The sequence below is a fragment of the Streptomyces sp. TRM68367 genome (genome assembly GCF_014495685.1).
Classification (GTDB): Bacteria; Actinomycetota; Actinomycetes; order Streptomycetales; family Streptomycetaceae; genus Streptomyces.
This window is the reverse complement of the sequence record NZ_JACTVI010000009.1, coordinates 97,218-152,793: the sequence shown is the minus strand read 5'-3', so window position 1 is coordinate 152,793 and position 55,576 is coordinate 97,218. Positions and strand designations below refer to the sequence as shown.

The 55,576-nt window shown below is 70.8% G+C and carries 52 protein-coding genes, 2 tRNA genes and 7 pseudogenes (2 of these 61 only partly in view); 28 read left to right on the top strand and 33 right to left on the bottom strand.

Annotation, left to right across the window (positions count from 1 at the left end; genetic code table 11):
- On the top strand, positions 1-210 hold the 3' end of the coding sequence (locus H8R17_RS09855; protein ID WP_187822777.1) for an LLM class flavin-dependent oxidoreductase. Its footprint begins 864 nt before the window's first position; 210 of the gene's 1,074 nt are visible here — the last part of the coding sequence; its start codon lies off the left edge, out of view; the stop codon is at positions 208-210.
- Here H8R17_RS09855 and H8R17_RS09850 read toward each other — a convergent pair.
- Positions 189-2,039, bottom strand: coding sequence for a bifunctional diguanylate cyclase/phosphodiesterase (locus tag H8R17_RS09850; protein WP_187822754.1), 1,851 nt, complete (start codon positions 2,037-2,039; stop codon positions 189-191). The genes H8R17_RS09855 and H8R17_RS09850 overlap by 22 nt on opposite strands.
- A 332-nt stretch (positions 2,040-2,371) precedes the next feature.
- Here H8R17_RS09850 and H8R17_RS09845 point away from each other — a divergent pair, with 332 nt between their 5' ends.
- The gene (locus tag H8R17_RS09845) at positions 2,372-3,634 is read left to right on the top strand and encodes a M6 family metalloprotease domain-containing protein (protein ID WP_187822776.1); all 1,263 of its coding nucleotides are present in this window, start codon (positions 2,372-2,374) and stop codon (positions 3,632-3,634) included.
- Positions 3,635-3,714: 80 nt separating this feature from the next.
- Here H8R17_RS09845 and H8R17_RS09840 read toward each other — a convergent pair.
- The 7 genes from H8R17_RS09840 to H8R17_RS09810 all read right to left on the bottom strand — a co-directional run bounded on the left by H8R17_RS09840 (position 3,715) and on the right by H8R17_RS09810 (position 10,039).
- Positions 3,715-3,788, bottom strand: a tRNA-Lys gene (locus H8R17_RS09840).
- Positions 3,779-4,450 carry a bifunctional DNA primase/polymerase gene (locus tag H8R17_RS09835; RefSeq protein WP_399476508.1) on the bottom strand — a complete coding sequence of 224 codons (672 nt, stop codon included), beginning with the start codon at positions 4,448-4,450 and terminating at the stop codon, positions 3,779-3,781. The genes H8R17_RS09840 and H8R17_RS09835 overlap by 10 nt, the downstream gene beginning before the upstream one ends.
- A 49-nt stretch (positions 4,451-4,499) precedes the next feature.
- Positions 4,500-4,865 carry a hypothetical protein gene (locus H8R17_RS09830; protein WP_187822752.1) on the bottom strand — a complete coding sequence of 122 codons (366 nt, stop codon included), beginning with the start codon at positions 4,863-4,865 and terminating at the stop codon, positions 4,500-4,502.
- 108 nt (positions 4,866-4,973) lie between these two features.
- Positions 4,974-6,332, bottom strand: a complete 1,359-nt coding sequence (locus tag H8R17_RS09825) for an AAA domain-containing protein (protein ID WP_187822751.1) — start codon at positions 6,330-6,332, stop codon at positions 4,974-4,976.
- Positions 6,329-7,930, bottom strand: a complete 1,602-nt coding sequence (locus H8R17_RS09820) for a hypothetical protein (RefSeq protein ID WP_187822750.1) — start codon at positions 7,928-7,930, stop codon at positions 6,329-6,331. The genes H8R17_RS09825 and H8R17_RS09820 overlap by 4 nt, the downstream gene beginning before the upstream one ends.
- Entirely contained in the window at positions 7,921-9,111 is a 1,191-nt protein-coding gene (locus H8R17_RS09815) for a hypothetical protein (protein ID WP_316959360.1), read from the bottom strand. The genes H8R17_RS09820 and H8R17_RS09815 overlap by 10 nt, the downstream gene beginning before the upstream one ends.
- Positions 9,062-10,039 (bottom strand): phosphatase PAP2 family protein, encoded by a 978-nt coding sequence (locus tag H8R17_RS09810; protein WP_187822749.1) that lies wholly within the window; start codon positions 10,037-10,039, stop codon positions 9,062-9,064. Before H8R17_RS09810 ends, H8R17_RS09815 begins: the two co-directional genes overlap by 50 nt.
- Positions 10,040-10,213: 174 nt before the next feature.
- Here H8R17_RS09810 and H8R17_RS09805 point away from each other — a divergent pair, with 174 nt between their 5' ends.
- Positions 10,214-10,807 (top strand): histidine phosphatase family protein, encoded by a 594-nt coding sequence (locus tag H8R17_RS09805; protein ID WP_187822748.1) that lies wholly within the window; start codon positions 10,214-10,216, stop codon positions 10,805-10,807.
- 128 nt (positions 10,808-10,935) lie between these two features.
- On the opposite strand, the gene H8R17_RS09800 is transcribed toward H8R17_RS09805, so the two are convergent.
- Positions 10,936-12,378 (bottom strand): hypothetical protein, encoded by a 1,443-nt coding sequence (locus tag H8R17_RS09800; RefSeq protein WP_187822747.1) that lies wholly within the window; start codon positions 12,376-12,378, stop codon positions 10,936-10,938.
- A gap of 261 nt (positions 12,379-12,639) precedes the next feature.
- Between H8R17_RS09800 and H8R17_RS09795 the strand changes: the two genes are divergently transcribed.
- The 3 genes and pseudogenes from H8R17_RS09795 to H8R17_RS09785 all read left to right on the top strand — a co-directional run.
- Positions 12,640-13,074, top strand: a complete 435-nt coding sequence (locus H8R17_RS09795) for a hypothetical protein (RefSeq protein ID WP_187822746.1) — start codon at positions 12,640-12,642, stop codon at positions 13,072-13,074.
- A gap of 142 nt (positions 13,075-13,216) precedes the next feature.
- On the top strand, positions 13,217-14,089 hold the full coding sequence (locus H8R17_RS09790; RefSeq protein WP_187822745.1) for a spermidine synthase: 873 nt from the start codon (positions 13,217-13,219) through the stop codon (positions 14,087-14,089).
- Between the two features lie 146 nt (positions 14,090-14,235).
- Positions 14,236-14,517: pseudogene (locus H8R17_RS09785) on the top strand (carbohydrate ABC transporter substrate-binding protein); the annotation flags it as partial.
- A 195-nt stretch (positions 14,518-14,712) separates the two neighbouring features.
- Here the strand turns inward: H8R17_RS09785 and H8R17_RS09780 are convergent.
- Complete coding sequence (locus tag H8R17_RS09780) at positions 14,713-15,543, bottom strand: hypothetical protein (protein WP_187822744.1); 831 nt, start codon at positions 15,541-15,543, stop codon at positions 14,713-14,715.
- 425 nt (positions 15,544-15,968) lie between these two features.
- Here H8R17_RS09780 and H8R17_RS09775 point away from each other — a divergent pair, with 425 nt between their 5' ends.
- The 5 genes and pseudogenes from H8R17_RS09775 to cas2 all read left to right on the top strand — a co-directional run bounded on the left by H8R17_RS09775 (position 15,969) and on the right by cas2 (position 17,795).
- Positions 15,969-16,406 (top strand): reverse transcriptase domain-containing protein, encoded by a 438-nt coding sequence (locus tag H8R17_RS09775; protein ID WP_187822743.1) that lies wholly within the window; start codon positions 15,969-15,971, stop codon positions 16,404-16,406.
- The gene (locus tag H8R17_RS09770; RefSeq protein WP_187822742.1) at positions 16,303-16,788 is read left to right on the top strand and encodes a hypothetical protein; all 486 of its coding nucleotides are present in this window, start codon (positions 16,303-16,305) and stop codon (positions 16,786-16,788) included. Before H8R17_RS09775 ends, H8R17_RS09770 begins: the two co-directional genes overlap by 104 nt.
- Positions 16,785-17,009, top strand: a pseudogene (locus H8R17_RS49170) (CRISPR-associated endonuclease Cas1); the annotation flags it as partial. The gene H8R17_RS09770 and the pseudogene H8R17_RS49170, both read left to right, overlap by 4 nt.
- On the top strand, positions 17,005-17,640 hold the full coding sequence (gene cas1 / locus H8R17_RS09760) for a CRISPR-associated endonuclease Cas1 (protein ID WP_399476499.1): 636 nt from the start codon (positions 17,005-17,007) through the stop codon (positions 17,638-17,640). The pseudogene H8R17_RS49170 and the gene cas1, both read left to right, overlap by 5 nt.
- On the top strand, positions 17,637-17,795 hold the full coding sequence (cas2, locus tag H8R17_RS49165; RefSeq protein WP_223124830.1) for a CRISPR-associated endonuclease Cas2: 159 nt from the start codon (positions 17,637-17,639) through the stop codon (positions 17,793-17,795). The genes cas1 and cas2 overlap by 4 nt, the downstream gene beginning before the upstream one ends.
- Positions 17,796-17,815: 20 nt before the next feature.
- On the opposite strand, the pseudogene H8R17_RS49160 reads toward cas2, so the two are convergent.
- Positions 17,816-17,914 (bottom strand): annotated as a pseudogene (locus H8R17_RS49160) (hypothetical protein); the annotation flags it as partial.
- A gap of 594 nt (positions 17,915-18,508) precedes the next feature.
- On the opposite strand from H8R17_RS49160, the gene H8R17_RS09745 reads away from it, so the two are divergent.
- The 5 genes from H8R17_RS09745 to H8R17_RS09725 all read left to right on the top strand — a co-directional run bounded on the left by H8R17_RS09745 (position 18,509) and on the right by H8R17_RS09725 (position 23,310).
- Entirely contained in the window at positions 18,509-19,441 is a 933-nt protein-coding gene (locus H8R17_RS09745) for a hypothetical protein (protein WP_187822740.1), read from the top strand.
- 345 nt (positions 19,442-19,786) lie between these two features.
- On the top strand, positions 19,787-19,954 hold the full coding sequence (locus H8R17_RS46545) for a hypothetical protein (protein ID WP_262505145.1): 168 nt from the start codon (positions 19,787-19,789) through the stop codon (positions 19,952-19,954).
- A gap of 100 nt (positions 19,955-20,054) precedes the next feature.
- Complete coding sequence (locus H8R17_RS09735) at positions 20,055-21,089, top strand: RNA polymerase sigma factor (protein ID WP_187822739.1); 1,035 nt, start codon at positions 20,055-20,057, stop codon at positions 21,087-21,089.
- A gap of 71 nt (positions 21,090-21,160) precedes the next feature.
- Entirely contained in the window at positions 21,161-22,531 is a 1,371-nt protein-coding gene (locus tag H8R17_RS09730) for a NucA/NucB deoxyribonuclease domain-containing protein (RefSeq protein ID WP_187822738.1), read from the top strand.
- Positions 22,532-22,647: 116 nt separating this feature from the next.
- A complete protein-coding gene (locus H8R17_RS09725) occupies positions 22,648-23,310 on the top strand; it encodes an SMI1/KNR4 family protein (RefSeq protein ID WP_187822737.1) in 663 nt (220 codons plus the stop codon).
- A 467-nt stretch (positions 23,311-23,777) separates the two neighbouring features.
- On the opposite strand, the gene H8R17_RS09720 is transcribed toward H8R17_RS09725, so the two are convergent.
- Entirely contained in the window at positions 23,778-23,972 is a 195-nt protein-coding gene (locus H8R17_RS09720; RefSeq protein ID WP_187822736.1) for a DUF397 domain-containing protein, read from the bottom strand.
- Between the two features lie 412 nt (positions 23,973-24,384).
- Here H8R17_RS09720 and H8R17_RS49155 point away from each other — a divergent pair.
- From H8R17_RS49155 to H8R17_RS09705, 4 genes and pseudogenes are all read left to right on the top strand, one after another.
- Positions 24,385-24,456, top strand: a pseudogene (locus H8R17_RS49155) (hypothetical protein); the annotation flags it as partial.
- A gap of 51 nt (positions 24,457-24,507) precedes the next feature.
- Positions 24,508-24,813: pseudogene (locus H8R17_RS09715) on the top strand (transposase); the annotation flags it as partial.
- On the top strand, positions 24,738-25,229 hold the full coding sequence (locus H8R17_RS09710; protein WP_316959362.1) for an ATP-binding protein: 492 nt from the start codon (positions 24,738-24,740) through the stop codon (positions 25,227-25,229). The pseudogene H8R17_RS09715 and the gene H8R17_RS09710, both read left to right, overlap by 76 nt.
- 97 nt (positions 25,230-25,326) lie before the next feature.
- Positions 25,327-26,205 carry a hypothetical protein gene (locus H8R17_RS09705; protein WP_187822735.1) on the top strand — a complete coding sequence of 293 codons (879 nt, stop codon included), beginning with the start codon at positions 25,327-25,329 and terminating at the stop codon, positions 26,203-26,205.
- A gap of 140 nt (positions 26,206-26,345) precedes the next feature.
- Here H8R17_RS09705 and H8R17_RS09700 read toward each other — a convergent pair whose 3' ends face one another.
- From H8R17_RS09700 to H8R17_RS09685, 4 genes are all read right to left on the bottom strand, one after another.
- On the bottom strand, positions 26,346-27,791 hold the full coding sequence (locus tag H8R17_RS09700; protein WP_187822734.1) for a GH1 family beta-glucosidase: 1,446 nt from the start codon (positions 27,789-27,791) through the stop codon (positions 26,346-26,348).
- A 122-nt stretch (positions 27,792-27,913) separates the two neighbouring features.
- Positions 27,914-28,819, bottom strand: a complete 906-nt coding sequence (locus tag H8R17_RS09695) for a carbohydrate ABC transporter permease (protein WP_187822733.1) — start codon at positions 28,817-28,819, stop codon at positions 27,914-27,916.
- Positions 28,820-28,843: 24 nt separating this feature from the next.
- Complete coding sequence (locus H8R17_RS09690) at positions 28,844-29,857, bottom strand: carbohydrate ABC transporter permease (RefSeq protein WP_187822732.1); 1,014 nt, start codon at positions 29,855-29,857, stop codon at positions 28,844-28,846.
- A 5-nt stretch (positions 29,858-29,862) separates the two neighbouring features.
- Positions 29,863-31,182, bottom strand: a complete 1,320-nt coding sequence (locus H8R17_RS09685; RefSeq protein ID WP_187822731.1) for an ABC transporter substrate-binding protein — start codon at positions 31,180-31,182, stop codon at positions 29,863-29,865.
- Positions 31,183-31,618: 436 nt separating this feature from the next.
- Here H8R17_RS09685 and H8R17_RS09680 point away from each other — a divergent pair, with 436 nt between their 5' ends.
- The gene (locus H8R17_RS09680) at positions 31,619-32,674 is read left to right on the top strand and encodes a LacI family DNA-binding transcriptional regulator (protein WP_187822730.1); all 1,056 of its coding nucleotides are present in this window, start codon (positions 31,619-31,621) and stop codon (positions 32,672-32,674) included.
- Positions 32,675-32,679: 5 nt separating this feature from the next.
- Here H8R17_RS09680 and H8R17_RS09675 read toward each other — a convergent pair whose 3' ends face one another.
- From H8R17_RS09675 to H8R17_RS09650, 6 genes are all read right to left on the bottom strand, one after another.
- Positions 32,680-33,198, bottom strand: coding sequence for a GNAT family N-acetyltransferase (locus H8R17_RS09675; protein ID WP_187822729.1), 519 nt, complete (start codon positions 33,196-33,198; stop codon positions 32,680-32,682).
- Between the two features lie 91 nt (positions 33,199-33,289).
- A tRNA-His gene (locus tag H8R17_RS09670) sits at positions 33,290-33,362 on the bottom strand.
- Positions 33,363-33,645: 283 nt separating this feature from the next.
- On the bottom strand, positions 33,646-34,248 hold the full coding sequence (gene orn, locus H8R17_RS09665) for an oligoribonuclease (RefSeq protein WP_187822728.1): 603 nt from the start codon (positions 34,246-34,248) through the stop codon (positions 33,646-33,648).
- A gap of 193 nt (positions 34,249-34,441) precedes the next feature.
- On the bottom strand, positions 34,442-36,247 hold the full coding sequence (locus H8R17_RS09660) for a class I SAM-dependent methyltransferase (protein ID WP_187822727.1): 1,806 nt from the start codon (positions 36,245-36,247) through the stop codon (positions 34,442-34,444).
- Between the two features lie 114 nt (positions 36,248-36,361).
- Entirely contained in the window at positions 36,362-37,687 is a 1,326-nt protein-coding gene (locus H8R17_RS09655; RefSeq protein ID WP_187822726.1) for a helix-turn-helix domain-containing protein, read from the bottom strand.
- Positions 37,688-38,065: 378 nt separating this feature from the next.
- Complete coding sequence (locus tag H8R17_RS09650; RefSeq protein WP_187822725.1) at positions 38,066-38,365, bottom strand: hypothetical protein; 300 nt, start codon at positions 38,363-38,365, stop codon at positions 38,066-38,068.
- Positions 38,366-38,674: 309 nt separating this feature from the next.
- Between H8R17_RS09650 and H8R17_RS09645 the strand changes: the two genes are divergently transcribed.
- Together H8R17_RS09645 and H8R17_RS09640 are read left to right on the top strand one after the other, a co-directional pair.
- Positions 38,675-39,202: a universal stress protein gene (locus H8R17_RS09645; RefSeq protein ID WP_187822724.1), complete on the top strand. Its 528-nt coding sequence runs from the start codon at positions 38,675-38,677 to the stop codon at positions 39,200-39,202.
- A gap of 116 nt (positions 39,203-39,318) precedes the next feature.
- Complete coding sequence (locus tag H8R17_RS09640; RefSeq protein ID WP_187822723.1) at positions 39,319-39,879, top strand: GPR1/FUN34/YaaH family transporter; 561 nt, start codon at positions 39,319-39,321, stop codon at positions 39,877-39,879.
- A 153-nt stretch (positions 39,880-40,032) separates the two neighbouring features.
- Here H8R17_RS09640 and glmS read toward each other — a convergent pair whose 3' ends face one another.
- The 5 genes from glmS to H8R17_RS09605 form a co-directional block, all read right to left on the bottom strand.
- Complete coding sequence (gene glmS / locus H8R17_RS09635) at positions 40,033-41,850, bottom strand: glutamine--fructose-6-phosphate transaminase (isomerizing) (RefSeq protein WP_187822722.1); 1,818 nt, start codon at positions 41,848-41,850, stop codon at positions 40,033-40,035.
- Between the two features lie 19 nt (positions 41,851-41,869).
- Entirely contained in the window at positions 41,870-42,127 is a 258-nt protein-coding gene (locus H8R17_RS09630) for a hypothetical protein (RefSeq protein ID WP_187822721.1), read from the bottom strand.
- Between the two features lie 61 nt (positions 42,128-42,188).
- A complete protein-coding gene (locus tag H8R17_RS49150; protein WP_399476492.1) occupies positions 42,189-42,770 on the bottom strand; it encodes an IucA/IucC family protein in 582 nt (193 codons plus the stop codon).
- A gap of 86 nt (positions 42,771-42,856) precedes the next feature.
- Positions 42,857-43,726: a siderophore-interacting protein gene (locus H8R17_RS09610; RefSeq protein ID WP_187822720.1), complete on the bottom strand. Its 870-nt coding sequence runs from the start codon at positions 43,724-43,726 to the stop codon at positions 42,857-42,859.
- A 33-nt stretch (positions 43,727-43,759) separates the two neighbouring features.
- A complete protein-coding gene (locus tag H8R17_RS09605; RefSeq protein ID WP_187822719.1) occupies positions 43,760-44,806 on the bottom strand; it encodes an ABC transporter substrate-binding protein in 1,047 nt (348 codons plus the stop codon).
- A 158-nt stretch (positions 44,807-44,964) separates the two neighbouring features.
- Here H8R17_RS09605 and H8R17_RS09600 point away from each other — a divergent pair, with 158 nt between their 5' ends.
- Positions 44,965-45,585 carry a Uma2 family endonuclease gene (locus H8R17_RS09600; RefSeq protein WP_187822773.1) on the top strand — a complete coding sequence of 207 codons (621 nt, stop codon included), beginning with the start codon at positions 44,965-44,967 and terminating at the stop codon, positions 45,583-45,585.
- A gap of 49 nt (positions 45,586-45,634) precedes the next feature.
- Here the strand turns inward: H8R17_RS09600 and H8R17_RS09595 are convergent, their stop codons facing one another.
- From H8R17_RS09595 to H8R17_RS09580, 4 genes are read right to left on the bottom strand one after another with little or no spacing between them, the layout of a single operon-like run.
- On the bottom strand, positions 45,635-46,795 hold the full coding sequence (locus H8R17_RS09595; protein WP_187822718.1) for an acyl-CoA dehydrogenase family protein: 1,161 nt from the start codon (positions 46,793-46,795) through the stop codon (positions 45,635-45,637).
- A gap of 6 nt (positions 46,796-46,801) precedes the next feature.
- A complete protein-coding gene (locus tag H8R17_RS09590; protein WP_187822717.1) occupies positions 46,802-47,749 on the bottom strand; it encodes a hydroxymethylglutaryl-CoA lyase in 948 nt (315 codons plus the stop codon).
- On the bottom strand, positions 47,746-49,833 hold the full coding sequence (locus tag H8R17_RS09585; protein WP_187822716.1) for a biotin carboxylase N-terminal domain-containing protein: 2,088 nt from the start codon (positions 49,831-49,833) through the stop codon (positions 47,746-47,748). Before H8R17_RS09585 ends, H8R17_RS09590 begins: the two co-directional genes overlap by 4 nt.
- A gap of 16 nt (positions 49,834-49,849) precedes the next feature.
- Positions 49,850-51,466 (bottom strand): carboxyl transferase domain-containing protein, encoded by a 1,617-nt coding sequence (locus tag H8R17_RS09580; RefSeq protein WP_187822715.1) that lies wholly within the window; start codon positions 51,464-51,466, stop codon positions 49,850-49,852.
- 86 nt (positions 51,467-51,552) lie between these two features.
- Between H8R17_RS09580 and H8R17_RS09575 the strand changes: the two genes are divergently transcribed.
- From H8R17_RS09575 to H8R17_RS09565, 3 genes are all read left to right on the top strand, one after another.
- Positions 51,553-52,149, top strand: a complete 597-nt coding sequence (locus H8R17_RS09575) for a TetR/AcrR family transcriptional regulator (RefSeq protein WP_187822714.1) — start codon at positions 51,553-51,555, stop codon at positions 52,147-52,149.
- Between the two features lie 106 nt (positions 52,150-52,255).
- The gene (locus H8R17_RS09570) at positions 52,256-53,413 is read left to right on the top strand and encodes an acyl-CoA dehydrogenase family protein (protein ID WP_187822772.1); all 1,158 of its coding nucleotides are present in this window, start codon (positions 52,256-52,258) and stop codon (positions 53,411-53,413) included.
- A gap of 34 nt (positions 53,414-53,447) precedes the next feature.
- Complete coding sequence (locus H8R17_RS09565) at positions 53,448-54,314, top strand: acyl-CoA thioesterase II (RefSeq protein WP_187822713.1); 867 nt, start codon at positions 53,448-53,450, stop codon at positions 54,312-54,314.
- A gap of 7 nt (positions 54,315-54,321) precedes the next feature.
- Here the strand turns inward: H8R17_RS09565 and H8R17_RS09560 are convergent, their stop codons facing one another.
- Entirely contained in the window at positions 54,322-55,110 is a 789-nt protein-coding gene (locus tag H8R17_RS09560; RefSeq protein WP_187822712.1) for a phosphatase, read from the bottom strand.
- Positions 55,111-55,238: 128 nt separating this feature from the next.
- A pseudogene (locus tag H8R17_RS09555) lies at positions 55,239-55,334 on the bottom strand (helix-turn-helix domain-containing protein); the annotation flags it as partial.
- 93 nt (positions 55,335-55,427) lie between these two features.
- On the opposite strand from H8R17_RS09555, the pseudogene H8R17_RS09550 reads away from it, so the two are divergent.
- Positions 55,428-55,576, top strand: a pseudogene (locus tag H8R17_RS09550) (thiamine pyrophosphate-dependent enzyme); its annotated part runs 315 nt beyond the window's last position; the annotation flags it as partial.

The window sequence follows — 55,576 nt, the reverse complement described above, 5'->3', positions numbered from 1 at the left end:
GAATTCAGCCCGATGGAGCGGGAGTTCATCGACTCCTGGACCGCGAACATCGTGCACGGCGCGGTCGACGCGGTGCGCGAGGGCCTGGACGACCTTTACAAGCGCACCGGCGCCGACGAGTTGATGCTCACCAGCCACGCCCACCGCGGCGAACTACGCCTGCGCTCCTACGAACTGCTCGCGGACGCCTACGGTTTGCCGACGGCCTGAATCCCCGGCGCCCCCAGCAGCTCGGAAATGCGATCCGGCGGCACCGGCCGTGAGTACAGCCAGCCCTGGCCGGTGTCGCAGCCGATCCGGCGCAGGCGGGTGGCCTGGGAGGAAGTCTCCACGCACTCCGCGGTGACGGTCAGGCCCAGCCGGTGGGCGAGCTGGATCATCGCCTCGACAACGACCTCGTCGGCCGGGTTCGGGCGGGCGCCGGCGGCGTTGTTCTCGTCGTAGTCGTACTGGAAGCCCCGTACGAACGAGCCGTCCAGCTTCAGCACCGACACCGGCAGGCGGCTCAGATACGCCAGGTTGGAGTAGCCGGTGCCGAAGTCGTCGATGGCGATGCGCACACCCGTCTCGCTCAGCGCCTGGAGGGCCTGCAACGGGCGCCCGGCCGAGCCCATCACCGCCGACTCCGTGAGTTCCAGCTGGAGCAGGTGCGGGTCAAGGCCCGTCTCCGCCAGGGTCTCGGCCACGTCCGCGACCAGGTCGGAGTCCCAGACCTGGCGGACCGCCACGTTCACGCTGACGAAGATCGGCGGCTCGTCCGGGTGGTCCAGCTGCCAGCGGCGGGCCTGCCGGCAGGCCGTGCGCAGCACCCAGCGGCCTAGCGGCACGATCGAGCCGTCCTCTTCCGCAAGTCCGATGAACCGATTCGGCGTCAGTACGCCGAACTGAGGATGATTCCAGCGCACCAGCGCCTCGACGCCGTGCACCCGGTCGTCCTCCATGCCCACCAGCGGCTGGTACTCCAGCGTGAACTCGCCGCGTTCGATGGCCGGGCGGAGCGTGGAGGCCAGCGCCTGGCGGGTCATACGGTGGGCGTTGCGCTCCGGGTCGAACAGCGTCCAGCGGGCCTTGCCGTCGGCCTTCGCCCAGTACAGCGTCGTGTCGGCGGCCTGCATCAGGGCGGTCGGCGTGGTGCCGGCGGCGTGCCGTTCGACGACGCCGATGGAGGCCGACACCGACAGGCGCTGGCCGGAGATGTCGAACGGGGCCTGAATCGCCGTCAGGGCCGACTCGGCGAGTTCCGCGAGCTGTTCGGTGCCCGTGGAGTCCTCGACGAGCAGCGCGAACTCGTCGCCGCCGAGCCTGGCCACCAGCGGCGTGTTCGTCCTGGCGTACCCGGCCTCGTCGGCGCACCGCTTCAGCCGCTCGGCCACGGCCGCCAGCAGCCGGTCGCCGACGCGGTGCCCGAGGGTGTCGTTGACGGCCTTGAAGCCGTCCAGGTCGAGATAGCACAGCCCGATCCGGCCGGTGCCGCCCTCCTCGTACGCCTCCGCCTCCATCGCGGCCGTCAGGCGCTCGAAGAACAGCGTGCGGTTGGGCAGCCGGGTCACCGGGTCGTGCATCTGCAAGTGCCGCAGCCGGGCCTGGAGTTCGCGGCGGGCGCTGATGTCCGCGACCGACAGCAGCACGCCCCGCTCCTCGCCGGGCAGCGGCGCCACCGTCGCCTGCACCCACAGCGAGCGCCCGTCGGGATTCTTCAGGCGGCGGGTGCAGCGCAGCCTGGCCTGCCGGCCGCGCAGCACCTCGCGGTAGGCGTGCCAGGTGCGGGCGTCGGACGACAGGTCGACCAGGTCCGCGGCCACGGCACCGGCCAACTCCGCGGCGGGCATGCCCAGCAGCGCGCCGAGCATGTCGTTGGCGCTGACCACCACGCCCTCGCGGTCCACGACGGCCATGGCGAGCGGGGCGGCCGCGAAGACGGAACGGTAGGGCAGCATCGGCGGCAACTCAGCACGAGGAGGCGTCTCGATCTCACTCTCTGTGATGGCCGGCCCGAGGAGGTCTCCTGCGGGCGCCGGCCCTTCGGACGTTCCGCTCACCGCTCGCTCCCGCAGTGCACTCGATCTTGTCCGTGCAGGAAAGGTCAGGAAGTGTGCCGATCATAGATGGTGGCCTCAGGTCCTTCCAGCCACCATCCAGTGTCCCGGACTCCGGGGCGTTTGTGACAGATCGTTTCTGCCCGCACCTGGACAGCTTCTTCAGGCCGCCGACCAGTTGTGACGTTCCGTGAGTGTTTCGGGGTGTCGGCGCGGGCCGGTTCTTCGGGACTTCTTCGGGTCCCTCACCCATCCGGTGCAGGCAAACAGGACGTAGTACGACAAACTCCCACAGGCTGGATGCGGTGTCCCGTGAACCGCACCCGGAGGTCCCTGTGCCGCGCCCGTTCCCGCGCCGCCGACTGCGCAGCACTGCGGCCGTGTTCACCATCATGTCGGCGCTCGCCGCCACCTCCCTCGTGGGCGCCCCGTCCGTCGCCGAGCCCTTCTCGACGGCGCCCTGCGCCCTCGAACGCACCGACGCCCACCACTCCGAGGGTGTGGACACCTGGAACGCCGCCTATCCGCAGCCGACCCGCCGACTGGACGCCGTCATGGTGTTCCTGTCCTTCCCGGACTCCCACCCGCTGACCACACCCGCCGAACTGACCGCCGACCACTTCCCGGCCACCAGCCGCTTCTTCCGGCGCGCCTCCTATGGCCGGTTCACGCTGCACCCGCACCCGCTGCGGCACTGGACCCCGATGCCCCGCCCGTCCACCGCGTACTCCATACAGCGCGACTGGAGCGCCGCGCACCGGGCCCTGTACCTGCGCGACGCGCTCGCCGCGGCCGACGCGCAGGTCGACTTCTCGCGCTACGACGTCGTGTACTTCGTCGCCGACCCGGACGCGCCCGGCGTGGACTCGGACGCCACGAAGGTCGTCAACCTGGAGGCCCCGCTACGGGCCGACGGCACCGACCTGCGGCGGATCGTCACGGTGTTCGAGAAGCATCCGCCCGACCGGCTCGTCCTGGCCCACGAGACCGGCCACGTCTTCGACCTGCCCGACCTGTACCACCGGCCCGTCGACGGCAAGGGCGACTGGGACACCTACGTCGGCGACTGGGACCTGATGGGAAGTCAGTTCGGCCTGGCGCCCGACCTGTTCGGCTGGCACAAGTGGAAGCTCGGCTGGCTGGAATCCCGCCAGGTGGCGTGCGTGGGCGGCACCGGTCGGACCCGGCTCACCCTGGAGCCGCTCGGGGCCGGGCCCGGCGTGCCGGTCACGGGCGCCGCCGGGGCGCCGGCCTTCGGGCTGGGGCGCGGCACCAAGCTGGCGGTCGTGCGCACCGGCCCCGACAGCGCGCTCGCCTTCGAGGCGCGCGGCCCCCTCGGCAACGACGCCGGCGTCTGCCGCACGGGCGTCCTCGTCTACCGGGTGCGCAGCGGCGCCGAGTCCGGCGGCGGCCCCATCGAGGTGATCGACGCCCATCCGGACACCGAGGCCTGCTGGGAGGACTCCGTCTACCCGCCCCTCGCCGACGCCCCGGTCGCCCTGGGCGAGAGCTTCACGGTGCCGGGGGAGGGCACGCGGGTGGAGGTGGAGGACCGCACGGCTTCAGGGGCGTGGACGGTGAAGATCACGCCTGGGTGAGGGAGGCCTTCGGACCGCGCGGGCATACAACGCGGCATACAAAGAGCCCCTCGCCTGCGCGAGGGGCTTCTTCGGTGTCGTGCGCCGCCAGGGACTCGAACCCCGGACCCGCTGATTAAGAGTCAGCTGCTCTAACCAACTGAGCTAGCGGCGCCTGCTGACGTCGTAGACCTTAGCACCCTGATCCTCAGGAGGAAAAATCGATATCCGCAAGGCCGCGCGGGCCGCCCGCACGGCCGCCCACAGCAGCACCTCCGGGCCCGGTAACCAGGGCTGACGCGTGTCCGGCGCGACCAGCCAGCGGCAGCCGGACCGGTCGGCGCAGGCGGCACCGGCCGGCGCCGGGACGGTCACCGCGTCACCGGTGCCGTGGCACAGCAGCGGCGGGATCGCCGTCGTACGACAGTCCTCGCGGCCGTCCGCCCCCCACTCCTCCCACTCCAGCAGCGTCGGCAGCCGCTGGGCCGTGCCCGGCGCGGCGAACAGCAGCATACGGCCCCGGAACTCCGCGACCGGCCCCGAGCCCGGGCCCTCCTCCCACAGCCGGTCGAGCATCCGGCGCCCGAAGATCGCGGGCGCGGTGACCACGTCGAAGGCGGTGCCGCAGGGCAGCACGACCGGGGCGTCCGGCCGCTCCTCCCAGAGCGCGAGGGTGCTGCGCGGATACCGTCCCGCCGAGGCGAGCCAGGCAGCGCCGTATGTGGTGACGTCCGACGCGTTCGGTGTACTGCTCATGCCACCTACGTCTACCGGCCGTGAGTGCCCGGCTGCCGCGGGTTGCGGGAATTCGGGACAGGAGGGCGGAGGGAGCGGTATCTTGCCCGCCTGGCATATGCCGCACCGGTCGTGACCTGGCCGGTTTTGATCACACCGGGTCGACGTGCCCCGGGCCCTCGCCGCCGCGCATCAGATCGCGGCCGAACTCGACCATCTTCTTGGCGTAGTCCTCGGTCCACTCGGCCCGCTCGGCGATGTCCGCGGGCGTGAGCCGGTCGAACCGCCGCGGGTCGGCCAGCTGCGCCGCCGCGATCGCCTGGAACTCCACCGCCCGGTCGGCCGCCGCACGGAACGCCTGCGTCAGCTCCGTCGCCCGGTCCAGCAGCGCGCGCGGATCGTCGATCGACTCCAGGTCGAAGAAGTGCTCCGGGTCGGAGGCCGCCTCCGCGGGCTCGAAGAGCAGGGGCGCGGGGCGTAGCCGCGGTTCGTTCCGACGCGGCGTGGGCTCCGCCATGTCTTCGCCTCCTCGTAGGTCGCGGGTGACCCCCCTGTGGAGTGGGCCACCACCCATTGTCTCGCGCAACGCAAGAGTGCGTGCGCCGACGGGGCGCCGAGGCACCGGTCACGGCTGCCAGGCCACCTGGTGCTGCGCCAGCTTGGCCAGCACCGCGTGGTTCGCCTCCCAGCCGTCCGGGAACTTCACGACCGTGCCCAGCTGGACCGGTTCCGTCGACGGGTAGGCGTCCAGCAGGTCGCTCACGCCCGCGCGGCAGATCACGATGCACGCGTGCCGGTGGCGGGAGGCCAGGACGCACAGGCGGCCCGTCTCCAGGTGGAACGCGGTGGCGTCGGGGCGGCCGGAGAGCGGGTGGAGGACGACCGTCACGTCGTACTCGCGGCCCTGGAGCCGGTTCGCCGTGTCCACGGTGACGTCGGTGACGCCGAGCTCGGCCAGGGCCGCCCGGACGGCCGCCGCCTGGTCGCGGTGCGCGGTGCCGACGGCGATCCGGTCGGCGGACAGGGGCGCGGGATCCGGCGCGCGCTCCGAGACAGCCGCGCCGTCCCGGTCCAGCACGCGCCGTACGACCGTGGCGACCGCCCGTACCGCCTCGGGATCCGTGCGCGGGGTGTGCCGGGCGGGCAGTTCCAGCAGGCCCCAGCCGGACTCGGCTGCCTCGTCGATCACCCGGTCGGGGCCCGAGCCGTCCGAGGGGACGGCGAAGGCGAGGCGGCGGTCGCCGTGGCCGGTGCCGCTGCGGAACGGGGTGTACGGGTAGAAGGCGTCCGACACCAGGGGCGCCGCCGACGCGGGCAGGCGCCAGGACACCGGCAGGCGGTGCTGCGGCAGGGCGGGGTTATGGGCGAGGAGCGTGGTGACGGCGGAGGCGGAGGGATCGTACGACAGGCCCGCCCACTGTTCGCTGCCGACGATCGCGAACGGGTCCAGCTGGCCGGGATCCCCCACGAACAGCGCCCGCTCGAACAGCCCGGCCACGGCCAGCAGGGAGTCCGAGCGCATCTGGTAGGCCTCGTCCACGATCGCGTGCCGCCACGGCTCGTCAGTCCTGACGTGCGCCCACTTGGCGGCGGTGGACAGCACGATCGGGAGTCCGGTGAGGTCGGCGGCCTTCGCGGACGTGCGGACCTGCGGCAGCTCGTCCAGCGCCTTGTCGTACGCGTCGGTGTCGCTGCTGTGCAGCCGGCCCACCGGCAGCTCGGGGTTCTTCTCGGCCAGGCGCAGGACCAGGTCGTCGACCTGGGCGTTGGTCTGTGCGACGACCATCAGGGGGCGCCCGGCGTCGGCCAGTTCGAGTGCCGCGCGTACGACGAGCGTGGACTTGCCGGCGCCGGGCGGGGAGTCGACGACGACACCGCGTTCCGAGCCGTGCAGGGTGTCGTGCAGGATCGCGTCGGTGGCGCGAGTAGCCGCGACGCCGGGGTCGGTGGCGGTCTCGGCCTCCGGCGGGCGGGTGGCGGTCACAGCGCGTCCTCCTCGGTCACCGGGTCGGCAGCCTCCGGCACCGCCTCACCTGGCGGTCCGCCGTGCGTCCACGGCGTCTGCTCCGGGTCGGGGAGCTTCGCGCCGCCCCGCTGCTCGTGCTCGAAGAGGGTGAAGCACACCTGGTCGCCCTTCTCCGGCACGGACCCGGCGTCGGGTTCCTTGCCGCGGCCCATCTTGTCGAGGGTCCGCAGGACGATCAGGGCGCCGCCGGCTCCGTCGTTCTCGTAGCCGACGAACTCGGCCGCCTGCGGTTTCCCGCCCAGCGAGCGGTACACCTTCGCCCGCTCCCCGAGATGCGGCCGGTCCTCCGTGCGGACCGTGACCAGCGGGCGGGGGCTGGGCCGCTTGCTCTGGCTGTACGCCATGACCACGTCCGTGACCTCGCCCGCGAACGCCTCCCCGGCCAGCCGCCGCCCGGCCATCACCAGCGGGTCGTCGAGCGCCTCCTGTGCCTCCAGGCGGGCCTGCTCCCGCTCGCGCGTGGCGAGCTTGTTCGCGGCTGTGACCGCGTCGTCGCGGCGCGGCTGCGGAGGCTCGCCCGCCAGGACGCGGTCGCGGTGGCCGGTGAACGACCAGCGGTCGCGCGTCCACCGGTCCTCGACGCGCCCGCCCTCGGGCAGCTCCCGCAGCAGGTCAAGACCCCGCCACACCGCGTCCCAGGTGGGCCGCGTCCGGCTCTCGACCAGCGCGCGGATCTCCCGCTCGGCGGCGGTGAGGGCGGCGAGCCGGTCGTCGGCCGCCAGGCCGTCCTCGGCGGTGGCCAGCGCGGTGCGGGCGCGGGCGTGGCGCTCGATGGCCGGGGCGAGCAGCTTGTTGTCGAACGCCGGGTCGGTGGCCGGTCCGGCGGGCGGGCACACCAGCTGGCCGGCCTCGTCGCGCGCGAGCTCGGCCCGCAGCGCGGCCCCGGCGCCGGTCAGGCCGTCCGGCGGGTCGATCCAGGCGAGCAGTGCCCCGAGGTGCTGGTCCTCCAGGCTGGACTGCCCGGTCGCCCAGTGCCGGGCCAGCAGGTCCGTCATCGCCAGCAGCAACGAGGAGCCGGGCACCCGGGCCCGTTCCCCGAAGTGGGTCAGCCATCGCCCGAGCAGCGGCACGCGCGGCGGTGCGGGGTGCGGCGCCTCCGGGTCCTGCTCCGCCGTGCGCCTGAAGCGCATGGAGCGGCCCAGCAGCCGTACGAACGCGATGCCCGGGCGGCTCGGCACGATCAGCTGGGGCGCGTCCGCGCACAGGTCGACCTCGACCTTGACCCGCTTGCCGGTCTCCGGGTCGGTCTCGGTGCGCTCGGCGGCCGCCACGGAGTCCGCGTACGCGTCGACGTACGGCAGCACGATGTCGGCCAGGTCGGCGAGGAACGCGAAGCGCAGGTCGCGGTCGTACGGCTGCGGTACGACCAGCAACCGCGGCGCGTCCCGGTCCGTACCGACCAGCGCGCCGAGCGGGGCGGCGGCCTCACCGGCGGTGGTGAGCGGCACGAGCACCAGGGGCCGCTCGGCCAGGTGCCGGTGCCGGACGGTGGCGGCGGGCTGCGCGCGGCCGGAGCTGACGGCTTCGAGGCGGGCGAGGGTGGCGATCAGCGACACGGGGTGGCCTCCCGGCCGGACGCGGTGTGCTGGGTGGAAGCGGTGTGCTGGGCAAAAGCGTGGTGCTGGGCGGCGGTCAGTGCCTCCGCGCGCAGTTGTGCCGCCCGCCGGAGTGCCGCCACCGCCGGGTCGGACGGGTCGCCGCTGTCGCCGCGGGCCGCGGCGAGGACGTCCCCGACCGTGGTCAGGCCGCCCAGTTCGGCGCGCACCGGACGGCCGAGGGAGGTCACCGCTCCCATCTCGCGGGAGCGGGCGCGGCAGTGGAAGGCCAGCTCGCACGCGGACAGGCACTCCGGCGCGTACGTCGCCGGGACCGACTCGACGGCGGCCGTCAGCCGGTCGGCGGGCAGGTCGGGCGAGAAGCACGTGCCCTCGGGGAGAGTGCCGGCGATGTCCTCCATGCGGGTGAGGCGGGCCAACTGGCGGGCGGTGACCGCACGCTGCTTGCGGATGTCGACGGCGGCCGCGGTGGCCAGGTTGGAGAAATCCCGGGGGCACACGAGCAGGATCCGGTGCCGTACGCCGGGCGGGGGATCGAGGCGGGCGGCGACCTGCTCCAGCGCCAGCACGTACACCGCGGCCTGGCGGGCGGCCGCGCCGACCTTCGCCGGGTCCGAAGAGCCGTCCAGCATCGGGAAGGACTTGATCTCGACGATCGTCCAGCTCCCGTCGGGGTGCACCACCACCGCGTCCGGCTCCAGGAACGCGGGCGAGCCGGCGACGTCGAGTGCGAGCATCGGGTGGTCCAGCAGCGTCCACGCGCCCGGCGCGGCGGTGGCCTCGCGCAGAGCCAGCGCCGTACGCGCTGCGCGGCCCTCGGGGCCGGTCGCGGACAGCTCCGGCACGCGCGCGGCCGTGGGCGGCTCGGTGGCCGGGTCGAGCCGGTCGCGCACCAGCCGCAGCAGCTCCGCGCCGCCGTCCGCCTTGACTCGCGCCTCGAACGCGTTGCCCCGCATGAACGCGAACTGGGACTGCCCGAACACCGACGGCGAGCCCAGCGCGCTCGCCAGCGCCGCCTTGTTCACCCCCGCGCCGTCCAGGATCGCGCGCCGCTCGCAGCCGGGGTTGGCGGCGAGGGCGGCCAGCGCGCGCGCGTCCAGCGCCTTGGCCGGTACGTCCGGACCGCGCAGCTCAGCGAGCCGCTGCCGCAGCGCCGTCCCCCGCGCCCGGGGGAGAGGCACCGGGCTCGGCTCCTGGTTCGAACCGTGACTCGCGTTGCCGTGGAATTCGCTCACCCGCGGAAGTCTGGCATCCGCCACTGACAATTGAGGCCTGTGGTGCGGTCTGTGCGCCACGGGAGCCGGCGGCGACCGGTACGACGCGCACGACGATCCGCTCCTTGACCCGGTTCAGGCAGCGCGTCACCAGCGGCGTCAGCAGCAGCCCGGCGCCCATGACGGCCGCGCCCGCGACCGCGTCGAGGAGGTAGTGGTTCGCGGTGCCCACCACCACGATCGTGGTCACCAGTGGGTAGACGACACCGGCTGCCTTCGCCGGACGCGTGCCGCCGTACCGCCACAGCATCACTCCGCACCACAGGGCCCAGCCCACGTGCAGGCTGGGCATCGCCGCGTACTGGTTCGTCATGCCGCCCAGACCCCGCGGGGCGCTGGCGTCAGCGCCCCACCAGCCGTACGAGCTGTAGTGGGCCATCGTGTCGACGAAGCCGTGGGCCGGGGAGAGCAGGCGGGGCGGGCAGGTCGGCAGCAGGGTGAAGCCGATCAGGCCGATGAAGGTGGACGTCATCAGCCACGTGCGGGCGGCGCGGTAGTGCGCGGAGCGGGATCTGAAGAGCCAGATCAGGATCGCGGGCGTGACCAGGTAGTGCAGCGAGGCGTACCAGAAGTCGGCCGGGATGCCGAGCCAGGGTTCGCGCGTGAAGAGCCGGTTGAGGGGGTGCTCGGCGTTGAGGCGCAGCACCTTCTCGATGTGCAGGATGGCCAGGCCGTGGTCGACGGCGGCGGCGACGTCGTCGCGGACGAGCAGGCGGCCCGCAGAATAGCAGCCGTACAACAGCAGGATCAGCGGCAGTTCGGTCCACCAGCGCAGCCGGGTCCGGGTCCGGGTCCGCGGGGTTATGTCGGAGCCCGGTGACTCGGTGTGCGGCATCCGGTGGCCTCCCCCTTCGTTGTCGTGCCACTGTACGGCGTAGGTGAGCGCCCCCCGGGGGGCGCCCCTGGCACTTCAAGACGCTGAGATCGCCCGGTGGGTTGCCCCTGACAAGCGTGCGCGATGATGGGGGAGTTCCGCCTGCGTTTTTCTCCCGGAAAGGTCTCGTCTCCCATGGCACCGCGCATCCTGCTGGCCCGGCACGGACAGACGCAGTGGTCGCTGGCCGGCAAGCACACCGGCAGGACCGACGTGCCGCTGCTGGAGGAGGGCCGACGGGGCGCGAAGCTGCTCGGCGAGCGCCTGCACCGTGCGCCGTTCGACGGCCTCCGCGGCATCGAGGTGCGCACCAGCCCCTTGTCACGCGCGCGCGAGACCTGCGACCTCGCCGGCTTCGCCGACCGCGCCGAGCCCTGGGACGCCCTCATGGAATGGGACTACGGCGGGTACGAGGGCCTGACCCCCGCGGAGATCCAGGCACTGCGCCCCGGCTGGCTGATCTGGCGTGACGGCGTCCCCGACGGCGAGACCCTCTCCGAGGTGACGTCCCGCGCCGACGAGGTGGTCTCCTGGGCGCGATCGGCCGGCCGCGACGTCCTGATCTTCGCCCACGGCCACATCCTCCGCTCCATAGGCGCCCGCTGGCTGAACATGCCACTGGATTTCGCCGCCCGCATACGCCTCAACCCGACGTCCCTGTCAGTCCTGGGCTGGGCCTACGGCGAACCGGCGATCGAGAACTGGAACGACGTGGGGCATTTGGCATAGCTGCGCAGCAGCGGGCACGCGCAGCGGCACCCGCAGGTGCGGGTGAGCGAACCCACCCCCGGACGGCACCAGCCAACAGCCACCCACCAGGCAACCGCACCGAGCCGACGGTCACCTCGCAGACGGCGTCACACCGACCGCGGCAGCGCCCCGTACCTCTCCAGGAACTCCGACACGCCCGACGCCCGCCGATGCGGCAGCAACACGCGCGTGGTGCCCGCCAACATCGCCTGCACCCGCGACGACTGCACCTCGTCCAGAAAATCCAGCACCCGCATCCCCGCCACCGCCGCCTCGTCCGGCCGCCCACCCCGGGCCAGATCATCGGCCAGCTCCGCCGTGTACAGCGCGATGTTCCGCGTGAAGTGCGGATCCTGCAGACCGGCGGCCCGCCCCGCGTGCACGGCCGCCCGCGACCAGTCACCCAGCGTCGACCAGCACTGCGCCTCCAGCCCCTCCAGTTCGGCCCGGCCGTAGAAGCTCATCCACTCGGGGTCGGCCTCCGAGCGGCCCCGCTCGTAGAAGGCCTGCGCCCGGGCCAGCGCCTGCTCGCAGCCCACCCGGTCCGCGAGCCCCGCCCAGCCGCCCGCCTCCCGCAGCGCAAGCAGCGACATCAGACGGGCGGACCCCAGCGAACGCGCGACCCGCTGTGCGGCCTGCGCCGCCCGCACCGCCTCCCGCGGCCGCCCCGCGTCCCGCGCGAGGAACGCCGTATTGCAGAAGGCGTGCGCCTCCAGCCCGGCGTCACCGGTCATCCGCGCGGTCGCCAGCGCCTCCGCGTAATGGGAGCGCGCGTCGTCGAAGCGCCCCGAGTCGTGCGCCAGCCAGCCCACGGAGATGGCGAGTTCACCGGCGCCCGAGTAGAGCCGGTCCGCCGTCGCCTGCCGGGTTGCCCCGGCGTCGAGCAGCGCGTACGCGGCGCGCAGCGGAGCCGCCGCGCGCCGGTACAGGCCGTCCGCCCCGTGCCGGTCGTCGAGCAGCCGGATCCTGCGGACCGCTTCTTCGAGGGCGCCCGCCTGACTCGTCCCGACGCGACGCACCGGGCGCTCGGCCGCCGAGGCGTCCAGGGCGAGCCCCAGGGGGCCCAGCGAGGCGGCGGCCACCGTGGCGCCCCCGCCGGTCATGAATGCGCGACGCAGCACGTCGCTCTCCTCGTAGTTGTCGTGCGTGTGGTACGGGTCCTGCGTGTCATACGGCTCGTCCGCCCCGCCGGTCTCACCCGGCGCGTGCGCCGGGCTCCGGCCGTGCGGAGGCGGCGCGTCCGCGGCGGTGTGCGCCCGGCGTCCGCGTACCGACGAGCGGGGCGCGAACCCCAGGTCGGTGAGCGTGCGACCGGGGAACATGTGCAGGAACACCCGCTCGTACGCGTAGTTGGGGCAGCGGATCTCGCCCGCCTCGACCCGGTGTACGTAGCGCGCGTCACAGCTGACCCGCTCGCCGATCTCGCGCGCGGCCCGTCGTACCGCCGCGGCGAACTCGGCCGGCGAGCGCTGTCCGCGCAGTTGCCGGAAGACGAGGTTCGGCCGTGGGGGCCGGTCGGGGTGGGACGAGGGCACCGTTGACGACGCCATGGCCGGGTCCTCTCTGCGAACCGTCGAACCATGCCGGATTCAGGCGGAGTTGTCCCCATTGGCCGTGTCGCATCCTGTTTCCGGCGAGCAAGAACGTACCTGCTGTGCCGGATCCGTCACGCGGAGTTTTGGTAACAAATCGGATATCTCATGCGTGATCTGCCATGAAATGCCATCCTTTGCGGCTGACTTGTGCCGTAGCCGTTGACGCCGTGACGCGTTGGTCCCTGTGGACCGGAGGTTGACGTGGTGGAGGCCGGGATGGTGACCAGCCAGAGCAACGATCCTCGTACGCCGGCAACGCCGTCGGGACGCGCGCCGTTCCCCGGGGGTGGTGCGGTGCCGATCGGGGACAGTGGGTGCGATGTCGTCACGGTTCCGGCGCGGCAGGGGCTGGAGGCGGTCGACATCCTGCGGCGGGGGACCGGGGAGGGGGTCGGGCCGGTGCTGCACGACGGTGGCGAGACGCTGGCGTTTCTCGTGCCGCCGGGGACGGCTGCGGCGTGGGACGTGCCGGGCAGTACGTGTACGGAGACCGACGGGCGTGGGGTCACGTTGGCGCCGGAACCTCCGGTGGACGGGGCGGACTGGCTGCTGCCGCCGGGGGAAGTGGACCCGGCGACGGACCCCGCGGTGTTGCGGGCGGCGCTGGGGGAGGCGGCGAGGATGATCGAGGCAGCGGACAGTTGCCGGTGAGGTCGGCTTGCGGGTGACCGTGGCTGGTGGGTGACCGCTGGCCGGTGCTGGCCGGGGGCGGGTTTCGCTTGCCCGCGGCTGCGGCGGCATGGCGGTGTCGCGTCGGGGATCCTGAGTGTCTGGGGCTTGCGACAATGCCCCCATGGGAAAGTCCAGGAGCGGCGGGCGGCGGCGGCAGGGTGGGGTTGAGGCTGTTGTCGAGCGGGTCGATGGTGGGCTTGCCGAGCTGATTCCTGATCGGGAGCGGGCTCGGGGGTGGACGCTGCTGATCGACGGGGCACCGCAGTCGCATGTGGATCTCGATGATCCGGCGTTTCTGTCGTTCGAGTACCAGCGCCGCCTCGGACACGTCATCGACGTCGTCGCCCCGCCCGGCAAGCCCCTGCACGCCGTGCACCTCGGCGGCGGTGCCCTCACGCTCGCCCGCTATGTCGCCGCCACCCGCCCCCGCTCCACCCAGCAGGTCGTCGAACGGGACGCGACCCTTGTCCAACTGGTCCGCCGCGAACTGCCGTTGGCGCCGAACACCAGGATCCGTGTGCGGTCGGCCGACGCGCGCGAGGGCCTGGCCAAGGTGCCCGACGGCTGGGCCGACCTCGTCATCGCGGACGTGTTCAGCGGCGCCCGCACCCCCGCGCACCTCACCTCGACCGAGTTCCTCGACGAGGTCCGCCGCGCCCTCGCACCCGGTGGCTGCTACGCCGCCAACCTCGCCGACGGACCGCCGCTGGCCCACCTGCGCGGCCAGATCGCCACCGCCGCCGCCCGGTTCACCGAACTCGCGCTGGTCGCCGACCCGGCCGTCCTGCGCGGCAAGCGCTTCGGCAACGCCGTACTCGTGGCCGCCGACCACTCCCTCCCGGTCGCCGAACTGACCCGCCGCGCCGCCTCCGACCCGCACCCCGCCCGGGTCGAGCACGGCAAGGCGCTCACCGACTTCACCGGAGGCGCCGTACCCGTGACGGACCTCGCGGCCGTGGCCTCCCCTGCGCCGCCCGCGTCCCTGTTCACGTAGCCCGGTCGCGCCCGCGACTCAGTAGTTCCCGATCTGCACCCGTGGCGGCCCGTCGTGCCAGTGGCTGGTCGGTTGGGTCTTCGGTGGCGCGGGGCTCGGTGGCTTGCGGGGCGGCGTCTCGCGGGGCTCCGGAGGCGGGCTCGCAGTTCGGGCAGGACACCGTCGAGGCACCGACCGACGGCTTCATGCTCAGCAAGGCCCCGAAGAACCAGGCGGGCGCCGTCAAGCTCCTGGAGTTCCTGGGCACGCCGGAGGCCGAGGAGATCTACCTCAGGTCGGACCCGAACGTCGTCGCCGCCTCCACCAAGGCCGACACCTCCTCGTACACCCCGCTGCAGAAGAAGGCGTACGAGATGATCAGCGGTGCCAAGCACCTCACCCAGTTCATGGACCGTGACAGCCGCCCGGACTTCACCTCCACGGTGATCCCGCGCAGCAGCAGCGGACTGCGGGCCGTCAGCTAGACCTCGACACTGCCGCTGTACCGGTCGAGGGAGAGCAGGTCGTGTCCCGCGGGAGCGTCACGGATGGCGGCGCGGTTGGCGGGGTCGGGGAAGGAGGGGAAGGGGACGAAGGTGTAAGGGTTGACGAAGACATCGGCGCGGTCGTCATCGGCGCGGTTGTCACCAGGGCGCGCGCCGCCGCCCGTACGGCTGCCGCCGCTGGTGCGGCCGGCGGTGCCCCTCGGAGGTCTGCCGCCGGTCGTACGGTTGTCGGCACGCTGCTTGCCTTGGCTGTTCCGGTGACTCATCGGGCTCCCCTCGTTCTCTCGCCCTCCCGGGCGGGCCGCTGGTGGGGCACGAGGTCGGTCTGCCGCCCCAGCCGTTGCCCAGGGCGAGCACGACCTCCTCGGGGCCGTCGGTGAACAGCCAGCCGCGCAGCGGGTCGCCCTGGCTCGCGAGTACCTCCGTCATCTTCCCCTGCCAGTGCTGGTTGACGTACCGGATCAGCGCCTCGTAGACCTCCCGCCTGTCCGGGACGTTGCCCGGCTTGGTGGCGAAGACGAGGGCTCCGGCGCAGCGGTTGCGGTCGATGTCGTCGGGGCTGCCCTGGCAGGGGAAGCGGTATTCCGGGTGGTGGCCGTCGCGCGCGGCGGCGAGGGCCTTATCCCGGGTGCCCACGATGTGCCCGGCCAGCGGCAGGACAAGGGCGATCCGGCGGGCTGTGACCCCGTCGGGCTGCTCGAACGGCACCCACTCCGGCCCCTCGGTCACCGGGTCCCGTACGAGCACCTCGCGCAGCAGCTCCTTCTGCGCGGGTGATGCCGGGTCGGCGAGGTCGCTGTGCAGCCGCATGGCCTCGACGATCCCGGTGCCGGCCCGGCGGGACTGCATCATCAGACTCAGATTGCCGTGCCGCTGATCGCGGAGGAGACCGCCGAGCTGGTAGGCGTCGCGGTGGCGGGCGGTGACGTAGAGGGAGACGTCCTCGTGCGGCCGACCGTCCTCCGTCATCCGGGCCTGCATGACCCGGTGGGCGAACCGCACGCGGTCGCGGACCTACGCCGAGGGCCTCTCTCGTCAGTGCTTGGTGTTTCCTAACGACGCCCGGTCGAAGGGCATAGAGACGCTCCGACGGTGAACCTGGCGATCTCGTCACCGTTTCCGAACGACACCCGGTCGAAGGGCATAGGAACCTGCAGCCGGTGCCGCGCAGTTGGCGGAGCAGCCTGCAACCGGAAATCCTTGCCCACCCCACGTCCGCGGGCGCCGCAAGCCGTTCCGCACCCACGGTCCACAGCTCGATGAACGTCAAGGTTCTTGAAAGGCGGGCCCTATGGGCGATCTCCTGCACCGCGCCATCTCCGAGGCATCCCTCCTCGCCGCCTGGCAAGAGGGAGCTGAAGGCAGGCAAGTGGCGACCGGGGCCGGTCTACGCGATGGAGATCGGTAAACGCTCCGGCGGCACCCGCCTGCTCGCGGTGCCCGCCGTGGAAGACCGCATAGTCGAGTGGGCCGTGATGGAGGTGATCGACGAGTACGTCGACGCCGTCCTGCTGCCCTGGAGTTACGCCTACCGCAAGGGACTCGGTGTCAAGGACGCGCTGCACGACCTCGCCGCCGCCCGGGACGAGGGCGCCCGTTGGGTGCTGCGGGCGGACATCAAGGACTGCTTCGAGCAGATACCGCGCTGGCCCACTCTGAACCGGTTACGGGAGGTCGTCCCCGACCCGGAGATCTGCCAGCTGATCCAGCATCTGGTCAACCGGCGCGGTGTGGGCCCTGCGGCCCGCCGTATCCGTTCCGGGCGGGGCCTGCACCAAGGGAGTTCGCTCTCGCCCGCTCACGAACCTCTACCTCGACGCCTTCGACCGTGACCTGCTGCGCGACAGTCACCGCGTCCTGCGCTACTCCGACGACTTCGCCATCCCCGTCACCACCCACCACCAGGGCGAACAGGCTCTCGACCTCGCCACCGACGCCCTGCGGCGCCTCGACCTGGAGTTGAACGAGGCCAAGTCCCGCATCGAGAGCTTCGACGAGGGTGTGGACGTCCTCGGCAAGACCACCACCGCCCGCTCCGGCCCGCGCACCGAGGAACGCCCGTCCCCGCTGGAGTCGACCCTCTACATCACCGAGCCCGGCACCAGCCTCCGCACCAGGGGGCAGCGCCTGCGCGTCGTCCACCGCGACAAGCAGCTGCTGTCGGTGCCGTACAACCGGATCCGGCAGATTGCTGCGCTGCTCCCGTCACTCTGACCAGCCCGTTCCTGCGCCGCGCCCTGGATCACTGCATCGACCTGGTCCTCACCGAGGAGGACGGCGAGTACCTCGGCCGCCTCACCGGCCCGGCCGGCACCGATGTCGCCCTGCGCCACGCCCAGCACCGCCTGGCCGCCAGGGACTCCGCCGCCCTCGAACTGGCCTGCGCCTTCGGCACCGCGAAGATCAGCAACATGCGCACCTGCCTGCTCCGTGCCGCCCGCGCGGGCAAGCTCTCCGACATCGAACCGGCCGCTGCCCGCCTGCTGGCCGTACGCCGCGACCGCGTCCTCGCCCGCCGCCCTCATGGGATACGAGGGTGCCGCCACCCGCGACTACTTCACCGCCTGCGGCACGATCCTCGGCCCGGCCTGGTCCTTCACCCACCGCCGCCGCAGACCCCCGCCCGACCCGGTCAACGCCCTGCTCTCCTTCGGCTACACCCTGCTGACCCGCGACGCGGTCGCCGCCACCGAACTCGCCGGACTCGACCCGGCCGTCGGCTTCCTGCACGAGATCCACCGGGGCCGCCCGTCCCTCGCCCTGGACCTGATCGAGGAGTTCCGCCCAGTCGTCGTCGACCACACCGTCATCCGGCTGTGCACGAGCGGGAAGATCAGTCCGGTCGGCTTCTCTACCGACGAGGAGGGCGGACGCGGCTGCCGCATGGACCGCGACACCCTGCGCGCCTTCCTCGCCGCGCACGAGAAACGCATGCTCACCCTGGCCCACCATCCCAACGCCGGCCGCCGCACCTCCTACCGCACGGCCCTCGCCGTCCAGGCCCGCCACCTCGCCGCCGTCATCACCGGCCGCGAGCCCGCCTACCTCCCCATCGGCTGGAGGTGACAACCCTTCCCGTGCCCCACACGTACCTGATCACCTACGACATCCCCGACGACGACCGCCGCAGCGACATCTCCGACCTCCTCGCCGCCCACGGCGCCCGCGTCCAGTACAGCGTCTTCGAAGTCAGCTCGACGGACAGATCCGCCAGGACGTAGGCGAGGCGGGTGACGTCGTAACCGGAGTCCATCACAACGAGGATGTCCGCGTCGCCCGGCTGCCACTGCCCGGCCCGCACGAGCCGGGTGACCACGTCACGGAGCTGGGCGGCGGTCACCGCGGTGGCGTCGTCGGCCGGCCCCAGGCGGATCGCGTCCAGCACGGCGGTCCACGAGGTGCGCCCGGTCTCCAGGCCGCGACGAAGGAGTAGGGCCGGCAACTGAGTGATAGAAGCCTCAATGACGTATGCCTCCTATGGATGCCGACACGGCCATCCAAGCAAGATCAACAAGGCCGAATCCAAGGAGTAAGACGCGTGGAAAGCACCAACACCTTCTTCGCCCTCGAGGACGGCCTTCCGGCCGTCAACAAAGCTGGGGAGCCACCACGGCGGCGCCTCCCAGCAGCGTGGCGACGGCGAGGAAAAGCGCCAAAGGTCTCGTCTGAGGGTCTTGAAACGGGTGAGGGCCCTTCTGGCCCGGTGTGGATTGCGACATTCTCCACCTGGTGACAGAAAGGCCCTCATACCGTAATGCACCCCTGACCGAGACCGGACGCCTGCGCCTGGCCGGGCACCGTCCCGGTACGTCCTGGTACCCCCTCGACGTCCGGGACCCTGCGCGCGTCGCGCAGCCCTGGCGACCCGCCCCGCCGCACGTCAACCGCAGGCGGCATGGGCGACCGCCGGGTGAGTAACCAACACGATTTTTCGTTGGAGGAACTTGTCATGCCTGAATCGCTTCGCCGCTCCAACACGCACGCCCGCGGCACAAAGCGCAAGCGCACGATCATCATTGGCCTGGGGGCGGCCATGGCCGTGACCGGAGGAGTCCTGGCTGTGCCGGCCGCGATGGCGGCCCTGCAGCAATCCCCGGACGGCTCCCCGGCGTTCCAGCTCAAGGACGCCGAGAGCTTCGACACCGACGCCCTGATGGCCAAGCTGTGCCCCGGACCCACTTCCACGACGCCTTCTCGGGACGTCAGCTTCTGGTTCATGGACGACGAGACCGGCGAGTTGGTCGAGGACACACTCGACGGGGTCGGGCGACCCGAGTTTCGGGACAGCGATCCCAAAACTCACAGGTTCCAAGGTTACTGCGAGTACCCCGTAAGCGACACCGAGGACTTCAACGGCGAACCGGTCCAGGTCGGCGAGGACGTCGCCAACTGCGGCGACAAGGTACAGACAACGGAAGGGCACACCCTCAGGATCGCCAACTCCAGCGAGATCACCCACAGCGTCAGCGTGGGGGCGAGCTTCGACTTCTCGATCATCAAGGACGTGTTGGGGATCGGAGGTTCAGCCGAGGTGACCAACTCCTGGTCCTTCGGCCAGTCGGTGAGCCGGAGCAGGACACGCGACATCCAGGTACCTCCGCAGACCGTGGGCTTCCTCGAGCGGGTCCCAAAGATGCGCACCGTGACCACGCAGCCGAACTTCTTCATCGAGAGATGGCAGGTAATAGACTCGGGGAACTTCGAGGACCAGACCTTTGGCTGGAAGGGGCAGGGCTTCGAGAAAAGCCGGATCACCTCCAGCGGGTACAAGATCTCCGCGACCGCGGACGTGCTGGACGACGAGGGGTTCCCCGCCGGACCGATCCGTGCAGACGACCGGCCGGTGACAGCGGCTGACTGCGACTGACACGGCACCGTGCGATGGCCCTCCGGAGTGCCACGGAGGGTCATTGGGGCCCTCGGCCGCCCCGCAGGAGTTGGTCCACTCGGTGCGGCTGCTCTCCTCCGGCGGGACCGTGTTCTCGTCCCGCGCGGCGGGCACCGCGGTCGACGGCTGGCTGGGCGCTGGACGGTCCGGTCGAAGCACCCTGGTTGTCACCAGTGAGGCACGCTGCTTGTCACAAGTGCTCGTTCGGCAGCCTTTCTCTCACCAGTAACGAAGATCGGGAGCCCCTGGCCATCTCCGACTCCATGAGGTCAGAGCTCGAGTTCCTGATCGCCACATGGAATATCGCCGTGGCAGAAGCACCAGTTGGGCGAGTACATGCCGAGTTGGGATCCGGACGGCTCACACAGCCCGAACTCGCTGTTCGCGGCGTCGTTCGCACAGACCGGCTTCGCGATGGACCTCCCCTCAGCGGAGCTGTTCTATGAGCTGCTTCCCGCACACTACGTCCGCGTCGTCCGGCGCCGCGGGTGAAGATCCGCGGACTTTGGTATGAGGATCCCGAGGACCTGCGCAACTATCGGGGCGAGCGGTCGACACGGGGCGGTAAACACAAGTGGACGGGGGCGAGCGGGTGAGCGGAACATCGGCGGTCGAAGTGGAGCGCTGGCTGGCCGTCTGGCAGTACCGGGACGTGCTGCTGCGGGCAGCTCGCCGACGAACCGCCAGCACCGAGGACGCGGAAGACGCCGTGCAGGAGGCCATGGTCCGGGCCATGGAGGGCCGCCGCATCGATGACGCACGGCTGGGCGCCTGGCTGATGAGCGTGACGCTGCGCTTGTGCGTGGACAGCCACCGGGACCGGGTTCGTGAGCAGCGCCGTTGGGCACGCACGTCGGTTTCCGTGCCCGCGGTCGGGGTCGACGAGCACGTGTGCGATCGGGCTGAGGCTGTGTGGGCGGCCGATGTGGTCGCGCGTCTGCCGACACGTCAAGTCAGGGCGCTGCGGCTGCGGGCCATGGGGCTCACCGTGGCCGAGGTGGCTCATCGGCTTGGCGTGAACTACCGGACAGCGGAGTCACTGCTGGCTCGCGCCAGAAAGACGGTGAAGGCCGCCCTCGCTTCCACCCTGGGATCCCTGGTCGCTTGGTGGAGGGACACGGCGGGCGTGTGGCCCACTGTCGTGTATTCAGGAGTGGCGGCCGCGGCTGTGACCGTGGTGACCGTCGTCCCGTCTCAGCAGCAGGCCACCGACGAGTACGTGCCGCAGCCGGAGGATCGGTACACGATGCAGCAGGACGTTGCCCTGCCAACTCCGGAGGCCATCGGCGGCCGGGCGGCGCAACCCGCCCGGCTCTTGCCGTCCCCCGCCGCGTCCCCCACCACGCGGCGTGCGTACCCGACTCGGGTCCCGCGTGACGCAGCACCGGTGCCGACGTCGACGACGAAGGCGTACGGACCGACGCCCGGCTCGGCGCCGAGCGGTGCGGCGCCACTGCCCTCCGCGTCGGTGGACGGCGTCCCTCTCGCCGTCCCGCAGGCGGCGGTGCCGAGCACCCCCGCTCCTCCAAAGACTCGTGCCGTGGCAGGAGTGCACGAACCAACCGCAGTGGCGACGCCAGTTGCTGATGCGGTGCTGGAAATTCTTGAGGTTCGTAGCGGCGGATGACTTCACCAGGTGCGTAAACCAAGCGACACGGCACAACGCCGTCGTCCTTGTGACGCCACCGGTAGGAGACCATGCGTAGAAGAGCGACACTCCTGATCGCCACGTCGGTGATGCTGCTGATGACAGCGGCTTCACCCGCGGCGGCACAGGAATCGGCGACTACCGCCGACGAGCAGACGACCACCACGATCGTCCGCTATGACGGGCCGCCGCAGGACGGTGGGGAGCCGGTTGAAGCCACCATGCTCACCGAGCCCACACGGATCGGCCCCGAAGCCCTGGTTGTGGACTCCAAGACCGCTCCGGTCGCCAAGCTTCCGGAAGGTCAGGAGGTCTACGACGACAGCGGCCAGAACGGCCCGTCGTCGGCGAGCGTTGCGGCGCTGACTTCTGGGCCGCGGCCCGTCGCCTCGGCGAGCTATGGCGCGAGCATCAACGCCACGGACTGCCAGGAGGACAGCGAGGCGTACAACGCGTCCGGCCACGTCATCGACCACTTCGACTACTGCGCGGCCAGCTACTTCATAGCCACCTTCCAGGTGTGCACGGTCTACTGGTGGGGCACCTCCTGCCGGACCACGGGCACCGCCCAGTGGCGGCAGGTGTCCCTCGGCCGGGGCTACAACAACTCCGACAAGGTCACCCGGTACGTCGACTTCGTCAACCTGCTCGACGAGTGGAAGCTCAGCGGCGACGCAGGAACCCACTCGATGACCATCGGCATGTCGTGCCTGACGCAGGTCGGTGCGGCGTGTGAAGCCAGGTACGCCCCGCACACGCAGACCATCGCGCAGTGGGCTGGCCCGTTTCCGACGACCTACTTCCGGTTCGACTCCCCCTCCGCCGGGGGCTTCGGTGACGAGCTGATCGGTCAGTACGACTTCCAGACGACGGTCAGCCTCGTCGGCGGCACGTCGGCCTCCTTCGGAGCCAACACCTTCCGCTGCGACTCGGCCCCGTACATCATCAACACCCAGGCGGGCTCCGGCTGCGTCTTCCCGGACGTCACCTCGGTGTTCTCGCTCAGCGTCAACTCCAACGCCACCCAGGAGGCACTGCACATCTACCAGGCCCAGTACTACCCTTGGACCACCACGCCGGCGGACCCCAACAAGCAGATCCCCGGCTCGGTCGACTCCGGCCTGCCCCTGACCCGTAACGCGGACAAGGTGGAGGCGAAGCGGAACAGGGACACCGCGGTGGCCCACTGCTACGCCCAGTACGGCCCGGACTACAGCGCCGGCAACAGGTTCCAGTGCGACGAGTATCCCTTCGCCGCGACCCACCAGGGAGCGTTCACAGCGGGCACGAACTACTCCGCCAGGCCCATCCCGGCCCGGGACAACGAGTCCGGCGGTGCGCAGCTCGGAGCGTTCTACTCCTTCAACCGCATGCTGGACGGCGTCGCCCCCGACCCCTACTTCGTGCAGATAACCGCCTGACGCCCAGGCAGCGCTGCGGGGCGCGGACGGACTGGCGCGCCCCGCAGCGTCTCCCGCCCGCGAGCCGGGCACGGCGACCGTGGCGGCCGAAGCTCACGACCATTGGAGGCTGAGTGATGACGACGATGCCGTCCGTCGACGAATCATGGAACCGGATCCTGTCCTGGCTCGAGGTGAACGCACCCGCCACCGGACTGTGCGTCAATCCTCCTGCCGCGGATGAGGAGATCGCCACGGTGGCACGTGCGCTGGGCGCTGAACTGCCCGCGGACCTGGTGACCTGGTGGCACCGCGCCAACGGCATGCGCCGCCGTCGGGACAGCGGAGACCTTCTGCCGCCGGACTTTCTCCCGCACACCACACAAGAGTCGCTGGCCAGCCGACAGCGGTTGCTCGACATCTGGGCCGAGATCGGCGACCCCCGGCACACCGAGGAGGACCTGGGCAAGCCCGCCGGCTCGGTGGTCCTCCAATACTTGCCCGTATTCGTGCCCATCGCGGGGAACGAATCCGGTGACCACCTGTTCGTCGACCTGCGGCACGGACCGCGGCACGGTTGCGTCACGGAGTACGACCACGAACAGGGTGCCCTCGCCGGGCCGTGCTGGTCGAACGTCACCGCCATGCTCGCCGACGTGGCGAACGGGATCGAGCACGGCGTGATCACCATGCAGGAGCACATCGCAGAAGCCCGCGAACACGGCTTCCGGACAGCGGGATACCTGCCCAGAGTGACGGAGGATCTCGCACTTGACTGGGAGCCGAGCGAAGGCGCCTGAGGGGCAGATGGGTGTGATCCCTGCTCTCAAGGCGCCGAAAGAACGAGGGGGGACCGCTGTCGGAGGGATTTCCCCATCGGTGAGGGGCAGCGGCGTCGATCTATGGCGCAGCGTCGACTACGTCCCGTGCACGGGCCGTGCACGTGGTGTACGGATCGGTGCGGGTCCGAGTATTACCAGGAGTCAGTGAAACCCCAGGTCACGGGGCTGGACGGCGAGACTCGGGGCACACTTCTCCGGCAGTTGGAGCCGACCCCCGATCCTCCATAAACCACGTGCGTGGACGCGGCCGAGACGTCCTCGTGCGGACCGGCGGGGTACGGTGCGGCCCTGGTGCAGCGGACGCGCGGTGACTCCTTGCCCGCGTGGTGGCGGACAGGCTTTGGCCGTGCGGTCCGTGGTGCGGTTCTGCCGGGCACGGCCGGCGAGGGTTGCGACGCCGAGCACCGGCCTGAAGCGCCTGGTCATCAAGGCCGGTTGACGCCGCCGCCCTTGATCGTGCTCAGAAGTGCAGAGAGCGTGCTGGCGGTGGTTGTCGCGATCTCGTGAGGGTGGTCGCTCTCGCGGAGGTGTATGCGGTCGGGGCCTGCTGTCGCCAGCTCCACGCACTCGCTTTCGCCGCCGCCGCTGAACGAGGACTTCTGCCAAGTGAGTTGGGGCATTCCGGTTCCTAATCCTTGAGTAAGCGGTTCCGGTTGACCCTGTGAGGGGCTGTCCGGACTGTCGATGTGGTGTGGTTCGCAGCGGCCTCGTGGGCACCGGGCTGACCCCTCTGGGTTCCTGGTCCCGTGAGACCTTCTGAAAGAGCGGTGGCGCCCGGTGTCTTCGGGCCGCTGCGAAACCCACCGGCCTGTGCCGGACGTTGAGCGTCGTGGTGCAAGCCCGCCGCACGGTGACTCCCTCGAACTCCGCGAGTCGTTGGAGCTCTGATCGAGACTGGGGCCCGCGCGGTGCGCTGGTGCCGCGAACGGCTGGTGAGATGGCGGACCGTCGAGTCCTGGGATTAGGTCGCCGCGTGGCCCGCACAGGCTTGTCACCTGTGCAAACGCACGAGGAGAGGGGAAGGGTTTGACCGTGTTCTGCGGGATCGACTGGGCCGAGTCGCACCACGATGTGGCCCTGGTCGGCCAGGACGGCCAACTGCTGGCCAAGCGCCGCATCAGCGACGACCTCGCCGGCTACCGGCTGCTGCTGGACCTGCTCGCCGAGATCGGTGACGACCGCGCACGGTTCGCCGACGCCCGGGCTCTGAAGGCATACGCGGGATCGGCCCCCATCACCCGGGCCTCGGGCAAGAAACGCTTCGTCGGACGCCGCTTCATCAAGAACAACCGCCTGACCAACGCTGGTCACCAGTGGGCCTTCGCCGCCCTCACGGCCTCGCCCGGAGCAGCCGCCCACTACCGGCGACGGCGCGACCGCGGAGACTGGCATGCCCAGGCCCAGCGGCACCTGTTCAACCGCATGATCGGCCAGCTCTACCACTGCCTGCAGACCCGGCAGACGATCCTCCCACCTCCACAGACACCGGCGTCTCCCTCGTCTTCCCGCCCCACCCCGCCTGGGTCCGCACCGCCCGTGAAACCGTCCGTACCCTCCTCACCGCGTCCAACCGCCCCGAACTCGCTGACACCGCAGTCCTGCTGACCTCCGAGGCGGTCACCAACGCCATCAACGCCTGCGCGGCGAAGGGCTGCGCCACCCCCGTCTCCCTCTACGCCGGTTGGGCCGACCCCACCCGCCTCCGTGTCCTCGTCCACGACGAGGCGCCGGGGCTGCCTGTCTGCCGTACGCCCGGCCCTGCCCGCGACGACGAGGACGGCCGCGGCGTACAGCTCATCGCGTACGGCGCCGACGCCTGGGGCGTGTGCACGCACGGCCCGGGCCGGGGCAAGGCCACGTGGTTCGAGGTGGGATGACCAGGCTGGGGCATAGGCCAGCAGCATATTCACTCGTACGGCTGAACGCGCTCCGTAGTGCCCATTGCGACACCAACTCCTCACTACGTTCCGTCACATGGCCAGTTCAGCGCACGAGGCGATGCACCAAATCTTCCGGGAGGACCCGGGGCTCTTCGCCCGGGCCCTCCCCCGGGCGGGCATCCCCTTCCCCGAGCACACGTCGGTCCAGCCCCTGGACACGGATCTCACCGAGATCCGGCCGCTGGCCCGCCGTGTGGACACCCTGTTCCGGGTCGACACGGCCGAGGGCGGCGGCTTCCCGCTCGCCGTCGAGGCGCAGGGCAAGCCGGACCCGGACAAGCCGAGCAGCTGGACGTACTACTTGGCGCACCTGTACGCGAAGTACCAGCTGCCCCCACTCCTGCTGGTGGTCTGCCGGGACAAGGCCACGGCAACCTGGGCGGCGGAACCCATCCGTGTCGGCACGCCCGACCACATCAGCATGGCGGTCTTCCCTCTCGTGCTGGGCCCGGGCAACGTCCCCCCGGTCACCGACCCGGACGAGGCGACCGAGGATCTCGCCCTCGCCGTCTTCTCCGCACTCGCCCATGCCAAGGACCCGGGTCTGCCTGCGATACTGGAGGCGCTGGTGGGGGCAGTGCAGAACATCGGCGGCGAGACCGCGAAGGCCTGGTGGGAATTCCTCGAAATCGGCCTGGGCGACAACCCGGCCCTTGAACTGTGGAGGCACCTGATGGAAACGCACAAGCCCCGATTCCCCGGCCGTGGCACCCTGCTCGAGGAAACCCTCAACGAGGGGCGTGCCGAGGGCCGCGCCGAGGACATCCTCCGTATCCTCGCCCTCCGCGGCGTCGAGATTCCCGAGGACGCCCGAGAGCGCATCACCTCCTGCACCGACCTCGACGTGCTGAGCACGTGGTTCGACCGGTCTCTGACCGTCACGAACACCGAGGACCTGTTTGCGCAGACGTGACCGGCAGTGATAGGCACAAGGGCCTCGCAGAGGCGGGCTCCGTGAAGCCCTTGCCGGTGAGGGCACGCTGCCGGGCCATGCGGAACTCCACGTACGCACGGCCCGGTTGGTGATCGTCCTCAGTCATGCTGAGTACGGCATCAGCTGTCCTCCGGCTCCGGCAGCGTGCCCGTCCGGGCCGCCCGGCTGTACCAGTGAGCGCTCGACTTCGGCGTCCGCGCAAGCGTCGCGTAGTCCACGTACACCGCGCCGAAACGCTTGCCGTAGCCGTACGCCCACTCGAAGTTGTCCAGCAGGGACCACAGGTAGTAGCCGCGCACGTCCGCGCCGTCGGAGAGGGCGCGGCGGACCGCCGACAGGTGGCCGTGCAGGTAGGCGATGCGCTCGGGGTCGTGGACGCGGCCGTCGGGGTCGGGCTTGTCGTCGTAGGCGGCGCCGTTCTCCGTGACGTACAGCGGCAGGCCCGGGGCCTCGCGCGTGTAGCGCATGATCAGCTCGTGCAGGCCCGTCGGGTCGATCGTCCAGCCCATCTCCGTGCGGTCGCCGGGGGTCTGGTGGAAGGCGACGTCGTCCGCGGCCGGCCAGGGCGAGTGGTCGCTCGTCCCGTGGCCGTCCGCGCGCGGGCCGGCGGCGTCCGGGTCCGCGGCCGACACCAGGGCCGGCGTGTAGTAGTTCAGGCCCAGCGCGTCCAGCGGCTGGTTGATGAGCGCCAGGTCGCCGTCGAGGACGTAACCCCAGTCCGTCAGCGGCTCGGTCGCCGCGAACAGCGACTCCGGGTAGGCGCCGTGCAGGAGCGGGCCGTGGAAGACGCCGTTGGCCAGGTCGTCGATCTTCCGGGCAGCGGCCAGGTCCGCGGCGTCCTGCGACAGCGGCCGTACCGCCGAGGAGTTGAGGCTGATCGCGACCGAGTTGCGGGCCGGCATCACCGACCGCAGGGCGGCGGCGCCCAGGCCGTGCGCCAGATTGAGGTGGTGGGCGGCGCGCAGCGAGGCCGCCGGGTCCGTACGGCCGGGGGCGTGCACCCCCGAGGCGTAGCCCAGGAAGGCGGCGCACCACGGCTCGTTGAGCGTCATCCAGTGCTCCACGCGGTCGCCGAGCGCCTCGCCGACGATCTGCGCGTACTCGGCGAACCGGTGCGCCGTCTCCCGCTCCGGCCAGCCGCCCGCGTCCTCCAGCTCCTGGGGCAGGTCCCAGTGGTAGAGGGTGACCGCCGGCTTGATCCCGGCGGACAGCAGCTCGTCCACCAGACGGCGGTAGAAGTCCAGGCCGCGCTGGACGGCGGGGCCGCGGCCCGTCGGCTGCACCCGCGGCCAGGAGACGGAGAAGCGGTAGGAGTTCAGGCCCAGCTCCGCCATCAGCGCCACGTCGTCGCGGTAGCGGTGGTAATGGTCGACCGCGACGTCACCGTGCTCGCCACCGGCCGTCTTCCCCGGCGTATGGCTGAAGGTGTCCCAGATGGAGGGGGTACGGCCGTCCTCCCGCACCGCCCCCTCGATCTGGTACGCGGACGTGGCGGCGCCCCAGAGGAAGGCGGGAGGAAAGGTCACCGGGCTCGCCGGGGTGGCCGACTGTGCGGACTCAGGCATGGAAGCGCTCCCATAGGAGGTCGTGGAAGACCGTCGGGTAGAGGTGGGGAAGTACGGGAGGGGCCGGGGCGGCGGTGACCCGGCCCCCAGGTGCATGCGCGGCGGATGTGCGCGGCGGCGCGTCAGCCCTTGACCGCGCCCTGCATGATGCCGCCCACGATCTGCTTGCCGAAGATCGCGAATACCAGCAGCAGCGGCAGCGTACCGAGCAGCGCGCCGGCCATGATCAGGGACTGGTCGGGGGTGTAGCCGCGGCCCAGGCCCGCGACCGCGACCTGCACGGTCGGGTTGCCGGTCTGCGTCAGCACCAGGAACGGCCACAGGAAGTCGTTCCAGGCCTGCACGAACATCAGCATGCCGAGGACGGCCATCGCGGGCCGCGCGGCCGGGAACACCACGTGCCACACCACGCGCCAGCTGCTCGCGCCGTCGACCCGTGCGGCCTCGATGATCTCGTCCGGCAGCGCCTGGATCAGGTACTGCCGCATGAAGAACACGCCGAACGCGTTCACCAGCGACGGGAAGATCACCGCCTGGAGCTGGTCCGTCCAGCCCAGCTCGGCGACCATCATGTACAGCGGGATGACGCTGAGCTGCGGCGGCACCATCATCGTGCCGATCACGATCAGCATCATGGCGCCACGGCCCCGGAAACGCAGCTTGGCGAAGGCGAACCCGGCGATCGTGGACAGCACCACGATGGTCGTCGCCGAGATGCTCGCCACGACGGTGGTGTTGAGGAACGCCTCGCCGAGGTTGGCGTCCTTCCAGGCGAGTTCGAGCTTGTCGAAGAGGCCCGAGCCGAACCAGAACGGCGGCGGGTTCTGCGCCAGGCGCTGGTTGTCACGCGAGGCGGCGATCGCCGTCCACACCAGCGGGAACAGCGAGCCGAGCGTGAACAGGATCAGGATCGCGTACGCGATGGGGCCGCCGTGCAGTTGCCCGCCGGCCCGGGCGGACCTCGGGCGGCGCGGCCGCTTCGGCTCCGCGGGAGCCGCGTCGGTCGGGGGCGTCACAGTCGTCGTCACGGCCGGAACTCCTTAAAGACTGGGCTAACTGCTGGCACGCAGCCGGCGCGAGATGACGTAGTTGACGATGCCGATGACGATCAGGATCAGGAACATGGTCCAGGCGATCGCCGAGGCCCTGCCGAGGTGCTGGTTCACCCAGCCCTGCTCGTACAGGTAGAGGCCGAGCGTCTGGAACTGGTGCTCCGCGCCGCCGGACGCGCCCTTGTTGGCGTCGAACAGCAGCGGCTCGCCGAACACCTGGCTCGCTCCGATCGTCGAGACGACGACGGTGAACAGGATCGTCGGGCGCAGCGACGGCAGCGTGACGTGGATGAACTGCTGCCAGCGGTTGGCCCCGTCGAGGGCCGCCGACTCGTACAGGTCCTGCGGGATCGCCTGCATCGCGGCCAGGTAGATCAGCGCGTTGTAGCCGGTCCAGCGCCAGATGATGATCGACGAGACGGCGATCTGGGACGGCCACTTGTCGTTCTGCCAGTCGATGTTGTCGATGCCGACAGCGCCCAGCGCCCAGTTGATCATGCCGTAGTCGCGGCCGAAGAGCAGCACGAAGACCAGGGAGGCGGCGGCGATCGACGTCGCGTACGGCGCGAGCATCGCGACCCGGTAGAACGTCGAGGCGCGCAGCTTGTAGTTGAGGATGTGCGCGATGCCCATCGCCATCAGCAGCTGCGGAACGGTGGAGATGATGCCGATGGTCAGGGTGTTCTTCGCCGCGTTCCAGAAGAAGTCGTCGTCGAAGATCCGGGTGTAGTTGCGCAGCCCCGCCCAGCTCATGTCGGTGGGCGCCGTCAGTTCCACCGTGTGCAGCGAGGCCCAGCCCGTGTAGATCAGCGGGAACAGGCCGAAGGCCACGAACAGCAGGAAGAACGGCGAGACGAACGCGTACGGGCTCCAGCGCATGTCCCGCTGCCAGCGGCGGGACAGCCGGGCCCGTTTCTTCGCCGCCTCGGGGGACACCGCGTCGGCGCTCGGACGGCCCGGGGCCGCGCCCCCCTCCTTCGAGGGGGGCGCGGCGGTGTCGTGCCGGGTGGCCATACCGGTCACTTCTCCAGGTTGTTGTCGATGGTCTTCGTCGCCGTCTCCCAGGCCTCCGCGGGCGACTTGCCCTTGGTGACGAGGATGACGCCGTTGTCGGTCAGACCCTGCTGGATGATCTGGTCCTTCGGGCCGATCACCTGCGCCGGGATGGCCTTGGCGGCCTCGGCGAAGATCTCGCCGATCGGCGCGTCACCGGTCATGACGTTCTTGCCGCCGGTGACCTGCGACATGGTGTACGCGCTCGGCGCGCTAGGGAAGCTGCCCTGCACGGCGAACAGCTTCGCCTGCTGCTCCGGCGCGGTCAGCCAGGCGACCAGCTTCCTGGCCTCCTCGACGTTCTTGCCGCTCTTCGGCACGGTCAGGAAGGTGCCGCCCCAGTTGCCGGCCTTGGGCGCCAGGGCCACGTCCCACTTGCCCTGGGCCTGCGGGCTCGACTTGCCCTTGAGGTAGCCGAGCATCCACGGCGGGCAGGCGATCGCGGCGAACTTGTTGTTGGCGATCGTGGTGTCCCAGGCCTGCTGGAACTGCGTCTGCGGCTGGACAAGCCCCTTCTCGGCGGCCTCCGCGGTCAGGTCGAAGGCCTTCTTGACGGCCGGGTTCGACTTGTAGACGACCTTGCCGGAGGCGTCGTAGAACTTCTCCTTCTCACTGCTGAGGATCGCGTTGATCAGACCGCCGGGGGAGTCCATGAACACGGTGCCCTTGGGCGCCTTCGCCTTGTACCGCTCGCCCGCGTCGATCAGCTTGGCCCAGTCGCCCTGCCACAGCTTCGCGACCTCCGCGCGGTCGGTGGGCAGGCCGGCCTGCTGGAACATGTCCTTGCGGTAGCAGATGGCCATCGGGCCGACGTCGGTGCCGAGCCCGATCGTCTGGCCGTCCTTGGTGGTGGCCTGCTTCCACTTCCAGTCCAGCCAGTTGCTGCTCTGCACACCCGAGACCTTGGACAGGTCCTCCAGCTTGGCCGCCTGGGTGTTCACGACCTCGGCGATGTTGCCGACCTCGACGGCCTGGACGTCCTGCAGGCCGCTGTTGGTGGTGAGGTGGTTCAGGAGCGCGGGGTAGTAGTTCTCGTTGCGCTCGACGACATTCTCGGCGATCTTGATGTCCGGGTTGAGCTTCTCGTACTCGGTGTAGAGGCCGGCCTCCTTGAAGCCCTGCTGACCGAAGAGTCCCAGCGTGATCGTGGTCTTGCCGCCGCCCGACGACGAGCCGGAGCCGTCGTCTCCACCGTCGTCGGCACAGCCGGCCAGCAGCCCGGCGCCCAGTGACGCGACGGCCGCGAGGACCAGCGTCTTGCGGGCGGTTCGGGTACGTGCTCGCATTGCGTCCTCCTGTTGCCCTGACGTGCCGACCCCCCGGCCAACGGCATTGTTGGGCCCGTTAGTTCGTCTGCTTCGGTCTTGCTTTGCGTCGCTGCGGCTCGGGCGGGGAACGTGCGGGATGTGTATGTGCCAGGTACTGTGGGAGCGCTCCCACCAGTGATGTGTTGAAGGTTCGCCCGTCGAAGCGGGGGTGTCAAGGGACCGGACGCGGACAGATGCGTTCAGTTATCGGGCTGTTAACTGGACGTGGGGGGTGGTGCGAGGGTGGCGCGAGCTGACTCGTTTCAGCCCCTTTCCGGCGCCGGTCCGGCGTTTGGGGACCAGGCAGTTCAGGCCGAAGCGGGGTCTGGGGGTGGCAGCCCCCAGGGCGGTCACGACAACAGACGGTGCTGTTAGATTCCAGCCAGCGTAGGACAACTGCGGGAAGGCGGAGCCCATGGCAAGCCACGGAACGCGGGGGAGAAGTGGCGGGCGGCCCACCCTCGAAGAGGTCGCGGCGCGCGCGGGCGTCGGCCGCGGCACCGTCTCCCGGGTGATCAACGGCTCGCCCCGGGTCAGCGACGCGACCCGCGCGGCCGTCGAGGCGGCGGTCGCGGAGCTGGGGTACGTCCCGAACACGGCCGCCCGCGCCCTGGCCGCCAACCGCACCGACGCGATCGCGCTGGTCGTGCCCGAGCCGGAGACCCGGTTCTTCGCGGAGCCGTACTTCTCGGACATGCTGCGCGGTGTCGGCGCCGAGCTGTCCGACACCGAGATGCAGCTGCTGCTGATCTTCGCCGGCAGCGACCGCGAGCGCCGGCGGCTGGCCCAGTACCTGGCCGCGCACCGGGTGGACGGCGTCCTGCTGGTCTCCGTGCACGCCGACGATCCGCTGCCCGACCTGCTGGCCCAGCTGGAGATTCCGGCCGTGATCAGTGGCCCGAGATCGGCCGCGGAGACCCTGGCCTCCGTCGACTCGGACAACTACGGCGGCGCCCGCCAGGCCGTCGAGCACCTGCTCGACCGCGGCCGCCGCCGGATCGCCCACATCACCGGCCGCCTCGACGTCTACGGCGCCCAGCGGCGCATCGACGGCTACCGCGACGCCCTGCGCGACGCGGGCCACGCGGTGGACGAGCAGCTGATCGAGGCCGGTGACTTCACCGAAGGCGGCGGCCGCCGCGCGATGGCGGCGCTGCTGGAGCGCCACCCCGACCTGGACGCCGTCTTCGCGGCCTCCGACGTGACCGCGGCCGGCGCGCGCCAGGCCCTGCGCGAGGCGGGCCTGCGCACCCCCGACGACGTGGCGCTCGTCGGCTACGACGACTCGGCCATCGCCCGCCACATGGAGCCGCCCCTCACCAGCGTCCGCCAGCCCATAGAGGAGATGGGCCGCCGCATGATCGACCTGCTCCTGGCCGAGATCGCCGACCGCCGCCCGGCCGCCTCCCGGGTCCTGGAGCGACGCCAGGTGGTGCTGGCGACGGAACTGGTGGCCCGTACGTCCTCCTGACCTCTTCAGACATGCAGCCGCACCCGCCACCTGATCTCGCCGTCCTGTTCCTCCTCCGTCGGGGCCAGCCCGGCGGCCCGGGCGACGGCTGCGGAGGCGTGGTGGTCCGGGTGGATGTGCGCGACGACCGTCCGCACCGGGGACTGTCCCCCGAGCCATGACACGAGCCCCCGCGCCGCCTCGGAGGCGTACCCGCGGCCCTGCCACGGCGTGCCGACCACCCAGGCGATCTCCGCGGTGTGTCCTTCGGTGACCGTTGCCTGGACGGTGCCCACCAAGCGAGGCTCCGCGTGCGGCCGCAGCACCCAGTTGCACCAGGACACGGAGGGGTCGGGAGGGCCGGCGACGAGGCGTTCGTAGCGCCGGCGCAGGGCCTCGGGGGCATCGCGGAAGCCGCCGATGTAGGTGTGCAGCGCCGGGTCCGACAGTACGGCGGCCATCTCGGCCGCGTGGTCGACGCGCAGGGGGAGCAGGTCCAGGCGGCCGGTGGCGACGGGGGTGGGCTGTACGCGGGGCTCGGACATCGTCCGCAGCCTATGCGCCCGGGAGAGTACGAGCCCCGTGAACGACGGCAGCCGGTGACCTCGTTGACAAGGTCACCGGCTGATGGTCAAGGGTGAGTGACGGGACTTGAACCCGCGACATCCTGGACCACAACCAGGTGCTCTACCAGCTGAGCTACACCCACCATGACCGCCGGTTCACACCAGTGGGGCTTTCCCGAGCGGCCGAGAAAAAGTGTACAGGGTCCGAAGGGGTGCTCGCGCACGGCTTTCGCGGCACCCTTCCGGGCCTGTCGGCATGCCTACGTGCCCCGGCAGGCAACGTTCGCCCCGTCGCGACGCCCGGCACGCCCTCTCGCCGCACCGGCCGGAAGCCCAAGTACGTCCAGTACGAGGGCTTCCGGCCGACACGCCGAGAGCACGCACCGGACGCCGCTCCTCGACGGGCAAACGTTGCCTGCCGGGGCACTAGTGTGCGGGCAGAACGTGCTTCGCGGCGATGGTCTTGGCGGTGTCCGAGTCGGGGCCCGGCTGGGGCACGAAGATGGCCTCGCGGTAGTAGCGCAGCTCGGCGATGGACTCGCGGATGTCGGCCAGCGCCCGGTGGTTGCCGTTCTTCTCGGGGCTGTTGAAGTACGCGCGCGGATACCAGCGGCGGGCCAGTTCCTTGACGGAGGAGACGTCCACGATCCGGTAGTGGAGGTAGTCCTCCAGGGTCGGCATGTCGCGCAGCAGGAATCCGCGGTCGGTGCCGACCGAGTTGCCGCACAGGGGAGCCTTGCCGGGCTCCTTGACGTGCTCCTTCACATACGCCATGACCTGTTCCTCGGCGTCCTTCAGGGTCGTGCCGTTCGGAAGCTCGGCGAGCAGCCCGGAGGCGGTGTGCATCTGACGCACCACGTCCGGCATCGTCTCCAGCGCGCGCTCCGGCGGACGGATGACGATGTCCACACCCTCGCCGAGCACGTTCAGCTCGGAGTCGGTGACGAGGGCGGCCACCTCGATGAGCGCGTCGTCGGACAGCGAGAGGCCGGTCATCTCGCAGTCGATCCACACCATGCGATCGTTCATGTGTCTAACCTTACGGCGCGCTGCTGTGGGGTGAGCCGACCGTGCGGTGCTCATGTGATCGACGTGCTCGACCGTGACCGGCGTGCTGGGCGTGCCGGGCGTACTCGACGGGTCGGTGACGGCCGACGGCGGGCACCGGCGCGGGTGCGCCTCCCGTGCCCCGCGCCGGCCGTCACGACGGGTCGTCCGGCGGTCAGGCGGAGGGACCCACCGGGCCCATTCCGCGGACGTAGTGGAAGATGCCCCAGGTGAGGTGCTGGTTCCGGCCGCCGTCGACCCAGCGGGCGAGGCCCTTCTTCATCTGGGCGAGGTACTCGCTGCTGACCTGTTCCGCCAGGCCGTTCGCCTCCTGGCGCTCGGTCTCCTGGAGCACCCGGCTGTAGTGGGTCACCAGGTGCTCGCGGTGCTCCTCGAAGCCGCCTGCGACGCCGTCGCCGCCGGTGCCGTCGGCCGGGGTGAAGCCGAGGCGGGCCAGCTCGCGGGCGTAGAAGGCGGGCGAGCCCATGTCGTCCAGGTGGATGCGGTCGAGGATCGGCTGCAGTACGGCCGAGGGGCAGCCGTCGGCCTGCATCGGGTCGGTGAAGATGAGGTGGCCGCCCGGGCGCAGCACGCGGGCGGCCTCCTCCAGGACACGGGCGCGGTGGCCGCTGTGCAGGAAGGCGTCCTGGGACCAGACGACGTCGACCGAGGCGTCCGGGTAGGGGATGGCCTCGAAGGAACCGTCCACCACCTCGATCCGGTCCGTGAGGCCACGGGCGGCGTTCAGCTCCCGGTGGCGCTCGTTCTCGACCTCGCTGAGGTTGAGCGCCAGGACCCGGCAGCCGTGGGTCTCGGCCAGGTAGCGGGCCGAGCCGCCGAAGCCCGAGCCGAGGTCGAGCACCACGGAGTCCCGGGCCGGCCCCAGCTTGGCGGCCATTCGCTCGACGGTGCGGCGGCTGGCCTGGGCGATGGGTTCGGCGGGGTGGTCGTAGAGGCCTATGTGGATGTCCTCGCCGCCCCAGACCGTGGCGTAGAACGTGTCGGCGTCGGACGAGTTGTAGTAGCTGCGAGCGGCCCTGACCGCCCCCGCGTACGTCGCCTCCCGGTCGTCGTCCGCCTCCAGCCGGTACTCCTTCTCCGCGACGTGGATGAAGAAGTCGGGCTCCTCGTCCCGGTACGTGTGCTGGAAATCGCCGTAGGTCTCGATGTGCTGGAAGCCCACGTCGGACATGAGCCGGCGGGTGTAGTCCTTCCGCAGCGGGAACATGTTGAGGTGGTACACGGAGCCGTCCGGGAAGTCGTACCGCATGCGGCACAGCCCCTCGTCGACGTAGTCCGGCGCCACCGCGACATCCTCGCCGCAGTAGTAGTAGGTGTGCTTGCTGGAGTAGCCCCGGTCCAGGATGGCATCGTAGTTGCGCTGGTCCAGGACGAGGATGCCGTCGTGTTTCAGCATCGCGTAGAACTCGGCCAGCGCCTTGCGCCGGTCGCGCTCCGAGAAGAGGTGCGTGAACGAGTTGCCGAGACAGACGATGGCGTCGTACTCGCCGTGCACGTCCCGGTTCAGCCAGCGCCAGTCCGCCCGGACGACGCGCAGGACGTGATCGCCCTTGTTCATGCCGTTCGCGAAGGCCTGCGCCAGCATTTCGGCGCTGCCGTCCGCGCTGACGGTGTCGAACCCGGCTTCCAGGAGTCGCACCGAGTGAAAGCCGGTGCCGGTGGCGACGTCGAGTACTTTCTTCACTCCCCGTTTGCGCAACAGGTCGATGAAGAACCGGCCTTCGCTTTCGGCGCGCTTCTCCCAGTCGATGAGAGAGTCCCACTTCTCGACGAAGCTGGGGATGTACTCCTGGGTGTAGTGCCCGGTGTCTCGTATGTCGACGGGGTTGCTTCCGAACTTCTGATCCGGACGTGCTGAAATGACGGAACCTCCGTGGTCGGACTGGGCGGCGGTCGGGGACGGCCGCCCGGTCGGGCGAATCAACTCGGGCCGTGCGGAGTCACGTTCGGTACTGAGCATCGTTTGTCCAAACAAGAGCCATCCATGCCTCCGGCATGACAAGGGCCCGCGAGGAGATCTCCTCGCGGGCCCTTGCGGCCGGCCAAACCGGCCGGCCCCGGCCTACCTACCTCGTCACGTCGCGCTGCGCTGCCCCGGCAGGCTCGCCCGGCTCGCTGCGTAGGCCTCGCGGCCGTTCTCCGAGGACGACGACGAGGACGCCGACGTCGACAGCGCTGAGGGGCCGACCGCGCTCGCGGCCGCCGTGCGGCGGGACTGGAGCGGGACCGGGCTGTCCGGGTGCAGGGCGGCAGGCTGCCCCGCCGCGCCCACGGAGCCGCCCTGGCCGCCGTGCCCGGCGTACGGCGGCTGTCCCGGCTGGCCCTGCTGCCCGGACGTACCGGCATTTGCCGCAGCGTCGGCGTCCGTCGGCTTGTCGCCCTGCGGGCGGCGTGCCCGGTACGCCGCCCGGTACGCGGCCGGGGACGAGCCCAGCTGCCGGCGGAAGTGGCCGCGCAGTGCCACCGGTGAGCGGAAGCCGCAGCGGCCCGCGACCTCGTCCACCGAGTAGTCCGACGTCTCCAGCAGGCGCTGGGCCTGCAGCACCCGCTGCGTGATCAGCCACTGCAGTGGCGCGCTCCCGGTCAGGGAGCGGAACCGGCGGTCGAACGTACGACGGCTCATGTACGCGCGTGCCGCCAGCGTCTCCACGTCGAACTGCTCGTGGAGGTGCTCCAGCGCCCAGGCGACGACCTCGGCGAGCGGGTCGGCGCCGATCTCCTCTGGTAAAGACCTGTCGAGGTAGCGCTCCTGGCCGCCACTCCGGCGCGGCGGGACCACCAGGCGCCGGGCCAGCGCGCCCGCCGCCTCGTTGCCGTGGTCCGTCCGCACGATGTGCAGACACAGGTCGATCCCGGCCGCCGTGCCGGCCGACGTGAGGACGTCTCCGTCGTCGACGAAGAGCTCCCTCGGATCGACGTGCACCGACGGATAGCGTTTCGCCAGCGTCGGTGCGTACATCCAGTGTGTGGTCGCGGGTCGGCTGTCCAGCAGGCCGGCCGCCGCGAGGACGAAGGCGCCCGTGCACAGCCCGACGATGCGGGCGCCCTCCTCGTGTGCCCGGCGCAGCGCGTCGAGCGCCTCCTCCGGCGGCGGCGAGGTGATCGAACGCCAGGCCGGCACGACGACCGTGCCCGCCCGCGAGATCGCCTCCAGGCCATGTGGGGCGCTGAGTTCCAGGCCCCCTGTGGTCCGCAGCGGGCCCTCCTCGCCGGCACTCACCAGCAGGCGGTAGCGCGGCACGCCGGCGTCCTGGCGGTCGATCCCGAACACCGACAGCGGTATGGAACTCTCGAAGATGGGGCCGCCGCTAAACAGCAGCACCGCGACGATCTCCTTGCGGCGTCGCCCGGAAAGTTTCCGGGCCGCGGCTTCCGGCGCGGCAGTGGAGTCGTGGCTCATACTGCTAAGCCCCCCTCGGTGGTCGCGGCTCCTCGGTTGTGTCGCTCCTGCACGTTTCCCCTCGGTCCTGCACGAGTCCCCCGCCGTAAGACATTCAAGATCGAATCTACTGCGTCCCGTGGTGCCGGGGTGGCCAGTTGGCCAACCGGCACATTGTCGACTTGGCAACTTGGCGTGAAGCATTCGATCACGAAGGGTTGCACTCACGGGCCGTGCAGGGAAGTGCGCCTTGTCGCAGTGGCCAATCCACGTAGGGTGCGCATGGCACCTGAGGCCCTTTCCGTGCAGGTGGAACGGGGGTTGGGGGGTGTCCTGGGCGGGTGATGCACAGGTTTCAGAAGTTGGCTGAAAAGTGCCGGGAGCGTGCGCTGAAACCGGTCAAGCGACCGGTGTATTGCCGCCACCCCGCCGTCCGCCCCGGTGTGCCCCCGTTCCGGTGCGCTGATGCCGCCCGCGGTGGGGTGCCCGCTCCTCGGCGACCAGGCGGGCCGCGCCGTGTTCGGAGTGGCGCAGCAGCACGCGGCAGACGCCCGTGACGGCCGCGAGACCGAGGGCGGTGCCGGCGGCGCCGGCCAGGGAACTGCCGAACCCGAGGAGTACGACCGGGACGAGCGAGCAGCTGAAGACCGCCCAGCGGACCAGGTGGGTCACCTCGGAGGAGGAGTGGGGTCCGGACATGCGTGCTCCCTGGGGCGTGGCTCGCCGGGTTCAACGCGTGGCCGATCATCCGGTCACCGTGCGACCGGATCACTTTCGCCGGTAAGTGAATCCTGTGCAAACCGGCTGTACGGCGCAGCAACCGTTGCGTGACGGGCGCCCCCTCGTGCATGCTCCGGGGAACCCCGGGCACGGAGCTGCGCGGGATGTGGGCGAAGGAGGCGTGCCGCCGTACCCTTGGGGGTATGGGGTTGGGAAGATGATTCCCGGACACAGCTCCGCCGCACACTGTCGTCCCACCCATACAAGGATCACAACGCCGAGACAGCAATGGCCGGTCACGAATTCTTCGAACCCGAAGGCCGCAAGCGGTCGGTCGCCGACCCGACGGCGGCCGATCCCCTGGCGGCGGAAGAGTCACGCCATTCGTGCGACCCCGCTTTCAAGCACGGTGTGGTCGTCGGCTTCGACGGCTCGACGTCCAGCGAGCGCGCCCTCGCGTACGCCATCGGCATGGCGCAGCGCTCCCAGTCGGCCCTGATCATCGTGCATGTCGCCAACCGGCTTCCCACCACGGTGTGGGCGGGCTGCGAGCCGCCGGTGTTCGTGGACGTGCCGGACCACCGGACCGAGGTGCTGGGCCTGGAGCTGGCCTGCGCCGACTATCTCGCCGAGGTGCCCTGGATACTGGTCGAGCGCGGCGGTGACATCTGCCACGAGCTCGAAGAGGTGGGCCGGGAGTACGAGGCCGACGCGATCGTCGTGGGCTCCACGCACGGCCTCGTGGGCCGGATCTTCGGCTCCGTCGCGGGGCGGCTCGCCAAGCGGGCGAAGCGGCCCGTCGTTGTCATTCCCTGACGCGCATGCTCCCTTGTTGCGGTGTGTGAACCTACTCGCGCGTAGAGGTGTTTGTGTCTTTGTGAAGGGCATATACCGGTCACCGCACAACTGCACAAGCACGAAGGGAGCCCGCCGTGGACAACGACGTCTCTGCGGGAAGCGGAATCACTGCCGTGGTCGGCCGACTTGCCCTGGGTGTCACCCTGTTGGCCTTCGGCCTGGGGTACGCCGAGGTGATCGACGGTGTGTCGGCTGCCGACGCCGTATCCATCGCCCAGTACGTGGGCGGCGTCGCGCTGTTCGTCGCCGGGCTGATGGCGTTCCGGGATCGGGACGCGGCCTCGGGTACGGCGTTTGCGGCACTGGGTGCGCTGTGGTTCACCTGGGCCGTTTCGGCCGGGGGCTCCGCCGATGCAGCCGGGTTGTTCCTGTTGCTGTTCGCCCTTGTGGCGCTGTCCCTCACCCTGGCGGGTGGTGACCAGCTCGGGCAGGCCGTGTACGGGCTGTTCTTCGTCTCCCTGCTGCTCCTGGGCATCGCCCGGTTTGCCGAGAACGACACTCTCGCCCGCGTGGGTGGTTGGTTCGCCGTAGCTGCGGGGGCGGTGGCCTGGTATGCGGCGACCGCGGTGATGGCTCACTGGCCGACGGTTGTGTCACGGCGTGCTGCCGGCCGGCGTGTGACGGCCGCCGGTTGATGCAGCCGGCGTCGGGGTGTTGGGCGGCCCCGGCGTGGATGAGCGGACCCCCCGTGTGTGGTGGCAGCACGTGGGGGTCCGTTGCGGTTTGTTCGGCCTCTCCTGGGTGCGTTGTGGTTGCTCGCGCAGCGCCCGGCGCCCCTTTGGGGCGCGCTACTCGACTGTTACTGACTTGGCGAGGTTCCTGGGCTTGTCGATGTCCCTGTTCAGGGTCAAGGCCGTGTGGTAGGCGAGGAGTTGGAGGGGGATGCCCATCAGGATGGGGTCGAGTTCGTCCTCGTTCTTGGGGACGATGAGGGTGTGGTCGGCCTTTTCCTGGTGCTGGTGGGCCACCGCGAGGATCTGGCCCTGGCGGGCCTTGATCTCCTCCATGGCGGCGCGGTTCTTCTCCAGGAGGTCGTCGTCGGGGACGATCGCGACCGTGGGGAGGGCGGGCTCGATCAGGGCGAGCGGGCCGTGCTTGAGCTCGGAGGCGGGGTAGGCCTCGGCGTGGATGTAGGAGACCTCCTTGAGCTTCAGGGAGGCCTCGCGGGCCACCGGGTAGCCCCGGACACGGCCGATGAAGAGCATCGAGCGGGCCTCGGCGTACTGCAGGGCCAGCTTCTTGATCTCCTCCTCGTTCTCCATGATCTCGCCGATCTGGGCGGGCAGCTTGCGCAGGCCCTCGATGATCCGCTTGCCGTCGCGCACGGAAAGGTCACGGGTGCGGCCCAGGTGCAGGGCGAGCAGGGCGAAGGCCACCGTGGTGTTCGTGAAGCACTTGGTGGAGACGACGCAGACCTCGGGGCCGGCGTGCACGTAGATGCCGCCGTCGGCCTCGCGGGCGATCGCCGAGCCGACCACGTTGACGATGCCGAGGACGCGGGCGCCCTTGCGCTTCAGCTCCTGGACGGCGGCCAGCACGTCGTACGTCTCACCGGACTGGGAGACGGCGATGTACAGGGTGTCGGGGTCGACGACCGCGTTGCGGTAGCGGAACTCGGAGGCCGGCTCGGCGTCGGCGGGGATGCGGGCCAGCTCCTCGATCATCTGGGCGCCGATCATGCCCGCGTGGTACGAGGTGCCGCAGCCGAGGATCTTGACGCGGCGGATCCGGCGGGCCTCGCGGGCGTCCAGGTTCAGGCCGCCCAGGTGCACGGTGGAGAAGCGGTCGTCGATGCGGCCGCGCAGCACGCGGTCCACGGCCTCGGCCTGCTCGTGGACCTCCTTATGCATGTAGGTGTCGTGGCCGCCCATGTCGTACGACGCGGCCTCCCACTCCACAGTGGTCGGCTCGGCCGTCGTACGGGTGCCCTCGGTGGTGTAGGTGCGGAAGTCGTCGGCCTTGAGGGTGGCCATCTCGCCGTCGTCGAGGGTGACGATCTGGCGCGTGTGGGCGACCAGCGCGGCGATGTCCGAGGCGACGAACATCTCCTTCTCGCCGATGCCGAGGACGACCGGGGAGCCGTTGCGGGCGACGACGATGCGGTCCGGGAAGTCGGCGTGCAGCACGGCGATGCCGTACGTGCCCTCGATGAGCCGGAGGGTCTCGCGGACCTTGTCCTCCAGCTTCTCCTGCTGCGAGCGGGCGATGAGGTGGGTGAGGACCTCGGTGTCGGTCTCGGAGAGGAACTCCACGCCGTCCGCCTCCAGCTTGCGGCGCAGGTCGGAGGCGTTGTCAATGATCCCGTTGTGGACGACGGCGACCTTGCTCTCGGCGTCGAGGTGCGGGTGGGCGTTCACGTCGGACGGGGCGCCGTGGGTGGCCCAGCGGGTGTGGGCGATGCCGGTCGTGCCCTTGAATCGCGCCGGGACCCTGGCCTCCAGGTCACGGACCCGGCCCTTGCCCTTGACTACCTTCAGTCCGGCGCTCTTGGGGTTCGTCACGACGATGCCCGCCGAGTCGTAGCCCCGGTACTCCAGCCGCTGCAGGCCCTCCAGTAGCAGCGGCGCGACATCGCGCTTGCCGATGTAGCCGACGATTCCGCACATGTAAGTCCCCTTGTGTCCCTCAGCCGTAGACCATGCGGCGCAGCTGGCGGAGTGTCAGCTCCGGCGGTGCCACCGCGCGGTATTTCAGGTCTTCCTCGATCCGCTCGAAGATCGTCGCGTTCACCAGGCCCTGGGCCTGCAGCTCACGGTGGCGGCGACGGACGTATTCCTCGGTCGTCTCGTCGAAATAGGCGAGCACGTCCTGGATCACGCGCAGCGCCTCGCCCCGGCTCAGGGGAGTGGTCCGCGTCAGGTGATCAACAAGTTCGTCGTGCACTCGGTCGATCCTGTAGTACGCGCGATGCTTCCGCAAGAATTCTGCCCGATTTCGGGCAGACTTACATCCGTTTGAGGACCGCCTGCTTGGCCAGGGTGAACTCCTCCTCGGTCAGGACGCCGGAGCAGTGCAGGTCGCCCAGTTCGCGCAACCGGCGCAGCAGGGCGTCGTGGCCTTCCTCGGCGGAGGCGGGCGCGGGGGTGGCCGGCTGCTGCTGGGACTGCCGAACCTGCGGCGGTGCGTCGGTGACGGCGGGCCTGGCCGGGTGTGGGAGCCGGGCCTGTACGGCGGCGGCGACGAGCGCCATCAGCGGGTCCTTCTTGGTGAGCTTGTTCCACCACTGCCAGGGGTGGACGGGGATGAGGAGGTAGTCGGCCGGGTCCAGGTCCTGGTCGCGCAGGATGCCGTGGAAGCGCTCGACGGTCTCCTCGCCCAGCTCCTGCCGTACGAAGGACTCGTACTCGATGCCGACACCGGCTGTGAACGCGTCGATGTCCTCGATGCGGGGAGCCAGGGCGTCGACCGTGACGCCGGTGAACGGCCGCTCGGTGGTGGCGAGTTTGGCCGCCACCCGCTCGACTCCCTGGGCCACGGAGTGGCGGTACTGCTCCGCGGTGGTGTCGTTGAGCAGGTGCGAGCGCATGGGGGGTCCTCCGGTGGGGAGTAACGCGGGGGCGAAGTGCGGCCTCAACCGTGACTGCGGTCACTCAGGTACCGACAGCGGCTTGGCTACTCCTGCGCGCGCAGCTGCTCCTCGGTCAGCCCGTGCCGCCAGTAGCCGACGAACGTGACGCGTCTGCGGTCGATACCGCGCTCGCCCACGAAGTGCCGGCGCAGCTGCTTCACCTGGCCGGCTTCGCCCGCGAGCCACACGTACGGCCGTTCGGCGGGCGGCAGTCGGTCGTCGCGCAGTGCGCCGAGGACCATGGGGGACCCCTCGGCGCCGTCCGTGTCGCGCACCAGCCAGTTGATCTCGGCGTCCGCCTCGGTCACCAGGTCCTGGACGTCCCCGGCGTCCGGCACCTCCAGCCAGACCCGGGCGCGCAGGCCGGCCGGCAGCGACTCGACGATGGCCGAGGCGGCCGGTACGGCGGTCTCGTCGCCCCACACCACCACCAGGTCGGTGTCCTCCGGCGGCCGGAACCGGATCGCCCGGTTGTCCGCGACGGCGGGCCCGAGCACCAGTACGCGGTCCCCGGCACCGGCGCGTGCGGCCCACGCCGAGGCGGGCCCGGCCGGCTCGTGCAATACGAAGTCGATGTCGATCTCATCGGGCCCGCGCCGCAGTTCCCGGAGCGTGTACGACCGCATCACGGCCCGTACGTCGTCCGGGAGGTCCCGCCATACCTGCCACCACCCTGCCCCGCTCTCGGCTTCGCCCGAGCGGGGGGATCCCCATCCGAGCTCGATCGGCACGACGGGGGCGGCCTGCCCCGGATGTGGCAGGAACAGGGACAGCGACTGATCGCGCCCGTCGGAGTCGAACGCCGCCAGGTCGTCCCCGCCGAAAGTGACGCGGACCAGAGACGGCCCGAGCCGCCTCGTCCGTGTGACCTGGAGGGAGAAGAAACGGAACGGGGCGGCTACGGCGGTACTCATTTGGGCTCCTGAACTCCAGGAACGTACAGGGGGTCAGCTGACCTTCTTGGCTGTCTCGATCGCCTTGGCCAGGCTCTCGACCAACGGCACGCACTTGTCGTAGGACAGGATCGGCTCGGGCGACCGTGGGATGACCTGACCGGCCTGCACCGCGGGCAGCTTCTTCCAGGTGGCTTCGGTGATGTTGGCGGGCTGGATGGCCGAGGAGCGGTCGTCCATCATGATGATGTCGGCCGGGTACTTGTCGACGTTCTCCCAGCTCAGCTCCTCGAACCAGCCGCCGCTCTTCTCCTTGGCCTTCTCCGGCGGCTCGACGAAGTTCACGCCGAGGGCCTTGAAGTACTCCAGGTCGATGGAGAAGTTGGTGCCGGAGACGTAGAAGACCGCGTCGGCGGCGGAGCCTGCCATCACCTTGATCTCGGGGCGCGCCTTGACGGCCTTGCGCAGCCGCTCCGACGCCGCCTCGAACCGCTTCTTCGCGTCGACGGCCTTCGCCGCCGACATGTCCCCGCCCAGCGACTCGGCCAGCTCCCACATGCGCTGCAGCGGAGCGGTCAGCTGCCGGTCGTAGACGGAGATGGCGACACTCGGAGCAAGCTTGGCGATCTTGTCGGCGGAGGCCACGGGGATGTACCAGAGGCTGCCCGCGCTGTCGAAGGTCGTGGAGATGAGGACGTCGGGCTGGAAGGCCGCGTACTGCTCGATGTTGAACTGGTCGAACCTGTTGCCGAAGATCGTCAGCTTGCTGACGTCCATGTCGCCGGCCTGGACGTCGGCCTTGCCGTCCTTGGTCTTGGTCGGGCCGAATACGCCCTTGACCTCGATGCCGTAGTCGTACAGGGCGGCCGCGACGCCGACGAAGGCGACGATCTTCGTGGGCACATGGTCGAGATGCACGGTCTTGCCGCGGTCGTCCTTGAAGGACCAGGAACCGGACTTCGCGGCTCCCGTACCGTCGCCCGGACCACCGCTGTTCGCGTCGTCGTCCCCGCACGCCGTGAGCACGGTGCCGAGGGAGAGGGCGCCACCGGCGGCGAGGATTCCGCGGCGGGTGAGGTGGGTAGCTCTGGCGTTCGACATGGTGTGGCTGCTTTCGGACAGGGCGGAGCGCCCGTAGGAACATTCCAAGGTAGGTTAGCCTAACCTCACTACGTGTCCAGAGGGCAGCCGGGGTGACTCCACGCTATGGTCGGCAGTGCGACACGCTCTGTAATCAGCGGAGGACCGTGGTGACCATCATGACCGAGCGCCCGACGGCCATAGAGAGCCCTCTGCCGGAGGCGTTGGAAGCATTCGACGACATGCTCCGCATCGTTGAGGAACTGGACACACCTGACGGCTACAAGGCCGAGCTCATCCGGGGGAAGATCGTCGTGTCGCCGTGGTCGAAGCTGCGTTACTTGCGTCCGATGCGGAGGCTTCGTTCGCAAGTGGAGGCGCATGCCCCTGAGGGGCATGTCACGGAGACCTCCCCGTTTCTCTTTTCGTTCCCGCACTCGGAGCGCGGCTTCGGTCCCGATCTCTTCGTCGCCGACGAGGCCGCCTTCGACGCCGACGGCCGGCACGCCGACGGCGCCGCTCTCTCGCTGGTCGCCGAGCTGACGTCCACCTTGACCAAGGACGTCGAGTGGCTGGACAAGCTGGACACCTACGGGCGGCTCGTGCCCGTGTACCTCGTGCTCGACATGCAGCTCCAGGAAGTCACCGCCTTCTGGGATCCGTCACCGAGGGGCTACAGGTCCCGGCATTCCGTTCCCTTCGGGGAGTCTCTGCACGTGCCCGCTCCCTTTGGCTTCGAGCTCGACACATCGGGGTTCGTCAGCCACCGAGACGACGACGAAGGCACGCAGGAGGCGTGAACGCCGAGCGTCGGCCTGCGCCCCGAGAGACGCAGGCCGGCGTCCCTTCTCAGCCCGCCAGGCCCAGTTCCCGGGCGATCAGCATGCGCTGGACCTCGCTCGTGCCCTCGCCGATCTCCAGGATCTTGGAGTCTCGCCACATGCGGGCTACCGGGTACTCGTTCATGAAGCCGTAGCCGCCGTGGATCTGGGTGGCGTCGCGGGCGTTGTCGACCGCGATGGTGGAGGAGTGGAGCTTGGCCAGGGCCGCTTCCTTCTTGAAGGGCTCGCCCGCGACCAGGCGGCTTGCCGCGTCGCGCCAGGCCAGGCGGGCGGTGTGGGCCTTCAGCTCCATGTCTGCGATCTTGAACTGGATGGCCTGGTTGGCGCCGATGGGGCGGCCGAAGGCCTGACGCTCCTTCGCGTACTTGACCGACTCGTCCACGCAGCCCTGTGCCAGGCCCGTGGCCAGCGCCGCGATGGCGATGCGGCCCTCGTCGAGGATGCGCAGGAACTGCGCGTAGCCGCGGCCCTCCTCGCCCAGCAGGTTGGCCGCGGGGACGCGGACGTCGGAGAAGGACAGTTCGCGGGTGTCCGAGGCGTTCCAGCCGACCTTGGAGTAGGGGGCGGCGACCGTGAAGCCCGGCGTGCCGGACGGGACGATGAACGTGGAGATCAGCGGGGCGCCGTCCGGCTTGCGGCCGGTCACCGCCGTGACCGTGACCAGGCCCGTGATGTCCGTGCCCGAGTTGGTGATGAAGCACTTCGTGCCGTTGATCACCCACTCGTTCGTCGACGGGTCCAGGCGGGCCGTCGTCCGGGTCGCGCCCGCGTCCGAGCCGCCGTCCGGCTCGGTCAGGCCGAAGGCGCCCAGGATCTCCCCCGTGCACAGGCGGGGCAGCCACTGCCGCCTCTGCTCCTCCGTGCCGTAGCGGAAGATCGGCATCGCGCCCAGGGAGACCCCCGCCTCGAGCGTGATGGCAACCGAGGAGTCGACCCGGGCCAGCTCCTCCAGAGCCACGCCGAGGGCCAGATAGTCGCCGCCCATGCCGCCGTAATCCTCCGGGAACGGCAGCCCGAACAGCCCCATGCGGCCCATCTCCCGGACGATCTCGTACGGGAACTCATGACGCTCGTAGAAGTCGCCGATCTTCGGCGCGACGGCGTCGTGCGCGAACTCCTCGACGGTGCGGCGGAGTTCCTCCAGTTCCGGGGAGAGGCGGTAGTCCATGGCAGATCACTGCTCCTGGTGGGAGAGGGCTCGTACGGTGCGGGAAGGGCTGGGTCGGCCCAGGTGGCCGGCCATCCACACGCTGGTGGCGACGAGACGGCCGAGGTCGATACCGGTGTCGATGCCGAGGCCGCGCAGCATCCACACCAGGTCTTCGGTGGCGAGGTTGCCGGTGGCGGACTTCGCGTACGGGCAGCCGCCCAGGCCGCCGGCCGAGGCGTCGACGGTCGTGACGCCGTGCTGGAGCGCGGCGAGGGTGTTGGCGAGGGCCTGGCCGTAGGTGTCGTGGAAGTGCACGCCCAGGGCGCTCACCGGAAGGCCGGCCTCCGACAGGGCTGTCAGCAGGGCGGTGACGTGGCCCGGGGTCGCCACGCCGATCGTGTCGCCGAGGCTCAGCTCGTCGCAGCCCATGTCGGCCAGCGCCCGGCAGACGCGGACGACCTGGGGGACCGGGACGGGGCCCTCCCACGGGTCGCCGAAGCACATCGAGAGGTAACCGCGCACGTGGCCGCCCTCCGCCTTCGCGCGGGCCACCACCGGCTCGAACATGGCCAGCGCCTCGTCCACCGTGCGGTTGAGGTTGGCCTTGGCGAAGGACTCGGTGGCGCTGGCGAAGACGGCCACCCGGCGGGCGCCCAGCGCTAGGGCGCGGTCCAGCCCGCGTTCGTTCGGGACCAGAACGGGCAGCGCGGCGGGGAGTTCGGCGACGAGCGGGAACAGGCGTTCCGCGTCGGCCAGTTGGGGCACCCACTTGGGATGCACGAAGCTGGTCGCCTCGATGGTGGTGAGCCCCGCGTCGGCCAGGCGGCGGATGAACTCCGCTTTGACCTCGGTCGGGACGGTCGCCGACTCGTTCTGCAGGCCGTCGCGCGCGCCGACCTCGTGGACGCGGACGCGGGCGGGCAGGCCGTCGGCCGGTACGGCCATGGGGAGACCCAGCTCCGAGGCGTTCATGCCGTCTCCTCCTCCGAAGTGGCCGCCGTGGGTTCGATCACGGCCAGCACCTGGTCCATGGCGACCGTCGTGCCGGGCGCGACGTCCAGCTCGGCGACCGTGCCGGCGTGCGGGGCGGAGATGACGTGCTCCATCTTCATCGCCTCGACGACCAGCAGGCTCTGCCCGGCGCTCACCTCGTCGCCGACGGCGGCCTTCACGACCGTGACCGTGCCGGGCATGGGCGCGGTGAGCGAGTCGGCGCCCGCGTGGGCGGCGCGGCTGAGGGAGGCGGCGACCGGGTCGTGGTCGCGCACGTGCCAGGCGTCGCCGTCGCGGCCGAGCCAGGTGCCTCCCGGAAACAGGACGGCGAAGGTGTGGGAGACGCCGTCGAGCTGGAAGGTGAACCGGGGCTCCGGGGACGGGCCGCCGGGCGCCCGCATGGGGATCGGGTCGGCGGGCGCTCGCACGGGGGTTGGGTCGCCGGGTGCCCGCATGGGGGCCTCCTCGCCGTCGAGCAGCAACTCGCTCCCGCCGTCCGGTGTGCTGCGCACGCGGACGGTGACGGGGTCGTGCCCGGGGACGCGCAGGTGGTGCGCGGTCCAGGCCCGCTCGCCGCCCAGCCGCCAGCCGTCCGGGACGGAGAAGGGGTCGACCCATCCGGAGGCCGACGCCGGGCCCAGGGCGTCAGAGGCTCGCGCCGGACCCAGGGCGGCCTGACGCAGCAGTGCCGCGGCCGCGTAGACCTCCTTCGGCACCCCGGCCGGTACGAGCCCGTCCACCTCCCGCTCCACCAGCCCGGTGTCCAGGTCCCCCGCCATGACGTCCGGGTGCGCCAGCAGCCGCCGCAGGAACCCGGCGTTGGTCTGCACGCCCAGCGTGACGGTCTCCGCGAGGGCCGCCCGGAGCTTCCTGAGCGCGGTCGCGCGGTCGGGGCCGTACGCGATCACCTTGGACAGCATCGGGTCGTACAGGCTGCCGACCTCGGTGCCCTCGCTCAGCCCGGAGTCGGTGCGCACGCCCTCGCCCTGCGGCTCGCGCAGCTTGAGCACCGTGCCGCCGGAGGGGAGGAACCCGCGCGAAGGGTCCTCGGCGCAGATGCGGGCCTCCACGGCGTGCCCGGTGAGCCGTACGTCCTCCTGCCCGAAGGCGAGCCGCTCCCCCGCCGCCACCCGCAGCTGCCACTCCACCAGGTCGAGGCCCGTGATCAGCTCCGTGACCGGATGCTCCACCTGGAGGCGGGTGTTCATCTCCATGAAGTAGTACGACGACGGGTCCTCGCCGGGGACGATGAACTCCACCGTGCCCGCGCCCTGGTACCCGCAGGAGCGGGCCGCCTGCACGGCCGCCTCGCCCATCGCCGCGCGCGTCGCCTCGTCGAGGAGCACGCTCGGCGCCTCCTCGACGATCTTCTGGTGCCGACGCTGGAGGGAGCACTCGCGCTCGCCCAGGTGGACGACGCCTCCGTGCCCGTCGGCCAGGACCTGGATCTCGATGTGCCGGGGGCGGTCGATCCACCGCTCGACCAGGAGGGTGTCGTCGCCGAAGGAGGCGCGGGCCTCGCGGCGGGCGGCGGCGATCTCCTCCTCCAGCCGGGTCAGGTCCCGCACCAGGCGCATGCCCTTGCCACCGCCGCCCGCGGAGGGCTTCAGCAGCACGGGCGCGCCCAGTTCGCGGGCCGCGTCGGCCAGCTCCGGGTCGCGTCCGCCGGGGACCACAGGCACGCCGGCCGCCCGCACCGTCTCCTTGGCGCGGATCTTGTCGCCCATGAGGGAGATCGCCTCGGCCGGCGGCCCGACGAAGACCAGGCCCGCGTCGGCGCACGCGCGCGCGAAGCCGGCGTTCTCCGCGAGGAAGCCGTAGCCGGGGTGGACGGCCTGGGCGCCGGTGCGGGCGGCGGCCTCCAGCAGCCGCTCCGCCGACAGATAGCTCCCGGCCGCCGGCGCCGGTCCGATCCGTACGGCCGTGTCGGCCTCCCGGACGTGCCGGGCGCCGGCGTCCGCGTCGGAGAAGACGGCCACCGAGCGCACGCCCAGTGACCGCAGCGTGCGGATGACCCGGACGGCGATCTCGCCCCGGTTGGCCACGAGCACTGTGTCGAACATCTTGGTCAGCTCCCCCTCACATCCGGAAGACGCCGAAGCCCGGCTCGCTCAGCGGGGCGTTGGCACACGCGGTCAGGGCAAGACCCAGCACCTGCCGGGTCTCCAGCGGATCGATCACGCCGTCGTCCCAGAGGCGGGCCGTCGCGTAGTAGGCATTGCCCTGGCGCTCGTACTGCGCGCGGACCGGGGCCCTGAAGGCCTCCTCGTCCTCGGCGGGCCAGTCCTCGCCCCGGGCCTGAAGCTGGTCCCGCTTGACGGTCGCGAGCACGGAGGCGGCCTGCTCGCCGCCCATCACGGAGATCTTGGCGCCTGGCCACATCCACAGGAAGCGGGGTGAGTAGGCCCGGCCGCACATCGAGTAGTTGCCCGCGCCGTACGACCCGCCGACCACCACCGTCAGCTTCGGCACGCGCGTGCAGGCGACCGCCGTGACCATCTTGGCGCCGTGCTTGGCGATGCCCCCCGCCTCGTAGTCCCGCCCCACCATGAACCCGGAGATGTTCTGCAGGAACACCAGCGGGATGCCGCGCTGGTCGCACAGCTCGATGAAGTGGGCGCCCTTCTGGGCGGACTCGGAGAACAGGATGCCATTGTTGGCGACGATCCCGACCGGGTGGCCCAGGATGCGCGCGAAGCCGGTGACGAGGGTCTGCCCGAACTCGGCCTTGAACTCGGCGAACCGGGAGCCGTCGGCCACGCGCGCGATGATCTCGCGGACGTCGTACGGAGTGCGGGGGTCCACCGGCACCGCGCCGTACAGCCCGTAGGGGTCGGCCTTCGGCTCGGCGGAGGGCTCCACGGACCAGGGCAGTGCCCCGCGCGCGGGAAGCGTGGCGACGATGTCCCGCACGATCCGCAGGGCGTGCGCGTCGTCCTCGGCGAGGTGGTCGGTCACGCCGGAGATCCGGGAGTGCACCTCGCCGCCGCCCAGCTCCTCGGCGGTGACGACCTCACCCGTGGCCGCCTTCACCAGGGGTGGGCCGCCCAGGAAGATCGTGCCCTGGTTCCGTACGATCACCGCCTCGTCGCTCATCGCCGGGACGTACGCGCCACCGGCCGTGCAGGAGCCGAGCACGGCGGCGATCTGCGCGATGCCGGCGCCGGACATCCGGGCCTGGTTGTAGAAGATCCGCCCGAAGTGGTCCCGGTCCGGGAAGACCTCGTCCTGCATGGGCAGGAAGGCGCCGCCGGAGTCGACCAGGTAGACACACGGGAGACGGTTGTCGAGGGCCACCTCCTGCGCGCGCAGGTGCTTCTTCACCGTCATCGGGTAGTACGTCCCGCCCTTGACCGTGGCGTCGTTGGCGACGATCACGCACTCCCGCCCGGCGACCCGCCCGATCCCGGCGATGATCCCGGCGGCCGGCGCCTGCCCGTCGTACATCCCGTCGGCGGCCAGCGGTGCCAGCTCCAGGAACGGCGAGCCGGGGTCCAGCAGCCTGTCCACGCGGTCGCGCGGGAGCAGCTTCCCGCGCGCGGTGTGCCGCGCCCGCGCCTTCTCGCCGCCGCCGAGCCGAGCCGCGGCCAGCTTGGCGCGCAACTCTTCCGCGAGGGCGCGGTGCGCCTCCTCGTTGGCCCGAAAGGACTCCGACGCGGGATCGGCCGCGCTGGTCAGCTCCGGTGCCTGATGCATCCTGCGGCCCCCTCACCTTGTTAATGAGCGTTAACGCGTTTCCACCAGGTTAACGACCGCTAACCTCCCTGTCTAGAATTGCCTCCATGGCCACGAGAACCGACGCCCCCACCCGCCGCGAGCAGATCCTCAAGGAGGCTGCCCGGCTGTTCGCCGAGCGTGGCTTCCACGGCGTCGGAGTGGACGAGATAGGCGCCGCGGTCGGCATCAGCGGGCCCGGCCTGTACCGGCACTTCGCCGGCAAGGACGCGATGCTCGCCGAGCTGCTGGTCGGCATCAGCGGCCAGCTGCTGACCGGGGCCAAGCGGCGGCTGGCCGAAGCCGACGGGGTGCCGGCCGAGGCGGTCCTCGACTCGCTCATCGAGGGCCACATCGACTTCGCGCTCGACGACCGCCCCCTCATCACCCTGCACGACCGCGAGCTGGACCGCCTCCGGGACAGCGACCGCAAGCTGGTGCGCCAGCTCCAGCGGCAGTACGTCGAGCTGTGGGTGGCGGTGGTGCGGAAGGTCTACCCGGCGCTGGGCGAACCGGCGGCCCGCTCGGCCGTCCACTCGGTCTTCGGCCTGCTGAACTCGACCCCGCACCTGGGCCGCCCGGGCTCCCTGCCGGGCCGCACCACCACGGCGGCCCTGCTGCACCGGATGGCCCGGGGAGCGTTCGCGGCGGCCGGGGCGGAGTGAACCGGGGTGTGCTACGTCACCCCGGACGCCTGTGGCTACCGCCGATACTCGCCGGTATCTTGAGGTGAGCAAGCGCTTAGAAACGAGCTCTCTGGAGGTGGCGGGGTTGCGCCGTACGGTGTTCAACGAGGATCACGAGGCGTTCCGGGAGACCCTGCGCGCCTTCATCGAGGCCGAGGTCGTCCCGGTCTACGACGAGTGGTTCGCGGCAGGCCAGGCGCCGCGCGACTTCTACTACAAGCTCGGCGAGCTGGGGATCTTCGGGATCAACGTGCCGGAGGAGTTCGGCGGCGCCGGCCTCGACTCGCACAAGTTCGAGGCCGTGCTGTACGAGGAGACCGCTCGCGCCGGTGTCCAGTTCGGCGGTTCCGGTGTGCACGTCCTGCTCGCCCTGCCGTACATCAAGATGCTCGCCACCGACGAGCAGAAGAAGCGCTACCTGCCGAAGTTCGTCACCGGCGAGGAGATGTGGGCCATCGCGATGACGGAGCCGGGCACCGGCTCCGACCTCGCGGGCATGAAGAGCACCGCCAAGCTCTCCGAGGACGGCACGCACTACGTCCTCAACGGCGCCAAGACCTTCATCACCGGCGGTGTGCACGCCGACAGGGTCATCGTGTGTGCCCGCACCGCCGCGCCCACCGCCGAGGACCGCCGCCACGGCATCTCCCTCTTCGCCGTGGACACCGAGTCCGATGGCTACTCCGTCGGCCGCAAGCTCGACAAGCTCGGCCTGAAGACCTCCGACACCGCCGAGCTGGCGTTCGTCGACGTCAAGGTGCCCGTCGAGGACCTGCTCGGCGAGGAGAACAAGGGCTTCTACTACCTGGGCCACAACCTGGCGTCCGAGCGCTGGGGCATCGCCTTCGGCGCCTACGCGCAGGCCAAGGCCGCCGTCCGGTTCGCCCAGCAGTACGTGCAGGAGCGCACCGTCTTCGGCAAGCCGGTCGCGCACTTCCAGAACACCAAGTTCGAGCTGGCCGCCTGCCAGGCGGAGGTGGACGCCGCCGAGGCCGTCGCCGACCGCGCGCTGGAAGCCCTCGACGCCGGCGAGCTGACCCCCGCGGAGGCCGCCAGCGCCAAGCTGTTCTGCACCGAGGTCGCGCACCGCGTCATCGACCGCTGCCTCCAGCTGCACGGCGGCTACGGCTACATGAACGAGTACCCGATCGCCCGCCTGTACGCCGACAACCGCGTCAACCGCATCTACGGCGGCACCAGCGAGATCATGAAGACGATCATCGCGAAGGACATGGGCCTGTAAGGGCGGCGAAACGACCGGCCCGTACAACCGACCCATGAGCCAGGCACTTGAGGGCCTCCTCGATCTGCTCGACCTGGAGCAGATCGAGGAGGACATCTTCCGCGGGCAGTCCCGGTCCGCCGTCGTCCCGCGCGTCTTCGGCGGGCAGGTCGCGGCGCAGGCCCTCGTCGCCGCCGGACGTACGGCGCCCGGGGACCGGCCCGCGCACTCCCTGCACGCGTACTTCCTGCGCCCCGGCGACCCCGGCGCGCCCATCATCTACAACGTCGACCGGATCCGCGACGGCCGCTCCTTCACCACCCGCCGGGTGGTCGCCGTCCAGCACGGCAAGCCGATCTTCCACCTGTCGGCGTCCTTCCAGGTGTACGAGGACGGCCTCGACCACCAGACCCCGATGCCGCCCGCGCCCGACCCGGCCACGCTGCCCACGTCCCACGAGCGGCTGCGCGGCTACGACCACCTCGACCCGGAGGTGGTGGAGCGGTTCCTGCAGGTGCGCGAGGCGGTCGACCTGCGGTACGTCGACGAGCCGCCGTACGGCCGCTTCGGCGCGCCGCGCGAGCCGCACTCGCAGGTGTGGTTCCGCACCAACGGCAAGCTGAGCGACGACCCGTTGCTGCACGTCGTCCTCGCCACGTACGTCTCCGACATGACCCTGCTGGACTCGGTGCTGCTCGCGCACGGCCGCGGCGGCTGGGCCGTCGGCGACGTCGTCGGGGCCTCCCTTGACCACGCCATGTGGTTCCACCGGCCGTTCCGCGCCGACGAGTGGCTGCTGTATGACCAGGAGTCCCCGTCGGCGTACGGCGGCCGCGGTCTCGGCCAGGCCCGCATCTACACGCAGGACGGGCGGCTCGCGGTGTCGGTGATCCAGGAGGGCGTGGTCCGGATCCCGAGATGACCGGGGATCAGTCGAGCTCCGCCTCCGCCAGGAGGTACGCCGTCAGCGGGTCGTAGTAGCGCGGGCTGACCACGTGGTCGTCGAGCGGGACCGCCACCTGGAGCGTGCCCTCGGCCTCCGCGAGGAAGAGGGCCGGGTCGTTGGAGTCGGCGTAGCCGACGGAGTCGATGCCGTGCTGACCTGCGTATCCGGCCCAGCCGTGGTCGGCGACGACCAGGTCGGGCAGCGGGCGGCCCGCGCGCTCCATCGCGGTGAGGATGGCCTTCATCGGCTCGCCCGAGTGGGTGTGCCAGAGGGTAGCGCCGTGCTCCAGCATCGCCACGTCCGCGAACTGCATGACGTACCCCTCGTCCGTCGTCAGCCCGTCCGGAATCACGACGATCTCGCAGCCGGCGGTCCGCAGCGCGGCGGCCGTGGCGCGGTGCACGTCGAGCATGCCGCCGGGGTGGCCGGTGGCGAACAGCACCCGCTGCTGCCCGTCCGCCGCCTTGCGCAGCCGGCCGGCCAGGCGGTCCAGGGCGGCGATCGTCAGCCCGGGGTCGATGGTGTCCTGGCCGTACCGGTACTCGGGATCGTCGTTGACGCCCACCCGCTCCGCCATCACCGCGAGCACGTCCTGCTCGTCGGTCCAGCGGTCGCCGAGCTCCAGGCCGAGCCAGTAGTGGCGGTCGCCGTTCGCGAGTTTCCGGTAGTGGGAGAGGTTGTTCTCGCGGGGGGTGGCGACCTCGCCCGTGATACGGGTCTTCACGAGGTGCTCGACGAGTTCGGCGCGGCTGGGTGTCCCGGGTATCGGCATGGCTCCCATTCTGAGGCAGGTGCCGGTGGGGAGTCTCCGGCGTATTGCTCGCTGGGACGTGCGTCACGTACTCAGGCCGGGGTCCGTATGCATACTCAGCTCCGCGCTCGGATCCGCCGGAGCGCGAATCACAGGTCCATCCGTACGTCCGGGTCGTCCAGGTCCGTGTCCAGCAGGGACGCGCACCGGGCGATCCGCTGGCGCACGGTGTTGCGGTGTACGTCCTCCCCCTGCCTCGCGTACGCCCTCGCCGGCGCCGTCATCGGCAAGGCGGCCAAGGTGCTGTACCCGAGGGTCGGCAGCGCGGACGACGCGCCTGGGCCTGGTCCGCCTTCGACGCCAAGGGGCCCAACACCATGCACTCCGCCCAGGGTTCGGGCGGCCTCGGTTATGCCTTCGCGGCGGCCCTGGGCGCGGCGGTGGCCGACCCGACGCAGCCGGTGCTGGCGGTCTCTGGTGACGGCGG

Excerpts from the sequence above, each read along its gene's own strand:
- H8R17_RS09830 (WP_187822752.1), bottom strand. The coding sequence starts at position 4,865 with ATGGCGGAGCCCACGCCGCGTCGGAACGAACCGCGGCTACGCCCCGCG.
- H8R17_RS09810 (WP_187822749.1), bottom strand. The coding sequence starts at position 10,039 with ATGCCGCACACCGAGTCACCGGGCTCCGACATAACCCCGCGGACCCGG.
- H8R17_RS09805 (WP_187822748.1), top strand. The coding sequence starts at position 10,214 with ATGGCACCGCGCATCCTGCTGGCCCGGCACGGACAGACGCAGTGGTCG.
- H8R17_RS09800 (WP_187822747.1), bottom strand. The coding sequence starts at position 12,378 with ATGGCGTCGTCAACGGTGCCCTCGTCCCACCCCGACCGGCCCCCACGG.
- H8R17_RS09795 (WP_187822746.1), top strand. The coding sequence starts at position 12,640 with ATGGTGACCAGCCAGAGCAACGATCCTCGTACGCCGGCAACGCCGTCG.
- H8R17_RS09790 (WP_187822745.1), top strand. The coding sequence starts at position 13,217 with ATGGGAAAGTCCAGGAGCGGCGGGCGGCGGCGGCAGGGTGGGGTTGAG.
- H8R17_RS09780 (WP_187822744.1), bottom strand. The coding sequence starts at position 15,543 with ATGACGGAGGACGGTCGGCCGCACGAGGACGTCTCCCTCTACGTCACC.
- H8R17_RS09775 (WP_187822743.1), top strand. The coding sequence starts at position 15,969 with ATGGAGATCGGTAAACGCTCCGGCGGCACCCGCCTGCTCGCGGTGCCC.
- H8R17_RS09730 (WP_187822738.1), top strand. The coding sequence starts at position 21,161 with ATGCGTAGAAGAGCGACACTCCTGATCGCCACGTCGGTGATGCTGCTG.
- H8R17_RS09725 (WP_187822737.1), top strand. The coding sequence starts at position 22,648 with ATGACGACGATGCCGTCCGTCGACGAATCATGGAACCGGATCCTGTCC.
- H8R17_RS09720 (WP_187822736.1), bottom strand. The coding sequence starts at position 23,972 with ATGCCCCAACTCACTTGGCAGAAGTCCTCGTTCAGCGGCGGCGGCGAA.
- H8R17_RS09705 (WP_187822735.1), top strand. The coding sequence starts at position 25,327 with ATGGCCAGTTCAGCGCACGAGGCGATGCACCAAATCTTCCGGGAGGAC.
- H8R17_RS09700 (WP_187822734.1), bottom strand. The coding sequence starts at position 27,791 with ATGCCTGAGTCCGCACAGTCGGCCACCCCGGCGAGCCCGGTGACCTTT.
- H8R17_RS09690 (WP_187822732.1), bottom strand. The coding sequence starts at position 29,857 with ATGGCCACCCGGCACGACACCGCCGCGCCCCCCTCGAAGGAGGGGGGC.
- H8R17_RS09685 (WP_187822731.1), bottom strand. The coding sequence starts at position 31,182 with ATGCGAGCACGTACCCGAACCGCCCGCAAGACGCTGGTCCTCGCGGCC.
- H8R17_RS09680 (WP_187822730.1), top strand. The coding sequence starts at position 31,619 with ATGGCAAGCCACGGAACGCGGGGGAGAAGTGGCGGGCGGCCCACCCTC.
- H8R17_RS09675 (WP_187822729.1), bottom strand. The coding sequence starts at position 33,198 with ATGTCCGAGCCCCGCGTACAGCCCACCCCCGTCGCCACCGGCCGCCTG.
- orn (WP_187822728.1), bottom strand. The coding sequence starts at position 34,248 with ATGAACGATCGCATGGTGTGGATCGACTGCGAGATGACCGGCCTCTCG.
- H8R17_RS09660 (WP_187822727.1), bottom strand. The coding sequence starts at position 36,247 with ATGCTCAGTACCGAACGTGACTCCGCACGGCCCGAGTTGATTCGCCCG.
- H8R17_RS09655 (WP_187822726.1), bottom strand. The coding sequence starts at position 37,687 with ATGAGCCACGACTCCACTGCCGCGCCGGAAGCCGCGGCCCGGAAACTT.
- H8R17_RS09650 (WP_187822725.1), bottom strand. The coding sequence starts at position 38,365 with ATGTCCGGACCCCACTCCTCCTCCGAGGTGACCCACCTGGTCCGCTGG.
- H8R17_RS09645 (WP_187822724.1), top strand. The coding sequence starts at position 38,675 with ATGGCCGGTCACGAATTCTTCGAACCCGAAGGCCGCAAGCGGTCGGTC.
- glmS (WP_187822722.1), bottom strand. The coding sequence starts at position 41,850 with ATGTGCGGAATCGTCGGCTACATCGGCAAGCGCGATGTCGCGCCGCTG.
- H8R17_RS49150 (WP_399476492.1), bottom strand. The coding sequence starts at position 42,770 with ATGCGCTCGCACCTGCTCAACGACACCACCGCGGAGCAGTACCGCCAC.
- H8R17_RS09610 (WP_187822720.1), bottom strand. The coding sequence starts at position 43,726 with ATGAGTACCGCCGTAGCCGCCCCGTTCCGTTTCTTCTCCCTCCAGGTC.
- H8R17_RS09605 (WP_187822719.1), bottom strand. The coding sequence starts at position 44,806 with ATGTCGAACGCCAGAGCTACCCACCTCACCCGCCGCGGAATCCTCGCC.
- H8R17_RS09600 (WP_187822773.1), top strand. The coding sequence starts at position 44,965 with ATGACCGAGCGCCCGACGGCCATAGAGAGCCCTCTGCCGGAGGCGTTG.
- H8R17_RS09595 (WP_187822718.1), bottom strand. The coding sequence starts at position 46,795 with ATGGACTACCGCCTCTCCCCGGAACTGGAGGAACTCCGCCGCACCGTC.
- H8R17_RS09590 (WP_187822717.1), bottom strand. The coding sequence starts at position 47,749 with ATGAACGCCTCGGAGCTGGGTCTCCCCATGGCCGTACCGGCCGACGGC.
- H8R17_RS09585 (WP_187822716.1), bottom strand. The coding sequence starts at position 49,833 with ATGTTCGACACAGTGCTCGTGGCCAACCGGGGCGAGATCGCCGTCCGG.
- H8R17_RS09580 (WP_187822715.1), bottom strand. The coding sequence starts at position 51,466 with ATGCATCAGGCACCGGAGCTGACCAGCGCGGCCGATCCCGCGTCGGAG.
- H8R17_RS09575 (WP_187822714.1), top strand. The coding sequence starts at position 51,553 with ATGGCCACGAGAACCGACGCCCCCACCCGCCGCGAGCAGATCCTCAAG.
- H8R17_RS09565 (WP_187822713.1), top strand. The coding sequence starts at position 53,448 with ATGAGCCAGGCACTTGAGGGCCTCCTCGATCTGCTCGACCTGGAGCAG.
- H8R17_RS09560 (WP_187822712.1), bottom strand. The coding sequence starts at position 55,110 with ATGCCGATACCCGGGACACCCAGCCGCGCCGAACTCGTCGAGCACCTC.